At 51.9% G+C, this 57,094-nt stretch carries 55 protein-coding genes and 1 pseudogene (1 of these 56 cut by a window edge); 29 read left to right on the top strand and 27 right to left on the bottom strand.

What is annotated here, in order from left to right:
* Positions 1-709, top strand: partial view of a tetratricopeptide repeat protein gene (locus UNDYM_RS23450; RefSeq protein ID WP_162043276.1) — the 3' end only. 2,066 nt of this gene lie to the left of the window's left edge; only the last 709 of its 2,775 coding nucleotides appear in the window; the start codon falls outside the window, past its left edge; it ends in the stop codon at positions 707-709.
* A gap of 62 nt (positions 710-771) precedes the next feature.
* Here the strand turns inward: UNDYM_RS23450 and UNDYM_RS23455 are convergent, their stop codons facing one another.
* Positions 772-1,350 carry a 5-formyltetrahydrofolate cyclo-ligase gene (locus UNDYM_RS23455; protein ID WP_162043277.1) on the bottom strand — a complete coding sequence of 193 codons (579 nt, stop codon included), beginning with the start codon at positions 1,348-1,350 and terminating at the stop codon, positions 772-774.
* A gap of 33 nt (positions 1,351-1,383) precedes the next feature.
* On the opposite strand from UNDYM_RS23455, the gene UNDYM_RS23460 reads away from it, so the two are divergent.
* From UNDYM_RS23460 to UNDYM_RS23475, 4 genes are all read left to right on the top strand, one after another.
* Positions 1,384-3,342 carry a lytic transglycosylase domain-containing protein gene (locus tag UNDYM_RS23460; protein ID WP_162043278.1) on the top strand — a complete coding sequence of 653 codons (1,959 nt, stop codon included), beginning with the start codon at positions 1,384-1,386 and terminating at the stop codon, positions 3,340-3,342.
* 18 nt (positions 3,343-3,360) lie between these two features.
* A complete protein-coding gene (locus UNDYM_RS23465) occupies positions 3,361-4,074 on the top strand; it encodes a glutathione S-transferase family protein (protein WP_162043279.1) in 714 nt (237 codons plus the stop codon).
* Between the two features lie 35 nt (positions 4,075-4,109).
* Positions 4,110-5,234, top strand: a complete 1,125-nt coding sequence (gene cca, locus UNDYM_RS23470) for a multifunctional CCA tRNA nucleotidyl transferase/2'3'-cyclic phosphodiesterase/2'nucleotidase/phosphatase (protein WP_162043280.1) — start codon at positions 4,110-4,112, stop codon at positions 5,232-5,234.
* Positions 5,235-5,397: 163 nt separating this feature from the next.
* On the top strand, positions 5,398-6,084 hold the full coding sequence (locus UNDYM_RS23475) for an N-acetyltransferase family protein (RefSeq protein ID WP_370529371.1): 687 nt from the start codon (positions 5,398-5,400) through the stop codon (positions 6,082-6,084).
* 617 nt (positions 6,085-6,701) lie between these two features.
* On the opposite strand, the gene UNDYM_RS23480 is transcribed toward UNDYM_RS23475, so the two are convergent.
* On the bottom strand, positions 6,702-7,205 hold the full coding sequence (locus UNDYM_RS23480; RefSeq protein WP_110256008.1) for an Lrp/AsnC family transcriptional regulator: 504 nt from the start codon (positions 7,203-7,205) through the stop codon (positions 6,702-6,704).
* A 178-nt stretch (positions 7,206-7,383) separates the two neighbouring features.
* Here UNDYM_RS23480 and hppD point away from each other — a divergent pair, with 178 nt between their 5' ends.
* Together hppD and phhA are read left to right on the top strand one after the other, a co-directional pair.
* Positions 7,384-8,496 carry a 4-hydroxyphenylpyruvate dioxygenase gene (gene hppD / locus UNDYM_RS23485; RefSeq protein WP_162043281.1) on the top strand — a complete coding sequence of 371 codons (1,113 nt, stop codon included), beginning with the start codon at positions 7,384-7,386 and terminating at the stop codon, positions 8,494-8,496.
* A gap of 75 nt (positions 8,497-8,571) precedes the next feature.
* Positions 8,572-9,477, top strand: a complete 906-nt coding sequence (gene phhA / locus UNDYM_RS23490; protein ID WP_162043282.1) for a phenylalanine 4-monooxygenase — start codon at positions 8,572-8,574, stop codon at positions 9,475-9,477.
* A gap of 54 nt (positions 9,478-9,531) precedes the next feature.
* Here the strand turns inward: phhA and UNDYM_RS23495 are convergent, their stop codons facing one another.
* Positions 9,532-10,062, bottom strand: coding sequence for a DUF2147 domain-containing protein (locus UNDYM_RS23495; protein WP_162043283.1), 531 nt, complete (start codon positions 10,060-10,062; stop codon positions 9,532-9,534).
* Between the two features lie 218 nt (positions 10,063-10,280).
* Between UNDYM_RS23495 and UNDYM_RS23500 the strand changes: the two genes are divergently transcribed.
* Positions 10,281-11,027, top strand: coding sequence for a response regulator (locus tag UNDYM_RS23500; protein ID WP_162043284.1), 747 nt, complete (start codon positions 10,281-10,283; stop codon positions 11,025-11,027).
* Positions 11,027-12,367 (top strand): HAMP domain-containing sensor histidine kinase, encoded by a 1,341-nt coding sequence (locus tag UNDYM_RS23505; protein ID WP_162043285.1) that lies wholly within the window; start codon positions 11,027-11,029, stop codon positions 12,365-12,367. Before UNDYM_RS23500 ends, UNDYM_RS23505 begins: the two co-directional genes overlap by 1 nt.
* A gap of 534 nt (positions 12,368-12,901) precedes the next feature.
* Here the strand turns inward: UNDYM_RS23505 and UNDYM_RS30355 are convergent.
* Positions 12,902-13,723: a DUF2087 domain-containing protein gene (locus tag UNDYM_RS30355; RefSeq protein ID WP_197740950.1), complete on the bottom strand. Its 822-nt coding sequence runs from the start codon at positions 13,721-13,723 to the stop codon at positions 12,902-12,904.
* A gap of 236 nt (positions 13,724-13,959) precedes the next feature.
* Positions 13,960-14,577, bottom strand: coding sequence for a LysE family translocator (locus tag UNDYM_RS23515; RefSeq protein ID WP_162043286.1), 618 nt, complete (start codon positions 14,575-14,577; stop codon positions 13,960-13,962).
* Positions 14,578-14,701: 124 nt separating this feature from the next.
* Between UNDYM_RS23515 and UNDYM_RS23520 the strand changes: the two genes are divergently transcribed.
* On the top strand, positions 14,702-15,607 hold the full coding sequence (locus UNDYM_RS23520) for a LysR substrate-binding domain-containing protein (RefSeq protein WP_197740951.1): 906 nt from the start codon (positions 14,702-14,704) through the stop codon (positions 15,605-15,607).
* 557 nt (positions 15,608-16,164) lie between these two features.
* Here the strand turns inward: UNDYM_RS23520 and UNDYM_RS23525 are convergent.
* A complete protein-coding gene (locus UNDYM_RS23525) occupies positions 16,165-17,028 on the bottom strand; it encodes a lipid A biosynthesis acyltransferase (protein WP_162043287.1) in 864 nt (287 codons plus the stop codon).
* Positions 17,025-17,885 (bottom strand): lysophospholipid acyltransferase family protein, encoded by an 861-nt coding sequence (locus tag UNDYM_RS23530; protein WP_162043288.1) that lies wholly within the window; start codon positions 17,883-17,885, stop codon positions 17,025-17,027. Before UNDYM_RS23530 ends, UNDYM_RS23525 begins: the two co-directional genes overlap by 4 nt.
* A gap of 237 nt (positions 17,886-18,122) precedes the next feature.
* Between UNDYM_RS23530 and metK the strand changes: the two genes are divergently transcribed.
* On the top strand, positions 18,123-19,304 hold the full coding sequence (gene metK, locus UNDYM_RS23535) for a methionine adenosyltransferase (RefSeq protein ID WP_162043289.1): 1,182 nt from the start codon (positions 18,123-18,125) through the stop codon (positions 19,302-19,304).
* A gap of 65 nt (positions 19,305-19,369) precedes the next feature.
* Positions 19,370-20,290, top strand: coding sequence for a M14 family zinc carboxypeptidase (locus UNDYM_RS23540; RefSeq protein WP_232063577.1), 921 nt, complete (start codon positions 19,370-19,372; stop codon positions 20,288-20,290).
* Positions 20,291-20,320: 30 nt separating this feature from the next.
* Here the strand turns inward: UNDYM_RS23540 and gcvA are convergent, their stop codons facing one another.
* Complete coding sequence (gcvA, locus tag UNDYM_RS23545) at positions 20,321-21,205, bottom strand: transcriptional regulator GcvA (RefSeq protein WP_162043290.1); 885 nt, start codon at positions 21,203-21,205, stop codon at positions 20,321-20,323.
* Between the two features lie 166 nt (positions 21,206-21,371).
* Here gcvA and UNDYM_RS23550 point away from each other — a divergent pair, with 166 nt between their 5' ends.
* The 3 genes from UNDYM_RS23550 to gorA all read left to right on the top strand — a co-directional run bounded on the left by UNDYM_RS23550 (position 21,372) and on the right by gorA (position 24,658).
* Positions 21,372-22,265 (top strand): DMT family transporter, encoded by an 894-nt coding sequence (locus UNDYM_RS23550; RefSeq protein ID WP_162043291.1) that lies wholly within the window; start codon positions 21,372-21,374, stop codon positions 22,263-22,265.
* A gap of 120 nt (positions 22,266-22,385) precedes the next feature.
* Positions 22,386-23,267, top strand: a complete 882-nt coding sequence (locus UNDYM_RS23555; protein ID WP_162043292.1) for a dienelactone hydrolase family protein — start codon at positions 22,386-22,388, stop codon at positions 23,265-23,267.
* Positions 23,268-23,305: 38 nt separating this feature from the next.
* On the top strand, positions 23,306-24,658 hold the full coding sequence (gorA, locus tag UNDYM_RS23560) for a glutathione-disulfide reductase (RefSeq protein ID WP_162043293.1): 1,353 nt from the start codon (positions 23,306-23,308) through the stop codon (positions 24,656-24,658).
* A gap of 190 nt (positions 24,659-24,848) precedes the next feature.
* Here gorA and UNDYM_RS23565 read toward each other — a convergent pair whose 3' ends face one another.
* Together UNDYM_RS23565 and UNDYM_RS23570 are read right to left on the bottom strand one after the other, a co-directional pair.
* On the bottom strand, positions 24,849-25,619 hold the full coding sequence (locus UNDYM_RS23565) for a hypothetical protein (protein ID WP_162043294.1): 771 nt from the start codon (positions 25,617-25,619) through the stop codon (positions 24,849-24,851).
* A gap of 231 nt (positions 25,620-25,850) precedes the next feature.
* On the bottom strand, positions 25,851-26,921 hold the full coding sequence (locus UNDYM_RS23570; protein WP_162043295.1) for a hypothetical protein: 1,071 nt from the start codon (positions 26,919-26,921) through the stop codon (positions 25,851-25,853).
* Positions 26,922-27,184: 263 nt separating this feature from the next.
* On the opposite strand from UNDYM_RS23570, the gene UNDYM_RS23575 reads away from it, so the two are divergent.
* The gene (locus UNDYM_RS23575) at positions 27,185-27,934 is read left to right on the top strand and encodes a ZIP family metal transporter (protein WP_232064246.1); all 750 of its coding nucleotides are present in this window, start codon (positions 27,185-27,187) and stop codon (positions 27,932-27,934) included.
* A 161-nt stretch (positions 27,935-28,095) separates the two neighbouring features.
* On the opposite strand, the gene UNDYM_RS23580 is transcribed toward UNDYM_RS23575, so the two are convergent.
* The 6 genes from UNDYM_RS23580 to UNDYM_RS23605 all read right to left on the bottom strand — a co-directional run bounded on the left by UNDYM_RS23580 (position 28,096) and on the right by UNDYM_RS23605 (position 33,229).
* Positions 28,096-28,941 (bottom strand): sulfurtransferase, encoded by an 846-nt coding sequence (locus tag UNDYM_RS23580; RefSeq protein ID WP_162043296.1) that lies wholly within the window; start codon positions 28,939-28,941, stop codon positions 28,096-28,098.
* A gap of 27 nt (positions 28,942-28,968) precedes the next feature.
* Positions 28,969-29,889 carry a DMT family transporter gene (locus UNDYM_RS23585; RefSeq protein ID WP_162043297.1) on the bottom strand — a complete coding sequence of 307 codons (921 nt, stop codon included), beginning with the start codon at positions 29,887-29,889 and terminating at the stop codon, positions 28,969-28,971.
* Positions 29,890-29,948: 59 nt separating this feature from the next.
* Entirely contained in the window at positions 29,949-31,049 is a 1,101-nt protein-coding gene (locus UNDYM_RS23590; RefSeq protein WP_162043298.1) for an aromatic ring-hydroxylating dioxygenase subunit alpha, read from the bottom strand.
* Positions 31,050-31,242: 193 nt separating this feature from the next.
* Positions 31,243-31,689, bottom strand: a complete 447-nt coding sequence (locus UNDYM_RS23595; RefSeq protein ID WP_162043299.1) for an SRPBCC family protein — start codon at positions 31,687-31,689, stop codon at positions 31,243-31,245.
* A 9-nt stretch (positions 31,690-31,698) separates the two neighbouring features.
* Positions 31,699-32,379 (bottom strand): GntR family transcriptional regulator, encoded by a 681-nt coding sequence (locus UNDYM_RS23600; RefSeq protein WP_162043300.1) that lies wholly within the window; start codon positions 32,377-32,379, stop codon positions 31,699-31,701.
* A 40-nt stretch (positions 32,380-32,419) separates the two neighbouring features.
* A complete protein-coding gene (locus UNDYM_RS23605; RefSeq protein WP_162043301.1) occupies positions 32,420-33,229 on the bottom strand; it encodes a fatty acid hydroxylase family protein in 810 nt (269 codons plus the stop codon).
* Between the two features lie 627 nt (positions 33,230-33,856).
* On the opposite strand from UNDYM_RS23605, the gene UNDYM_RS23610 reads away from it, so the two are divergent.
* Entirely contained in the window at positions 33,857-34,789 is a 933-nt protein-coding gene (locus UNDYM_RS23610) for a triacylglycerol lipase (protein WP_162043302.1), read from the top strand.
* A gap of 68 nt (positions 34,790-34,857) precedes the next feature.
* Positions 34,858-35,814, top strand: coding sequence for a lipase secretion chaperone (locus UNDYM_RS23615; protein WP_162043303.1), 957 nt, complete (start codon positions 34,858-34,860; stop codon positions 35,812-35,814).
* Positions 35,815-36,180: 366 nt separating this feature from the next.
* Here UNDYM_RS23615 and UNDYM_RS31170 read toward each other — a convergent pair whose 3' ends face one another.
* The 5 genes from UNDYM_RS31170 to UNDYM_RS23635 form a co-directional block, all read right to left on the bottom strand.
* On the bottom strand, positions 36,181-36,303 hold the full coding sequence (locus UNDYM_RS31170; RefSeq protein ID WP_255456499.1) for a hypothetical protein: 123 nt from the start codon (positions 36,301-36,303) through the stop codon (positions 36,181-36,183).
* 134 nt (positions 36,304-36,437) lie between these two features.
* Positions 36,438-36,596 (bottom strand): hypothetical protein, encoded by a 159-nt coding sequence (locus UNDYM_RS30865; protein WP_232063578.1) that lies wholly within the window; start codon positions 36,594-36,596, stop codon positions 36,438-36,440.
* Positions 36,597-36,633: 37 nt separating this feature from the next.
* On the bottom strand, positions 36,634-37,056 hold the full coding sequence (locus UNDYM_RS23625; protein ID WP_162039169.1) for a hypothetical protein: 423 nt from the start codon (positions 37,054-37,056) through the stop codon (positions 36,634-36,636).
* A gap of 24 nt (positions 37,057-37,080) precedes the next feature.
* Positions 37,081-37,662, bottom strand: a complete 582-nt coding sequence (locus tag UNDYM_RS23630) for a hypothetical protein (protein WP_162043304.1) — start codon at positions 37,660-37,662, stop codon at positions 37,081-37,083.
* Between the two features lie 290 nt (positions 37,663-37,952).
* Positions 37,953-40,313: a DUF1631 family protein gene (locus UNDYM_RS23635; RefSeq protein ID WP_162043305.1), complete on the bottom strand. Its 2,361-nt coding sequence runs from the start codon at positions 40,311-40,313 to the stop codon at positions 37,953-37,955.
* Positions 40,314-40,796: 483 nt separating this feature from the next.
* Here UNDYM_RS23635 and UNDYM_RS23640 point away from each other — a divergent pair, with 483 nt between their 5' ends.
* The 6 genes and pseudogenes from UNDYM_RS23640 (at position 40,797) to UNDYM_RS23665 (ending at position 45,920) form a co-directional block, all read left to right on the top strand.
* Entirely contained in the window at positions 40,797-41,084 is a 288-nt protein-coding gene (locus tag UNDYM_RS23640; RefSeq protein ID WP_162043306.1) for an exodeoxyribonuclease VII small subunit, read from the top strand.
* A gap of 2 nt (positions 41,085-41,086) precedes the next feature.
* Positions 41,087-41,974 carry a polyprenyl synthetase family protein gene (locus tag UNDYM_RS23645; RefSeq protein ID WP_370529373.1) on the top strand — a complete coding sequence of 296 codons (888 nt, stop codon included), beginning with the start codon at positions 41,087-41,089 and terminating at the stop codon, positions 41,972-41,974.
* A 392-nt stretch (positions 41,975-42,366) separates the two neighbouring features.
* Positions 42,367-44,207, top strand: a pseudogene (gene dxs / locus UNDYM_RS23650) (1-deoxy-D-xylulose-5-phosphate synthase).
* A gap of 163 nt (positions 44,208-44,370) precedes the next feature.
* On the top strand, positions 44,371-44,772 hold the full coding sequence (locus UNDYM_RS23655) for a hypothetical protein (RefSeq protein WP_162043308.1): 402 nt from the start codon (positions 44,371-44,373) through the stop codon (positions 44,770-44,772).
* A 219-nt stretch (positions 44,773-44,991) separates the two neighbouring features.
* Positions 44,992-45,228, top strand: a complete 237-nt coding sequence (locus UNDYM_RS23660) for a hypothetical protein (RefSeq protein ID WP_162043309.1) — start codon at positions 44,992-44,994, stop codon at positions 45,226-45,228.
* Positions 45,229-45,362: 134 nt separating this feature from the next.
* Entirely contained in the window at positions 45,363-45,920 is a 558-nt protein-coding gene (locus UNDYM_RS23665) for a hypothetical protein (protein ID WP_162043310.1), read from the top strand.
* A gap of 135 nt (positions 45,921-46,055) precedes the next feature.
* Here the strand turns inward: UNDYM_RS23665 and UNDYM_RS23670 are convergent, their stop codons facing one another.
* A complete protein-coding gene (locus UNDYM_RS23670; RefSeq protein ID WP_162043311.1) occupies positions 46,056-46,703 on the bottom strand; it encodes a DsbA family oxidoreductase in 648 nt (215 codons plus the stop codon).
* 417 nt (positions 46,704-47,120) lie between these two features.
* Between UNDYM_RS23670 and UNDYM_RS23675 the strand changes: the two genes are divergently transcribed.
* A complete protein-coding gene (locus UNDYM_RS23675) occupies positions 47,121-47,888 on the top strand; it encodes an acetoacetate decarboxylase (protein ID WP_162043312.1) in 768 nt (255 codons plus the stop codon).
* A gap of 10 nt (positions 47,889-47,898) precedes the next feature.
* On the top strand, positions 47,899-48,681 hold the full coding sequence (locus UNDYM_RS23680; protein ID WP_162043313.1) for a 3-hydroxybutyrate dehydrogenase: 783 nt from the start codon (positions 47,899-47,901) through the stop codon (positions 48,679-48,681).
* 172 nt (positions 48,682-48,853) lie between these two features.
* On the opposite strand, the gene UNDYM_RS23685 is transcribed toward UNDYM_RS23680, so the two are convergent.
* From UNDYM_RS23685 to UNDYM_RS23700, 4 genes are all read right to left on the bottom strand, one after another.
* Positions 48,854-49,447 (bottom strand): hypothetical protein, encoded by a 594-nt coding sequence (locus UNDYM_RS23685; RefSeq protein WP_162043314.1) that lies wholly within the window; start codon positions 49,445-49,447, stop codon positions 48,854-48,856.
* A 29-nt stretch (positions 49,448-49,476) separates the two neighbouring features.
* Entirely contained in the window at positions 49,477-49,881 is a 405-nt protein-coding gene (locus UNDYM_RS23690) for a hypothetical protein (RefSeq protein ID WP_162043315.1), read from the bottom strand.
* Positions 49,882-49,956: 75 nt separating this feature from the next.
* Entirely contained in the window at positions 49,957-50,232 is a 276-nt protein-coding gene (locus tag UNDYM_RS23695; protein ID WP_162043316.1) for a hypothetical protein, read from the bottom strand.
* Between the two features lie 216 nt (positions 50,233-50,448).
* Positions 50,449-51,000: a cob(I)yrinic acid a,c-diamide adenosyltransferase gene (locus UNDYM_RS23700; RefSeq protein WP_162043317.1), complete on the bottom strand. Its 552-nt coding sequence runs from the start codon at positions 50,998-51,000 to the stop codon at positions 50,449-50,451.
* Between the two features lie 162 nt (positions 51,001-51,162).
* On the opposite strand from UNDYM_RS23700, the gene UNDYM_RS23705 reads away from it, so the two are divergent.
* The 3 genes from UNDYM_RS23705 (at position 51,163) to UNDYM_RS23715 (ending at position 54,370) form a co-directional block, all read left to right on the top strand.
* Entirely contained in the window at positions 51,163-51,717 is a 555-nt protein-coding gene (locus tag UNDYM_RS23705) for a hypothetical protein (protein WP_162043318.1), read from the top strand.
* Between the two features lie 153 nt (positions 51,718-51,870).
* On the top strand, positions 51,871-53,295 hold the full coding sequence (locus tag UNDYM_RS23710; protein ID WP_162043319.1) for an FAD-binding oxidoreductase: 1,425 nt from the start codon (positions 51,871-51,873) through the stop codon (positions 53,293-53,295).
* Between the two features lie 187 nt (positions 53,296-53,482).
* The gene (locus UNDYM_RS23715) at positions 53,483-54,370 is read left to right on the top strand and encodes a LysR substrate-binding domain-containing protein (protein ID WP_162043320.1); all 888 of its coding nucleotides are present in this window, start codon (positions 53,483-53,485) and stop codon (positions 54,368-54,370) included.
* A gap of 228 nt (positions 54,371-54,598) precedes the next feature.
* Here the strand turns inward: UNDYM_RS23715 and UNDYM_RS23720 are convergent, their stop codons facing one another.
* The gene (locus UNDYM_RS23720; protein WP_232063579.1) at positions 54,599-56,821 is read right to left on the bottom strand and encodes a bifunctional diguanylate cyclase/phosphodiesterase; all 2,223 of its coding nucleotides are present in this window, start codon (positions 56,819-56,821) and stop codon (positions 54,599-54,601) included.
* Positions 56,822-57,094: the final 273 nt, after the last annotated feature.

The following is a 57,094-nucleotide window of genomic DNA, read 5'->3' on the forward strand; positions in this document are numbered from 1 at the left end:
AGATTCATCCACCGCCCCTTACCGGACAGAGGCGCTGTTTGCCGAAAAAATCTGGCGCGTTGAAAGCCCGGTATTTGCCTACAGACCCAAGGAAGGTATGGGCGCAGTCTCCAGCCTGCCAGCCCTCAAGAATGGCTATATCACGCTGGGCACCTTAAGCCGCGCAGTACGCATCAACCATAAAGTCATACGCACCTGGGCAAAAATATTGCAGCGCCTGGAAAACGCCAGACTGGTGATAGACAGCAGTAACTTCAGTGATGCGGCCACGCGCAAGGCCATGGAAGATAAATTTGTTGCCCTGGGCATAGACAGAAGCCGCCTGCAAATTGGTGTGCATAGCCCGCCATGGGATGTACTCAGGGGCATGGATATAGGCCTGGATTGCTTTCCGCATAATTCTGGCACGACCCTTTTTGAAACCCTGTATATGGGTGTGCCCTTTGTGACCATGCAAGGCAGGCCCGGGGTGGGCGGCATAGGCGCCAGCATACTGGAAGGCATGGGGCGGCCAGAATGGATAGCCCGTACAGAAGATGAATATGTAGAAAAAGTCGTCAGCCTGGCATCGAACCCGGATTACCTGAACACCCTGCGCATGAGCCAACGCAGCCAGATGCAAAATAGCAAGCTCATGGATGAAACCGGCTTTTGCCGCAAGGTGGAAGCAGCTTACCGTTCCATGTGGCAAACCTGGTGTGAGAAATAAAACTAAGATAAAACCGAAAATAGAACTGGAAATCGAACTTAAAATAAAATTGAATACGGGGCCTAAGCCTTGATGATGAAGTCCATCGCAATATCATGTGGCTCTGAGGCAAATTCAGCCTCAGTGCAGGCATAGGCAATCCCTATCGCCACAGGACGCGGGCTGGCGGCCAGGGTACGGTCATAAAAGCCACCGCCATAACCCAGGCGATAGCCTGCTGCATTCCAGCCCAGGCAGGGGATGATCAAGACCGGCGGCTGGCTGACCAGCCTGCCATGGGCAGGAATGGCGATACCATAGCTATCGACCGCCATGACATCTCCAGCCTGCCAGTCAAGAAAACTCAAAGCCATGTCCTTGCCCGTTACCAATGGCAAGGCCAGGCGCAAGCCGTCGCCCTGTAATTCCCGGTAGTAAGTACGTAAATCCGGTTCAGCCTGTATCGGCCAATACACGCCCAGACTGGCTGGCTGGTTTTGCAGACACCATGCAAGTAATTGTCTTCCTATCTCTGCATCCAGCACCTGCTTTTGTTCTGCCGTGATCTCCTGGCGTTTTTTACGCAAGAGCTTGCGCAATTCGGGGCGACTTTGCGCTGTTTCAATGCTGAGTTTGTGTGCGCTATTCTTGGGCTGTGTCATACTGTCAGAAATGTAATCTCAAACTGTCAAAAGATGTCTGTGAAAAAAAGTTTAGCTAGTCTTGGCCTGATGATCTTAGCAGGTTTCGCAACCAGCCCCTTTGCCTATGCCGCACCAGCGAAGAAGAGCCTGATTGTCAATGATGATGACCGTTTCATGGCCCTGCGCGATGCGGCCTTCCATGATGATGCAGCCAGTGCCGAGCAATATGCGGCAACGCTGAAGAATTATGACATTCCTTCCTATATCGATTATTACCGCATACGCTCGCGTCTGGTGAAAACCAGCAATAGCGAGTTTCGTGAATTTATTAGCAAGTATGAAGGCAGCGCCATCGCCGATCGCCTGCGCAATGACTGGCTGACATTACTCGGCAGACGTGGCGAATGGGACTTGTTTGATCAGCAATATCCGCAATTTGTAGTTGCCGATGATAATCAGTTGCGCTGCTATTCCCTGTTATCGAAGGCAAACAAACAGCAAAAAGTGGCTGCAGAAGCACGCAGTTTGCTGAACAGCCCGCGCGACTATGGCGAAGGCTGTTATGCGCTGGTGACTTATCTGTCTGCTAACGGGCAATTCAACCAGTATGATTTATGGGCGCAAATGCGCATGGCGGCAGAAAACGGTGCCCTGCCCCTGGCGCAACGCATAGGCAAGTTACTGAATCTGCCAGAAAAACAAGTCGCAGAAGTCATGGACAAACCTGCCGGCCTCTTGAAAAAAGCGCCAGACGCCGGACATGCTGCCCATGAGCTTTACCTGATCGCCCTGGGACGCCTGGCAAAAACGGATCACGAGCAGGCTGCTGCTACCCTGAGCCGTCATGCAAGCCTGTTTACTGACAATGAAAAAGCCCTGGGCTGGGCGCAGATCGCCATGCAGGCCGCGCAAAAACTGGAACCGGAAGCATTAGGCTATTGGCAAAAAAGCGATAACGCCCCGCTGACGCTGGAAGCCTATCAATGGCGCACCCGTACCGCCCTGCGCGAAGGCGATTGGAAGCTGGTGAAATCCAGCATCACGGCCATGCCTGCCAGCCTCAAGAGTGAACCAACCTGGGTCTATTGGTATGGCCGCGCCCTGAAGGCAGAAGGCAAAAATGAAGAAGCACGCCAACAGTTTGCCAGCATCGCTGATCAATTGCATTTCTACGGCCAGCTTGCGCTCGAAGAGCAGGGGCAGAAAATCGGTTTGCCCGCCACCGTCAAGCCTGTAACACCAGAAGAACTGGCACCGATGGAAAAAAATCCCAACCTGCAAAGGGCGTTAAGGTTCTATGCCATGAATTTGCGCTTTGAAGGCACGCGTGAATGGAATTGGGAATTGCGCAAGATGAACGAACGCCAGCATCTGGCGGCGGCTGAACTGGCAAGACAAAACAATTTGCTAGACCGCATGGTGAATACTTCGGACCGCACTAAGGGAGAGTTGGATTTCAGCCAGCGCTACCCAACGCCGTTCAATGACAGCATGTACAAGACTACCCAGGCACTGGGCATGGATATGGCCTGGGTGTATGGCTTGATACGCCAGGAATCACGTTTCATCATGAATGCCAAGTCACATGTGGGTGCCTCTGGCCTCATGCAACTGATGCCAGCAACTGCTCGCTACGTTGCCAAGAAAATTGGCCTCGGCAATTTTGTACCTGCCCAGGTCAATGATGTGGAAACCAATATCGCCCTCGGCACAAATTACCTGAACATGGTCCTGACTGATCTCGGTGGTTCGCAAGCGCTGGCATCGGCCGCCTATAACGCTGGCCCTGGCCGCCCGCGTGCCTGGCGCTCCAAGCTGACCCGCCCGGTGGAAGGGGCGATCTTTGCCGAGACCATACCGTTTAATGAAACCCGTGGCTATGTCAAGAATGTCTTGTCGAATGCAACTTACTATGCCGCCCTGTTCGAGAAAAAACCGCAATCACTGAAGACACGCCTGGGCGTCGTCGTGCCTAAGGGCATGACTGCTGGCGACCCTGATCTTCCTTAATTTTCAAGTGTAAACATCATGCAAGATACAGAAATGCAACCCGCCCTGGCCGCCTTGCTGGACCAGCACCGTGCCGGTTTGCGACTGGTGATAGGCAATAAAAATTATTCCTCCTGGTCCATGCGTCCCTGGGTGTTGATGAAGGCCTTTGGCATTCCGTTTGAAGAAATACGCGTCATACTGAACCAGCCTGATACCACCAACCGCATCGCCGAATATTCAGCCGCTGGCCGTGTGCCAGTCTTGCTGGCAGGTGAGATCACGATCTGGGATTCTCTGGCAATTTGCGAATACCTGGCCGAGCAATTCTCCATACTTAATCTATGGCCGGAAGATGTCGCAGCAAGAGCGACCGCCCGCAGCATCTGCGCCGAAATGCATTCCGGTTTTTCTTCGCTGCGCTTTGACATGCCCATGAATATCCGTGCCGACCTGTTTGGCAAGGGCCGTACCATAGGTTCGCAAGCTGACATAGGCCGCATCTGCGAAATCTGGGAAGATTGCCTGGCTCTGTACGGTGCGCATGAATTTCTGTTCGGCGCATTCTCTATTGCTGACGCCTATTATGCACCGGTCGTCATGCGCTTCCGCACCTATGGCGTGTCGCTGGCCCCTGCCCTGCAAGCCTATGCCGATCGCGTCATCGCCCATCCGGCGGTTGCCCTGTGGGTCAGGGAAGCCTTGATGGAAACCGAAAACATGCCTGGCCATGACAATCGCCATGGCGATTAAGCCGTAGCTGCATGAAGACATCGGTGAAGACATAGATGAAAACATACATTGTAGGCGGCGCCGTGCGCGATGCCCTGCTCGGCTTCCCGGTGCAAGACCGTGATTTTGTCGTCGTAGGTGCCACTCCTGAAGACATGCTGGCCCAGGGTTACCTGCCGGTAGGCAAGGACTTTCCGGTATTCCTGCATCCCAAAACCCATGAAGAATATGCACTGGCCCGTACGGAGCGCAAAACGGCTGCAGGTTACAAGGGCTTTGTATTTCATACCGATGCAGAAGTCACGCTGGAACAAGACCTGATACGCCGCGACCTCAGCATCAATGCGATGGCGCAGGATGATGAAGGCAATATCATCGACCCTTATGGCGGCTTGCAAGATATCAAGAACCGCGTATTCCGCCATGTATCGATGGCTTTTTGCGAAGACCCGGTACGCATACTTCGCCTGGCCCGCTTTGCTGCCCGCTTTGCCATACCGCCCCAGGATTTCAGCGTCGCAGAAGAAACCACAGCATTGATGCAAAGCATGGTCGCTGCTGGTGAGGTCGATGCGCTGGTGGCAGAACGGGTATGGCAGGAAATTTCACGTGGCCTGATGGAAGCCCGTCCTTCACGCATGTTCGACGTCTTGCGCAGTTGCGGCGCACTGCAGCGTTTGTTGCCAGAAATTGATGCCTTGCCAGATGCGCAAATGCAGCACCTCATGCATTTGCTGGATGCCAGTGCCCAGGCAAATTTGGCCCTGCATCTGCGCTATGCCGTGCTCTTGCATGATTTGCCAGGCAAGCTCATTGATGGCATCTGCCAGCGCCTCAAAGTCCCGACAGAATGCCGTGACCTCGCCATCATGCTGGCACGTGAACATTTATGCATCAAGGATGCAGCTGGCCTGTCTGCGGCAGATACCGTCGATTTATTCGGACGCTGCGATGCCTACCGCAAACCCCAGCGCTTCCTCGAACTATTGCATGCAGCAGCCTGCCTGTATGCCCGGCCGGAACAACCATATGCACCACTAGCCAGCCTGAGCAAGTCGCTGGAGGCAGTACAACAAGTCAATGGCGGCGAGATTGCCAGTTTGCATACCAATAACCCGGCGCAAATTCCTGTCGCTATACGGGCGGCCAGGATAGCGGTGCTGGAAGCCATGCATAAATAGCATGAAAAGCCAGGTCAGGTTCCGGTTTCAATCAGGTTTCATTCCGGCTCCACTTAACGGAATAGAAGGTTTATTCTCAAAAACCGGGCTTTTCTGGAATAATCAGGGCAGATCATCTACAATGCATTGTGCAGTGCACAAAAGCTACCCATAAGGAGCTGATATGAATGCGTCTGATATGTTTCCTGAAGATCCCAAACACTTGCTCGACTCCTCCAACAAGCCCTCCAAGCCCACTATTTTTGTCAAGGAATTGTCAGAAAAAGACCGGCACCGCATCATGAAACACTTTCTTGGCCTTGAAGAAAGTGACCGTCTGCTACGCTTTGGTACTTACCTGCCCGATGCGATGGTAGAAAAATATGTTGAAGGCATAGACTTTTCCCGCGACAAGGTATTTGGCGTCATCAGTCACAGCTTCAATATAGTGGGAGTTGGCCATCTCGCCTATGCTCCCCGCAGTGAAGACGATGAGCACAGCAACAAGGACAAGGTCGCAGAATTTGGCGTCTCCGTCTCAGGTAATGCACGCGGCAAGGGCATAGGCTCCAAGCTGTTTGAACGCGGTGCCATTCACTGCCGCAATGACGACGTTGATACCCTGTACATGCATTGCCTGTCGTCGAACCAGACCATGATACACATCGCCAAGAAGGCGGGCATGGAAATCCACCGCGCCTATGGCGAAGCCGACGCCTACCTCAAGCTCATGCCAGCCGACGCAGCCAGCATGCTCAGAGAAGCCATGCAGGAACAGGTCGCTGCGATAGATTACAGCATCAAGGCGAATACCCGTGCTGCGGCAAAATGGCTGAGGCATTTGCCGGGGATACGGGATAAATCGAAGTAAGCTTTCAAACTGGGTTGCAGAACGTAAGACCTCTCAACACAGAGACACAGAGTCACAGAGAAATTCAGGAGAAAAGCAAAATTTGATTTCTCTGTGCATCAATTGTCGAGTAACTAATATCAAAAAAATCTGAGTGCAAGTCGCATTGACGTTGCTTTTGACTTTTGCCGTTCCCATGTGCCGGCGCCGTTTGTGCTGTACAGAAAATGGAAAAAGAAGGACCGCTGTTTGAGGTGAAGCAGGGATTTCGTGGTGCATGTACCACGCCTGCGTAACGGCAATCGCTTGCAAGCGATTGTGCGCCCTGCAAGGGTAGCGAGTTTCGGGCCTTCCCATTTTTTGTACTGCACAAACGGGAACCCCCTTCAGGGGGCGACGACGCCTGGGTCGCCTTTCTTTGAATTCTTTCTTTAGCGACGCAAAGAAAGAATTTCGGCTGCCGGGCCGAGACCCGGCTTGTATCCACGAAGGGCAATCGCTTTAATCAAAGTACGGCAATGCAACGAACGCCGCTGGAGCGCCAGCCCGGTAGCCTACTGCCTGCTAAGCAGCGACGATTTGAAGGCTAACTATATTAAGGATGTCGCTGCAATCACACTCATCCAAACACCTAGCCCTTATACCCCAACCACCACCGGCAATGCCGTCGTATCCTTAATCTGCTGCAAAGCAAAGCTGGACTTTACATCCAGCACAGCAGGATGACGTAACAGCGTCTCCATCATGAAACGCGAAAAGTGGTTCATGTCTTCCACATGCACACGCAAGAGATAGTCCATTTCCCCGGTCATCGCATAACAGGCCACCACTTCTGGCCACTGTCCTACTGAGGCCGAGAAGTCATCGCGCGGTGAGCGTGAAGCACCCTTGCCGGGGGCATCACTATGTTTCTCAAGACGCACATTGACATAGGCGAGCAGACCCAGGCCTATCTTGGCGGGTTCCAGCAAGGCTACATATTTGCGGATGACACCGCTGTCTTCGAGGCGCTTGATGCGGCGCAGGCAGGGCGAGGGCGAGAGATTGACGCGTTCGGCCACTTCCTGATTGGTCAGCCTGCCATCGGCCTGCAAAATCGCCAGGATCTTGCGGTCTATCTTATCCAATTCAACTTCAAGCATAATCTGCCTCACATCAAATAAATTAAGCAATATTATTGCTCAGATCAATCAAGTATTGGGTTATTTTGCAATTATATGGCGCGTTTCGCAGACTATACTGAGAACTTGAGCTATATCAAAACCAGCCGTAAAAGCGGTGGATATAGCAAACACTGATGATCACACTGAGGAGACAGGCATGACTTTCCAAACTTGGGAAAACCCTATGGGTACCGATGGCTTTGAGTTTATCGAGTACGCAGCACCCGATCCAAAAGCACTCGGCGAATTATTCGTCACCATGGGTTTTACCGCGATAGCCAAGCATCGCACCAAGGATGTAACCCTGTTCCGTCAAGGCGATGTGAATTTCATCATCAATGCAGAACCTGATTCTTTCGCACAAAAATTTGCCCGCAAACATGGCCAGTCTGTTTGCGCATTCGCTTTCCGCGTCAAGGATGCCAATGCTGCCTACAAGCGTGCACTGGAGCTGGGTGCCTGGGGTTTTGACAATAAAACCGGCCCTATGGAACTCAACATCCCTGCCATCAAAGGCATAGGCGATTCCCTGATTTATTTTGTTGACCGCTGGCATGGCAAAGATGGCGCGCAAGCAGGTGCCATCGGCAATATCAGTATCTATGATGCTGACTTTGTAGCTATCCCTGGTGTGGATTCCAACCCGGTTGGCAAGGGCCTGACTTATATCGACCACCTGACCCACAATGTACACCGTGGCCGCATGAAGGAATGGGCAGATTTCTATGAAACCCTGTTCAACTTCCGTGAAATCCGTTACTTCGATATCGCTGGCAAACACACAGGCCTGAAGTCGAAAGCCATGACTTCTCCTTGCGGCAAAATCCGTATCCCTATCAATGAATCTTCGGATGACAAATCCCAGATCGCTGAGTACCTGGACCTCTACCACGGCGAAGGCGTGCAGCATATCGCCATGGGCACGGACAATATTTATGACACAGTTGGCGGCATGAAAGCCAATGGCGTCGTATTTCAGGACACTATAGAAACTTATTACGACCTGGTAGACCGTCGCCTGCCTGGCCACGGTGAAAACCTGGAAGAATTGCGTAAGCTACGCATTCTGATTGATGGCAAGAGCACAGAAACATCACGTGAATTGCTGTTGCAGATTTTCACGACGACAGTTATCGGCCCTATCTTCTTTGAAATCATACAGCGCAAGGGCGACCAGGGTTTTGGCGAAGGTAATTTCCGCGCACTGTTTGAATCTATTGAGCTCGATCAGATCCGTCGTGGCGTCATCAAAGACGAAACCGTTGCGTGATTTTTGTCAATAGCTAATGGAGATATGAAAGAGGCTGGTTATCATCTTGATGCTGGCCTTTTTCACTGAAAAAATATGGATACTATCGCTACTCCCGCTACTGCTGACACGACCGTCAGCAACGACGATTTTCTGGCCACCGTTGCCGAAAAATCCAATGGTGCAGCCCTGCGTGGCAATTATGAAAAAGCCGATGATCATTATGTCGTAGCACAAGACTGGGCTGCCTATACAGAAGAAGAACACGCACTTTGGCGCAAGCTTTATCAGCGCCAGATGGAACTCTTGCCTGGCCGCGCCTGCGACGAGTTCATAGAAGCACTGCACAAGATGGATGCCTCGAGTGGCATACCAAAATTTGAGCGCACTTCAGAGGAATTGTTTGCCGCTACTGGCTGGCGCATTGTGGCCGTGCCCGGGTTGATTCCTGAGCTGACTTTCTTCGAGCACCTGGCTAACCGCCGCTTTCCCATCACGGTATGGTTGCGCAAGCCTGAAGAGTTCAATTACATTGTCGAACCTGACGTCTTCCACGACTATTTCGGCCATGTACCACTGCTGTTCAATCCGGTCTTTGCTGACTATATGCAGCTGTATGGCAAGGGTGGTTTGAAGGCGATGAAACTCGGTGGTCTGGACTTCCTGGCCCGCCTTTACTGGTACACAGTGGAGTTTGGCCTGATCAAGACGGACAAGGGTTTGCGCATCTATGGCGCGGGCATCCTGTCATCAGGCGGTGAAGTCGAATACTGCCTGAAACCAGGTACGCCTTCACGCCATATCCATCTTGACATAGAACGCTGCCTGCAAACCCTGTACAAGATAGACAGCTTCCAGGAAACTTATTTTGTCATCGACAATTTCCAGCAATTGTTTGATGGCACGGCACCGGATTTCACACCTTATTATGAGCGCCTGAAACAGCTTGATGCCTTGCCAGCCAATACCCTGTTGCCAGGTGAAGTGGAATTGCTGCCGTAAGTCTGCCTTGAAAATGAAAAAATGAAATGGGAGCATCAGGCGATGCTCCCATTTTTATTTTTGCGCCGTGATGATGTTCGATACCCGGGTCCACACCTGGGTACGGCCATTTTCTGGCTTGTCCTTGTAGGCCGTGACTTCCAGCTCAGTCGGGCTCAGCATGCGCATCTGGCAAGCATAGGTCTGGCCATCGGCGCGGTTAAAAATCTTGCCTGACCAGGTGTCGGCATTGCCTGGTGTAAAACCTTCCATGATGGTCTTGCCCAATACCTGTGCTGCGGATGCAGGCGTTGCGGCACTACCCATCGCAGTCATGTTGCTCAAATTCGCCGTATCATTGACCTTGCTGACTTTGCCGCACAAAGCATCGCCGCAATTGCTGATTTGCACTTCCAGGCTACCGCTCTGGGTCAGCCAGGTACCGGCGACTGCGCCAGCCTTGCTACTGGCAAGATGCTGGGCCTGAATTTCAGCTTCCACAGGTGCCAGGTAGTAATCAGACAAACCAGCCTGCTGCGCCTGCGCAGACCAGGCAGTCATCAATAAAGTGGCGAAAGTGCTGATAACGATCATTTGCTTTTTCATGTCAGTTCTCCTTGAGTTGTCGAGGTGATGAAGTCATCACGGCCATGTCATTAGACAAGCGCAAGGTATCTGGCAGATGTCAGGAAATGCCATATTTGCATCTACATATGTTTCTACAGCGCCCAGATACACTGGGATACAAAAGATTTTGCCTCTGTCACGATTTAGGCTATAAAGCCCTATGAGCGTAGCGAATAGATGAGCACAAAGCCCGACACATGGAAAACACAGAATCCCCGGATCACATCCTCATCGTTGATGATGATGCAGAAATACGCGAACTGACTGCACTGTACCTGCGCAAGAATGGCAACAAGGTCAGTACGGCTGCGGGTGGCAAACAAATGCGCGCCTTGCTGGAAGGCAGTGCCATCGACCTCATCGTGCTAGATATCATGATGCCGGGCGAAGATGGTTTGAGCCTGTGCCGTGAATTACGCTCCGGCCCGCACAAAGTCATTCCCCTGTTTTTTCTGACGGCACGCGCTGAAGAAACTGACCGCATCGTCGGCCTGGAAATGGGTGCCGACGATTATCTGACCAAGCCTTTCGCCGCACGGGAATTGCTGGCACGCATCAAGGCGGTCTTGCGCCGTACACGCATGCTCCCGCCTAAATTGCGCGAACAAAAACCACCTGCGATGCTGCAATTTGGTGATTGGCAACTTGATACCCTGGCGCGCCATCTGCTCGATAAAGATGGTGTCATGGTCACACTCAGCGGGGCCGAATACCGTTTGCTGCAAGTCTTTGTCGAGCACCCGCAGCGCGTGCTGAACCGTGACCAGTTACTGAACCTGACGCAGGGTCGTGATGCCGACCTGTTCGAACGCTCGATAGATTTGCTGGTCAGCCGCCTGCGCCAGCATTTGCGTGATGATGCGCGCGAGCCACGCTATATCAAAACCGTGCGCAGTGAAGGTTATGTATTTTGTGCTCAGGTCACAGCACCCGAGGAGGTCTGATGCACATCATAGAAAGCCCGCACTGGCCGCACACCCTGTTTGGCCGCCTGTGCCTGATCTTGCTCAGCGCGCTGCTGATGGCCTATGCGCTGTCGTTTGCCTCGTCGCAATGGGACAAAATGCAGGTCAGAAAAAATCATATGGTTTACTCAGTTGGCAAGGATGTCGCCAATGCGATTTCATTTCTTGACCGGCTGCCAGTCAATGAACGTCAGGGCTGGTTGGATAAACTTGCCCGCAACAACTATGAATATACTTTGCAGGCCGCCCCCGCTGATGCCAAGGACAACATCGACCTGGACATTGCCAACGAGGCGATAGAGGCTATCAAAAATAATCTGGAGCATCCGGCAAAAATCAGGATCAGCGTACGTACTGAAAACGATAAAAAAATCCTGCAGTTGCATCTGGCCCTGAGCGATGGCGCGCCGCTCGCCGTGCGCCTGGCTGCAACGCCATACACCATACAATGGAACATGTTCTCGCTACTCTGCGTACAGCTTGCCATCATCATGTTGGCAACCTGGCTGGCCGTCAGGACGGCGACGCGCCCACTGGCCATGCTGGCCGACGCTGCCGATGCGATGGTCAAGCCAGGCGCCAGACCACAGTTCCCTGCCCGCGCGCCACGGGAAGTATTCCGTGCAGCGACTGCCTTCCAGAATATGCAGGAACGTATAGACACTTACCTGGCCGAACGCATGCAAATCCTGGCCTCCATCACCCACGACCTGCAAACCCCCATCACCCGCCTGCGCCTGCGTACCGAACTCATGGAAGACGATACCCATAGGGACAAAATGCAGGCAGACCTGCACGCCATGCAAAAACTGGTGGAACAGGGTCTGGCCTATGCCAAGGTGCAAAATCAACTGCAAGCCGACCAGGAAGCCACCAGCAAGATCAATCTCGACGCTTTGGCTGGCAGCCTGGCACAGGACTATTGCGACACCGGCCAGCAGGTCAGCCTTCACGGCCATACCCACCAGACTCTGCAAACCCGCCCCCTGGCCCTGTCCCGCCTGCTCGGCAACCTCATCGACAATGCCCTGAAGTTTGGTGGTGAAGTAGAACTTATTTTAAGTAGCGATACACAGCACGCAATCATCACGGTACAGGACAGAGGCCCAGGCATCCCGGAAGAACAATGGGAAGCCGTCATGCAACCCTTTGTGCGGCTAGAATCTTCCCGTAACCGAGAGACTGGCGGCGCAGGTCTTGGACTGGCGATAGTGGCACAACTGGCGCTGCAATTACATGCACAAATACAGTTTGCCAATCGTGAAGGTGGCGGCTTGGCGGTGAGTGTCAGATTGCCTTTGCAGACTGCGGTGGGGTAGGTTTAATCGGTGAGTAGTTGATCGTGAAGAATGTGAGTGGCGGTCATGGTGACCTTGCTGTTGAATTTGACTTTGCTGTTGAATTTGACTTTGCTGTTGAATTTGACTTTGCAGTTGCTTTTGACTTTTGCCGTTCCCATGTGTAGCCGCCATTTGTGCAGTACAGAAAATGGATCAAGAAGAGCCGCTGTCTGAGCGTAGCGAGTTTCGGATCTTCCCATTTTTTGTACTGCACAAATGGGAACCCCGAAGGGGCGGCTACGCCTGGGTCGCCTTTCTTTGAATTCTTTCTTTGGCGACGCAAAGAAAGAATTTCGGCTGCCGGGCCGAGACCCGGCTTGTTTCTACGAAGGGCTATTGTTTTAGGCAAAGTAAGCATCTAACAAGCGACACGGCATACTAAGAACGCCGCTGGACTCCGGCCAAAAGCATGCTGGAATGACGTTAACTATATTAGAGTCAATTTGAAAGTCTAGCAGCTAGGTAAGTATGAGAAAGTCATCAAGCCCATCCGCATTAAATCGCAGACTTCGCTCACACCCTCCAATACTCCCCCTCCGCCCTCTCCATCAATCCATTCATAATAAACTCCCGCCGCAAGGTCGCAAAGTCAGAATGAAACTGCAGCAAGAAGCTATTGATATCAGCCTCCACATACCGCCGCTCAAACTGTAATTGCTCCACCAGCCAGCGCAAGATCACCAGTCGCTTTTTACGCTGCTCAGGAATACTCACCAGCCGTCCATCCTTGACGAAAGACTTCATCACCCGCTCAGCCTCGACTTCAGTGGATTGCAAATCCAGCATGATCTGAGAGGCATCCCAGTTCGCCTTGAAACGTTCAGTCCGGCTGGATTGCAGACGTTGCTGCGCCAGATTTAGCCAGCTCGCGCTGCCGTAACCCTGCACCAGATCACGCCCGATAACGTCCCAATATTCAGCAGCAGCACTGACACCCAATGCCTGCAAATAATCACTGGTGACGACGAGGTATTGCTTGCGGTAAGGCAGCAAATAGCCAGCTTCATTCGCCTGCAATTGCGCCTGTGCTTCGGCATAGCTGGCATACCAGTGATTGATAAAGACCGACACTTCAGGACCATGCCAGAAGTCACCCATGTCTTCACCAGGTTTGGCTTCGCCACCGAGGACGATGCGGGCATGTTCCCAGTTCTGGAAACCGACATCAGCTGCTGCCAGATTCATGCAGTGTTTGAGTTGCCAGCTCCCGGGGATTTCCCACTGGCGCTGGCGGCTTAAGATCAGGGCGCGTTTGCTGGCTGCGGTATTGCGCGTCTCCAGCAGTTTTTGCAATAAACGGGCGCGTGTTTTGATTTCTGTAGTAAGTGCGTTCATGCTGCAGCTCCAGTCAATATGGGCTGTTGTGTGATGAACAATGGTGGGCAGTACGACGATAACATGATGAACTCCAGTTCGCTTATCGACGACCCGCTGACGTCAAACGAAACATGGCAATTATCACATTAGTATGGATGTGCATTTGCAGGGTGAGAGCCTCTTTTGCGGGCAGGCGCCCCTTAGCACCTGTGCCGCGATTGTAGGCGCGCTTCCGGATTTCGTCAACCATGCAACTAATGCAAGGCTGGCAAACTGGCGAGGGACGCACCCAGGACAATCAGGACAGCGCCGATGAAACGATTCAATATCACTTGCTGCCTGAGCATACCTGCACGCAGGCGATGATCTGAAAAGAACAGGGCAACCAGGCTGAACCATATCCAGTGCGCGGCAGACATGAACAAGCCATAGCCAAATTGTGCCAGCAGGCTGGTATCAACTTGCACGACCTGGGTATAAGTGCTCAGGACAAATAAAGTGGTTTTGGGATTAAAGGCATTGGTCATGAAACCTGCACGCAAGGCCGCCAGATTATTTAATGACTGCCCCTCTCCAGCTTCTGTACTGACGACAGCACGGGCAAAAAAAGTCTGGTAACCGATATAAATCAAATAAATCGCACCGATGATCTTGATGGCGAAATACAGGCTGGGAGATTTGGCAATCAACAGCCCCACACCCAACATGGTGTACATCACATGCACTTGCACACCCAGTGATATGCCGCCAGCAGCCAGCAGGCCCGCACGGCGGCCATACAGATAACTGTTTCTGGTGACCATGGCAAAGTCAGCCCCAGGACTGATGACAGCCAGAATGGTGATGATGGCGACGGCAATGAGTTCTGTCATTTTTTTCCTCAGCATAAGAAATATTTAATTGTGATTAAACATCACACATATGTGTATTCTGAAGCCCAGCATTAATTATAAAAATCGATGTATACTCAGTTATATCATTGAGAAAATCTCACATATGTCCAGACACCTGCCATCCCTGAATGCGATACGCGTATTTGAAGCCGCCGCCCGCCATTTGAGCCTGGTGAAGGCTGCGGAAGAATTACATGTGACTCACGGTGCAGTCAGCCGCCAGATCAAGCAACTGGAAGAAAACCTGGGCCTGGAATTGTTCGAACGCCGCAACCGCGCCATCTTTTTGACACGCGCCGGGCTGAGCCTGCAAGGCACTTGCACTGACATCATGCGACAACTGGAAGCAGGCTTGCGCCAACTCAGGCAGACCGATGATCAGCCACTGGTCGTCTCTTGCGAACCAACGATAGCCATGCGCTGGCTGATCCCGCGCCTGGGTAAATTCAGGCAGCTACACCCTGAGCTGGAGATTCATTTATTCGCTGCTGGCGGTCCTGTCGATTTGCGGCACGGGCATATAGACCTGGCTTTGCGGCGCAATGATTTTGTCTGGGATGCAAACTACCATGCAGCCAAAGTCGCCCGTGAATTGATCGCCCCGGTCTGCACATCAGGCCTGCTGAAACAGGGCAAACTGCAACTGAATCAGCAATGCCTGCTGCACACAGCAAGCCGCCCCGATGCATGGCCGCAATGGCAAAAGCTCAGCAGACAAACTGCACGTAGTAAAAGCCGGGCGACCTACGAACATTTTTACCTGAGCCTGCAGGCAGCTTGCGCTGGCCTGGGTGTCGTCATGGCATCGGCCTATATGGTGGAAGATGAAATCCGCAGCGGGCAACTCATCGCACCCCATGCTTTCATGGAAGACGGCACTGACTACGTCTTGCTGTCAGCCCTGCCCTTTGATGAAGACCCGCGCCGTCGGGCGTTTCTGGGATGGTTGCAGCAAGAACTGGAAGTGACGGCGCAGGCTGTCACTGGCGCGTTCAGTAAAATGCAGTAAATGTATTAGGACTTATGCAAAATTGGCTTTGACGATTTTTGCTTCGGCCATGCACAGAGCACAATGAACACAATAAATACAGCGAACCTCAACCCGTCATTCCCGCATGCTTTTAGCGGGAATCCATCGTTGATCAGCTACCCAGGCATTAAGGCCGATGGGGCCGATCAGGCATGGATACCCGCCTGCGCTCATTGCTGTCCGGAATAATTATCTTGACTTGTTCTGAAATCAATATATAGCCGACGTCCTGGCATTTTTTTCTGTGTCGGAGACTTGATTTTGCATTTGAATATCTTCTGCCAGCGGTCATGCTCAAAGCTCCTTCCCCTTCAAGGGGAAGGCTGGGATGGGGATGGGTTTCTGACGCAAATTCATTTACCGTTATTCGACCGAAACCCATCCCCACCCTATCCCTCCCCTTGAAAGGGAGGGGATCTGCGCGTCAGTTTTTGTCAAGCACATTATTCCGGACAGCAGTGCGCCTGCGCGAGTATGACGAATTGGGAAGTACGGTAGGCTGCAAGCCTGGGGCGGTTTTGCGTAAGTCCTACGTATCAATAAACGCTGGGCTCACCAGGAGGGCGTGTTTTGAAACGTTTATGCGCCCAGAAGTATTCGGCTGGCGCTTTCAGAATCTCCTGCTCGATGAAGGCATTCATATAGCGCGTAGCCGCGACGATATCGTCGCCCGGATAATTTTGCCAGGGCTCGTGGAAAGTCACTTTCCACCCCTTGTAGTCAGGCAAAATAGTGGCGATGACAGGGATGACCTTGGCGCCGGTGGTTGCGGCAATTCTCGGCACTGCTGTCAGGGTCGCTGCAGGCACGCCAAAGAAAGGCACGAACTCAGAATCCTTGGCACCAAAGTCCATGTCCGGCAGCATGAAAAAAGGCAGGCCTTCACGCATCGCCCGTATGATGGGCTTGACACCCTCGGCCCGGGAAAACAGCTTGACCGGGCGGAAACGTGAACGCCCCTTGCGCAAGGCGGCGTCAAATACCTTGCTGCGCTGGCGGGTATAAATCGAACACAGGTTAGACTCCAGCAAGACGGCCACCCCAGCCACATCAAGGCTCACAAAATGCGGGCACATCAGGATCGTCGCGCCATCGCTCATTGCCGCCACGGGCACCGCAGGGTCTAGCTGTATCAGGCGTCTCAGGCGGGCTTCTGAAGCCCACCATAGTATGCCGCGCTCAAGCACGCTGCGCGCATAAACCTGGAAATGGCGTTTGGCGATAGCTTGCCGCTCCGTCTCACTCAAATGTGGCAGGCACAATGAGAGATTCGTGAGCGTGATATGCCTGCGTTTGCGTATCAGCATAAATAATATGCTGCCTACCCCCTCACCAAGACGCCCAAGGACTGATAAGGGTAACCAGTGCAAAATCCACATCAGGACCAGCACCGCCCTCATGCGAGCTCCCTGTCTGCGCTGGCTTCGGGGCCATCGACGCCTTCTGGCTTTTTGTAACGGTTATAACTCCAGAAATATTGTGCGGGGGACAAGGCAATCAGTTTTTCCATGCCACGGTTAATGGCTGTTGCCTGTGCCACCGGGTCTGTACCCAGCTCCTCTTCAAAAGGTACGAAGCGGATCACATAGCCGCGACCGCCGGGCAGGCGTTCAGCAAAAGTCAGGATAATCGGTGCGTCTGTCATGCCGTGCAATTTGGCAGACAGGGTCATGGTGTAGGCACGCTTGCCAAAGAATTTGGCCCAGACGCCCTCACCCTCTTGCGGCACCTGGTCGGGCAGCAAGCCTATGGCCTCACCTTTTTTAAGGGCCTTGGCCATGATACGGACACCGGAAAAGTTCGCTGGTGCCAGCAGGAGATTGTCACGTGCACGCGCCCCTTCTATCAGCGGTTTCAAAGCCGCCTTGCGTGGCGGACGGTATAAGACGGTCAGACGGGTGCGTACGGCGATGCTTTGGGCGACGATTTCAAAACAACCCAGATGTGGTGTTAAAAATATCACACCTTTTTTGGCGTCCAGTGCGGCCTGCACCAGTTCCCAGTTCTCTATCGTCGCCGTCTTCAATACCCTCTCAGGCTTGGCGCACCAGATAAAGGGCAGCTCCAGGATATTCTTGCCAGCCTCGCGTACGGCCTCATGCAGATGACCAGGGAAACCAGCGCGGCGGATATTCTGCTTCAGGCGGCGACGGTAGGAGCCAGACAGCAAATAGACGACCCATCCCAGCACAGCCCCGGAAAAATGCAAGACCGACAATGGAAAGATGGAAAGGAAACGAAACAAAGTGACAAGCATGACGCCGCTCAAGTATCAGTATAATAATAAGGGTATATTCGACAGACTATGCAGAACGAGCGTAAAATATCACATATTGGCTAGCTCTGACCTGCTTTAGGGCAGGATAAACACAGAAGACCAGCCACCGCCGAGTTAATGACAACTTGCGAGGCGGTTAATAAAATTCGCTAAAGCGTCGCAGGACTCTTCCGACTGCGGCATAATTTTTACGGTCAATTTTTATAGGAGCCTGCGATGGCTAATGATTTTCTCTTCACCTCTGAATCGGTATCCGAAGGACACCCGGACAAAGTCGCCGATCAGATTTCCGATGCGATTCTGGATGCGATCTTTGAACAGGACCCACGTTCCCGCGTTGCTGCCGAAACCCTGACCAATACCGGCCTGGTAGTGCTGGCAGGTGAAATCACCACGAATGCCCACGTAGATTACATACAGGTGGCGCGCGACACCATCAAGCGCATTGGCTACGACAATACTGAATATGGTATAGACCATAAAGGTTGCGCAGTTCTGGTTGCCTACGACAAGCAATCCAATGATATCGCCCAGGGCGTAGATCAGGCGTCTGACGATCACCTCAACACCGGTGCCGGTGACCAGGGCCTGATGTTTGGTTATGCCTGCGATGAAACACCAGAACTGATGCCTGCGCCAATTTACTACGCGCATCGTCTGGTAGAACGCCAGGCACAATTGCGCAAGGACGGCCGCCTGCCTTTCCTGCGCCCTGATGCCAAGAGCCAGGTCACCATGCGTTATGTTGATGGCAAACCGCACAGTATTGATACTGTCGTGCTTTCTACCCAGCATCACCCTGACCAAAGCGAAACCTCAACCAAGATGAAGCAGTCTTTCATTGATGCTGTCATTGAAGAAATCATCAAACCAGTCTTGCCTAAAGAATGGTTGCTGGACACCAAATTCCTCATCAACCCGACTGGCCGTTTCGTTATCGGCGGCCCGCAAGGTGATTGCGGCCTGACAGGTCGCAAGATCATTGTTGATACCTACGGCGGTGCCTGCCCTCATGGCGGCGGTGCTTTCTCCGGTAAAGATCCTACCAAGGTAGACCGTTCTGCTGCCTATGCTGCCCGTTATGTCGCCAAAAATATCGTCGCTGCCGGCATCGCCCGTCAATGCCAGATACAGGTAGCTTATGCGATTGGTGTAGCACGCCCTATGAACGTGACTGTGTATACTGAAGGTACAGGCGTCATCTCCGACGAAAAAATTGCAGCACTGGTCAATGAACATTTTGACCTGCGTCCAAAAGGCATTATCCAGATGCTTGATTTGCTGCGCCCTATCTATTCCAAGACAGCCGCTTACGGCCACTTTGGTCGTGAAGAGCCAGAATTCACCTGGGAACGTACCGACAAGGCAGCAATTCTGCGTGCCGCTGCCGGGCTGTAATTTGTCTTAGTTGTTTTAAGTAATAGGTAGCACTGGGAGTAGAAGCGAGAATGCCGGTCAGTTTTATGAGAAGTAAGTTCTGCGCATCTCGCTGCAAAAAACTCGGTGCCTTGTTTGCGGTGGCTGGCCTGCTGGTCATGCCACCTGCAGGCAGCCTGTTTGCCGCACCAACACCATCCGCACCAGCTCCTGCCAAGCCCAAACCCGTCACCGACTGGTGTACACCCCTGGTAGAGCGTCTGCCCAAGGTCAGCCTGACTGACTGCAAGAACAGCAAACTCAGCCCTACGGGTGCAAACTCGCTCAACGGTTTCCCGGTACTATTCCGCGATATCAAGGCAGATGCCAAACATCCGCAAGCCATACGCGTACTGCTGCTGGGTGGTATCCATGGTGATGAACAGACTGCATCCTCCATCGTGTTCAAATGGATGGACACTATGCAAAAAAGCCCGCTGGAATTCAACTGGCGTATAGCACCGATAGTCAATCCTGACGGTTTGCTGGCCCCCAAACCACGCCGCGTCAATGCCCGTGGCATAGACCTGAACCGCAACTTCCCCACGCCCAACTGGCAAAAAGAAGCACCAAGTTACTGGGCCCGCGTGACGCGCAGCGACCCGCGCCGCTATCCAGGCAAGGCACCGATCTCTGAACCGGAAAGCCGCTGGGTGTATGAAACCATAGAAAAGTACAAGCCTGACGTCATCATCTCCGTCCACGCCCCTTTTGGCGTACTCGACTTTGACGGCCCGACCACGCCACCGGACCGCTTTGGCCGCCTGATCTATAACCGTGTTGGTGTCTATCCTGGCTCACTGGGTAATTACAGCGGCCTGCACAAGGACATCCCGGTGGTCACCATAGAACTGCCAAATGCCACGCAAATGCCACCAGATGCAGAAGTACAGCGCATCTGGCAAGACATGCAAACGTGGATACGGCAGAACGTGGCGACACCGTTGAAGACGGCGCGCAATCCCTGAATTGACATACTCCTGCTAAAAACCAAAAAATCAGCGTGATTTCACCGCGTGGCTGAGCCATGCCCTGAACTGTTGTGCTTCTTCTCTCATCAATACCTCAGATGGATAGACCAGATAGTAGGCGATGCCAGTCTTGATGGCGATCTTGAAAGGCATAATCAATTCACGGTTTTTCAATTCATCCTTTACCATGGTTTTTCTTGCAAGTGCAATGCCGTAGCCTTGCTTGGCGGCTTCTATTGCGCCATTTGAATCCGCGAATACCGGCCCCTGATCCCACACCACATCACTTGCGGCCGCCGCCTCCAGCCATAAGCGCCAGTCTTGCTGGTGTTCGTCATGCAACAAGGTATAGGCACTCAATTCACCAGGTGACTTCAATAGCTTTTTGCCTTTCAGCAAACGCGGACTACATACCGGCTGCAAGGGGTCGTCGATCAGCATTTCTGCCTGCAATCCCGGGTAATTACCCGACCCATGCCTGACAGCAAAATCCACATCATCGCGACCAAAGTCCGCCAGCCTGTTAGTAGTGCTTATCCTGATATCAATGGCAGGGTGGCTGGCATGGAACTGCGGTAGTAGTGGCAACAGGAATTGCATGGCAAACCCTGGCGTGCAACTGACCGTAATCTTCGGTGGTGTGCGTTGCTCTTGCAGGCGCCTGGTCGCTTCTTCCAATTGTCTGAATGCGGTGCGTATGCCCATGAAATAACGCTCACCCTCTACTGTCAGGGCGATGCCACGCTGGTCTTTCTTGAACAAAGCCATCTGCAGTATATCTGTCAGCTTGCTCAGTTGCTGACTGATAGCTGCCGGGGTCACATTCAATTCTGCCGCAGCATGTTTGACACTCAGATGGCGGCTGACACTTTCAAAATATTGCAGAGCTCTTAATGGTGGCAAGCGCTTCATATCGATTTAGATTTTCTAAACTATTGATAGAAATGGTGATTTGTTTTCAATCATATATTGATGATTTAATCTGAAAACCGAAAACTTGGTGGACAGAATAACTTAATTCAATCTTCATCAATAAAACTATTTCCATCAACAAGAATTTCATGATCAGGAGCAGCTTTTGAAAACTACCGACATCATCCGGCTCATCAGCCTTTCGGCTATCTGGGGTGCAAGTTTTTTATTTATGCGCATCATCGTCCCGACTCTAGGTGCAATACCTGCTGCGTTTTTCCGCGTGCTGTTTGCAGCCGCGGGTCTGGCTGTGATTTTGCTCTTCATGCGCATACGCTGGGACTTTAAAAACAAACTGGGCACGGCGATGTTTCTGGGCGTTATCAATTCCGGCATTCCCTTTGTCATGTTCAGTCTGGCGGCAAAACTGCTGCCTGCTGGCTACTCAGCTATCCTGAATGCGACGACACCGCTGATGGGGGTGATTATCGGTGCGCTGTTTTTCTCTGAAAAACCTGGGCTCAACAAAGTACTCGGGGTCTGCACAGGCATAGCCGGTGTCGCCGTATTGACATCTACCGGGCCTCTGCAATTCAACGCAGCATTGCTGGTCGCTGCAGCGGAGTGCATGGTGGCCACCAGTTGCTATGGTCTGGCGAGTTTTTTGACCAGGAAATGGATTACCGCCAAAGGCGGGCTCGATAGCAAGCTTGTCGCTTTTGGCAGCCAGCTCGGCGCTGTTGCCCTGCTGCTGCCATTTTTTTCTTATGGCATGCTGACACAGCCTCCTGCTTCCTGGGGGGATGGCACGCTATGGCTGACACTGGCAGCACTGGGTCTGATATGTACAGCGCTCGCTTACATCCTGTATTTTCGCCTGATTGCTGACATAGGCCCGGTAAAGTCGCTGACGGTGACTTTTTTGATTCCGCCATTTGGTGTCTTGTGGGGCGTATTATTCCTCAAAGAAAGCATCACGCTGGCCCATCTCATGGGCGGTAGCCTGATCGCATTGGCAGTGTGGCTGGTTCTTCGTCCACAAGCAACAGCTACCACCTGAACCTGGAAAACACTTGCTCCTGTATGCCCACCCTGATTAAGTTGTACAATTCATTGCTGTTTTGTCCGACGTTTCAGACTAGCAAGTACAACCCCAAAAGAAACCTTACAGGAGAACACCATGCAGCTTCGCGAAGACTTTAATAGCCTGGTTGGTAGCACTGAAGACAGTACGGCAGTCAACCGCCGCAGTTTCATGCAAACTGCAGTTGGTGTCGGCTTTGCCGCTGCGGTTGCACCAGTATGTGCGCAGACCATGATCAAGACTGACCGTGCCGGTCTGACCGATGGCGTGGCAAAACTGACCGTCGCCGGTGCAGAAGTACCCCTGTATTTTGCCAAGCCTGAGGGCAAGAGCAATTTACCCGTCATACTGGTGATCTCCGAAATTTTTGGCGTGCACGAGCATATTGCCGATGTCGCACGCCGCTTTGCCAAACAGGGTTATCTAGCGCTGGCTCCTGAATTGTTTGTACGCCAGGGCGATGCCAAGAATGCCGCCAGTGTCGCCGAATTGATGAAGGAAATTATTTCCAAGGTGCCGGACGCGCAAGTCATGGGTGATCTGGATGCAGCAGTTGCATGGGCCGCGAATAATGGCGGTGACACCAAGCGCCTGGGTATCACCGGCTTTTGCTGGGGTGGCCGCATTACCTGGATGTATTCTGCCTACAATCCGAGTGTCAAAGCGGGCGTTGCCTGGTATGGCCGTTTGCTGGGCGAATCCACGGCACTGACACCCAAGCACCCTATCGATATCGCCGCCAACCTGAAAACACCTGTGCTGGGCCTGTATGGTGCCAAGGACCAGGGTATCCCTGTGGAATCTGTCTTCAAGATGGAAGTGGAACTCAAAAAAGGCAATAGCAAATCAGAATTCAAGGTCTATGAAAATTCTGGCCATGCCTTTAATGCTGACTACCGCCCCAGCTATAACGAAGCCGATGCCAAGGATGGCTGGGGCCGCGCTCTGGCCTGGTTCAAGGCTAACGGCGTCGTGTAGTCCATCTTTCTTTCTCACCATATTCCAGGGCCACCACCATGCACACTTACGACTATGACTTATTCACGATAGGCGGCGGTTCTGGTGGTGTGCGGGCCAGCCGCTTTGCGGCGCAATATGGTGCCAGGGTTGCCCTGGCCGAGTCTGGCCCGCTGGGCGGCACCTGCGTGAATGCAGGTTGCATCCCTAAAAAACTGATGTCCTATGCGGCGCATTATCATAGCGACTTTGCTGAAGCTGCCGGTTTTGGCTGGAGCCTCGGTGAGCAGCGTTTTGACTGGGCTACCCTGATCGCCAACAAGGACAGGGAAATCGCCAGGCTCAATGGCATTTACAGCCAGATACTGACGAATGCCAATGTGGATGTCATCGCCGGTCATGCGCAGATAGTCGATGCTCACACGGTGGTGGTTAACGGTAAAAGCTATAGTACGCATCATATCCTGATCGCCACTGGTGGCCACCCCATCAAACCAGAATTGCCCGGCAGTGAACTGGGCATTACGTCGGATGAATTCTTTCACCTGCCGGCCCTGCCGCGCCATGCGGTAGTACAAGGCGGTGGATATATTGCGGTAGAGCTGGCCTCCATCCTCAACGGCCTCGGTTGCAAGGTCACGCTGGTGCAACGTGGCACCCAAATTTTGCGTAGCATGGACGCTGACCTTGGCCATTTCCTGATTGCTGAAATGCGCAAGAAAGGTGTGGAGATTGCGCTTGATACCAAAATATTGTCCATCACGGCCCATGGTGACAGCAAGCAAGTGACTCTCAGTGATGGCCGTACCCTGGATAGTGATTGCATCCTGTTTGCTACGGGCCGCAAGCCTAATGTCAGAGGACTGGGGCTGGAGAACGCAGGCGTGATAGTGCGCGAGAATGGTGCCATCAGCGTGGATGAGCATTTCGCCACCAATGTCTCGCATATCTATGCCATCGGCGATGTCATCGACCGAGTGGCGCTGACCCCGGTAGCACTGGCAGAAGGCATGGTCGTTGCAGCCAACCTGTTCCAGCATGGCCGCAAGCTGATGTCCTATGAAAATATTCCCACGGCCGTATTCAGCCACCCGAATGTCGCCACCCTGGGCCTGACAGAAGCCAAAGCACGTGAAAAACATGCCCATGTCAGAATCTTCAAAAGCGAATTCAAGGCACTCAAGCACACTTTGTCGGGTTCCAGCGAACGCTGCCTCATGAAAATGATCGTCGATGCCGATACCGACCGTGTACTAGGCATGCACATGGTAGGGCCGGACGCAGGGGAGATCATCCAGGGTTTTGCCGTCGCCATGCAATGTGGTGTGACCAAGGCACAGGTCGATGCGACCATAGGCGTACATCCCACGATAGCCGAAGAATTTGTGACGATGCGGACGGCGGTGGTGTAGTTTGATGTGACTGCCTGTTTAAAGAAATATGGTTGAAATTATTTCAGCTAGCGTGCGATAACAGAGCATAGTCGCACGCAAATTAATCATCAAGAACCATCTTCGTTTGCGCGACAAGGAGGGGCCGTGTGATCCACTCTTATCCCAATTCCAGTTTTTTTCGATCCAGATGAAGCTGTTTCAGCCTGCCTTATAGACCAAATATCTTTCGATCACACTGCAGTCTATCTTCCTCTTTTTCTAATTTTTCACAGTTGCGCATACGTGGTTTTAATTCTGTCAGTTCGGTATATTTTTGATTGCTCTCTATCGCCGCGCATTTCCTTAAGTTGTACACATAAATATAGGTAGTGTCGACATCAGGATTTTCAAAAACCTCGTTAATTATTGCTGGCATTACCCGCAAAGTAAGCTGGTCATTTTGCAATCCAGTTTTGACGAGGGCGCTGACACTTTCTTTTGACATTCCCTTGTCTCTGGCAACGGCAACATTGGATGCGGATTGTCCGACATTTTCACACAGAGGCACACGCACCAACGGGTTCCATGCGGACCGTGGGTTTCTTTCGAGGTAGTTGGCAATATAGCGCGTATCTGCATTTTGGCCTTTGTAATGCGAACAGGCATCAACAATTGCAGCTTGAGCCGCGCCACGCTGGATGGTCTGATCTGCATAAATAAGCTCATAGATTTTGCCAACGACAGCGATGTATTCAGACAGCAAATTTGCCGGAATTTTAAGATGACGATTCATTGACGCTTTGACCATGTTGAATGCAACCTCCTTCGGCATTGCAGAATCACGTCCGTCTACTGCGAAATCTGCATACATATCCAGGTTAGAACAAACCGTCAGAGTTTCTTGGTTGACAGGATTCTGGCTGCTTTGGTCTGCTGCCTTCACGGCAAATGGAAGCACCATGTTCAGGATGAAAAAGAGGGAAAATATTTTATTTTTCATTTTCTTGAATACCAGGTTTAGAAATAGTCAGGCTAATTAACACCACTCAGCAGATCCCGGCGACAAAGCGACACATGAATGACAGCCAGGTAGAGTGCGTTTCAACGCACCGGCTGTGATGGCCATGATGATAGATCGAGAGCAGAGGCAATGTAAAATCGGTGCGTTAAAACGCACTCTACAGACTCCTTGTTTGTCGCATTGATAGTGTTCACAGCATTCCTCATTTGTTCAATCAAGGTACCCCAACGTAGATGCCAATGGATCTATTTTTTCCCATTGCTCTTGCCTGGTGATTGCTTTCGCCCGCAACATCAGGGCATCAGCTTCAGTAATCTGTCCTTTGCGCCGGCTCAGCTCAGCCAGTCTGGTCAGCACCAGCGGCAACTTCTTGCCAGACTTTTTTTCCGGCACCAATAAAGATGCACGCAATAATGGTTCAGCCTCAGTGTCACGCCGCAGCTTCAGGTAAATCGCTGCCTGATCATCCAGCAAGGCGGTTGGCTCACCGTGGGTAGCCCAATATCCTCCTGCTACGGGATCCTTGGGCATTTGCGAAATGGTCTGTGTGCGCCTCTCTTCCATGGTTTGCAGCAGTGCCAGGGCTTTCTCGTGCTTCCCTTCCCGCACGAAGTGGGCGGCAATACGGCGCCCTGACTCATAGGGATTGACTGGTTCCAAACCGATGGGATTAGCTTCCCAGGGGGCTCGCCCGGAAAAATTGAGTTTCTTGAGCAATTGCTCTAACAAGACCTCGGCTTCGCTAGCACGCTGTAAGCCTATCAGCGCGGCACAGCGCATCAACACAAGCTCGTCAGGTTCTCCATCAGGTTCGCCCAGTTTTTCCCAGATGGAGGAATACTGGTCCAGATAGCCCAATGCCTCTGTATATCCACGCGTGCTCAAAGCAAGATTCGCTAAATTGATGTTGATCATGATGCCAACAATGCTGGCACTCATATCGGCATCTCTTCCTGTAAATTTTCTTTTTTTGCTTAAATCCAGTGCAAGTCGGTTAATTTCTTTTGCATCGGAAAAATCTCTCGCCCAATACGCCAGTTTTGCCATCATGATATAAGATAATAACTGATCACCAAATTCACGCTCGTTCTGAGGCGGTTTTGCTTTTTCCAGATAATCAGCGAGGCGCTTCCAGCATTTGGATACAGGTACTGGTTCACAAACTGGTGAATCATCGAATTGTGTTTTCTGATTATTCTTTGTATTGTCTGCTGCCTGAGCCTGACTAGAGATGCCAAAGGCCAGTAAAACTATCAGCGAATATAAAGTCCGTTTTTTCATTTGTCTGTGGCTCAGTTGCAGGTGATGAAAGGGCAAAATTACTTCGCCAGCATTGTAGCAAAAATACAATGTCCATTATCACGGCACAAAAGCATTTCACGAGTACACATGCAGCCATTGCCGAAGAATTCATGAGAATGCGCATGGCGCGTACATCACTACAAATGAAGACGGCATTTGCAGAAAACCCCGCAATATGCTTTAATTTGCAACCTGGTTGCAAATTCCCGAGGCTTAAAATTCACTCCACGCTGTTATCCATCCTGTTTGCTACCACGATTGCTGGTGTCTTAAGCATCACTGCGGCTGCCATTTTTTCGTTTTCTCTGCTCTCCAAAGTCGTAGAGCGCATGGTCAGCCTGTCGGTGGGCATCATGTTGTCGACTTCTTTGCTGCATGCCCTGCCTGAGGCTTTTGAGTCTGGGGCGGACACACGTACGCTGTTTGCTTGTTTGCTGGGCGGCTTGCTGGCTTTCTTCTTGCTGGAAAAATTCGCCATCCTGCGCCATTCACATCATCATGAGGGTGACGGTCATCACCATGAGCATGGCCATGATGCGCATGAGGCTGGCAAGGCTGGCTGGATGATACTGGTGGGTGATGGCCTGCATAATTTCACTGATGGTATTCTGATCGCTGCTGCTTTTCTGGCCAACCCAAAACTTGGCCTGGTGACCGGCCTGGCGATTATCGCGCATGAAATCCCGCAAGAGATAGGTGATTTTATCGTTTTGCTGAACGCTGGCTTCAGCCGCATGCGTGCATATATGTATAACCTGATCTGCAGCATGATGGGTGTGGTTGGCGGCGTACTTGGCTATTACACGCTGGAAAGCGCGAGCGGCATGATCCCGTATGTGCTGGTGTTTGCGTCTTCCGGCTTTATCTATATTGCTGTCAGTGATCTGATGCCGCAGATGCAGAGGCGGGCGACGATTAAAGAAACGATACCGCAGATTATCCTGATATCACTGGGGGTGGTGTTGGTGTTGTTTGTGACTAGTCACAGGTAGTCATTGAATTTTGCGCGTCTCGTAGGTTGGTTCGGGCCTCGCTAGGCTACGCCTCATCAGCCCAACATTGGGCCTCCATCAACGTATACGTCATTTAAACGCCGAGTGTTGGGCTGGTGAAGCGTAGCCCAACCTACGCATATCATCGGCTCAAACTCTACTCAACGCTCCACTGGCCTGGACGCATCCGCACACCATTCACTCCATGACCCCGGATACAGGGCTGCACCATGCAGGCCAGCGACTTCCAGTGCCAGCAGGTTGTGGCAGGCGGTAACACCAGAGCCGCATTGCATGATGGCCCTGCTGGCATCGCCAACAATAGGGCCCCATTCCTGCTGTAACTGCTCTGCCGGTTTGAAGCGGCCATCAGCTTGCAGATTGTCTTTAAAGAAGCGGTTTTTGGCACCGGGAATGTGGCCACCTACCGGGTCTATGGTTTCATTCTCGCCACGGAAGCGGTCAGCAGCGCGGGCATCGACCAGGGTTCTGGCAGCGCTGCTGATATTGCCCAATACGTCAATGACACCAACGGTCAGCGCCAGTGCATGCTTGTCTGTGATACTACCGCTGCGTGCAGGTGGCACTTCTGTCGTGACTGGCTGGCCTGCTGCAGTCCAGGCTGGCAAGCCACCATCCAGCACTGCAGCCGCCCTGTGCCCTACCCAGCGCAACATCCACCACAGGCGCGCTGCAAACATGCCACCATGCGCGTCATAGACGATGACCTGACTGTCATCATTGATGCCCATCGCCTGCAAAGTAGCGATGAAATCCGCTTTCTCAGGCAGGGGATGGCGGCCACGGAAAACACCATCAGCATCGACCTTGGCAGCCGACAGGCGCTGATCCAGATGCACGAACTGCGCGCCAGGGATGTGGCCCTGGTCATAGGCGGCCTGGCCGGCATTGGTATCCATCAAATCATGACGGCAATCAAGTACGACCCAGTTGCTATCTGTGAGATGAGAAGCCAGCTCTGTTGCATTGATCAATGTGGTGTACATCATGTCTCCTTAAAAATAAGAGGGCGATTATTCCGAACTGATGGCATCGCCAGGTATGGGCTTACGGTTGGTTTTGGCATTATAGAATGTCGCCAGCAGGCCGCTGCATAAAATCACTGCAATCCCGAGCCAGCTCAACCAGGCCAGGCTTTCTTTCCAGATCAGCACATCCCATACGCTGGAAAAGACGATGCCCACATATTGCAGGTTGGCTGTGACCAGGGTATTACCAAGTCTATAGGCGCGTGTCATGGCCATTTGTGCACTCGCTGCCGTCACACCTATCGCGAGCAGGAGCATGATGCCCTTGCTGTCAAGGTGGTGCCAGGTGACATCGCCCACTGTGGCGTGGAAGGACTTGCCTATCAACGTGCCCAGCAGACCAGCCACGGCACAGGTCATGGAAAAATAAAATACCACGCGGTATTCTGGCTCGCCCAGCAAGCCCATCTGTCTCACCTGCATATACGCCCAGGCTGCCAGCATGCCGGATAGCAGGGCGATCATGCCACCAATGACCTGGTCAGCATGTATGCTGGGTCGCAATAACAAAACCACGCCGATAAAGCCCATGAGGATGGCGGCTACCGGTTGCCAGGTCAGGCCACGCTGCTTGCCCCACCAGGCGCTGACGAGCAGGATGGCGGCAATCCAGATCGGCGACATGTAATTCAGTGTCACGGCCATTGCCAGCGGCAACTTGCCCAATGCATAGAACCATAACCATAGCGAGACCACCCCCACGCCACCACGCACCAGGTGGTGATAGGGCATACGGGTTTTTAAAGTGCCACCTTTGAACCTGATCAATGCGGCGATCATCAGCATGCCTATCGCACCACGGTAGGCGACGATTTCTGAAGTTGAATAATCGGCTGATGCCAGCTTGACGCAAACACCCATGATGGAAAACAGAAAGCTGGCAACCAGCATCCATAAAGACTGCATAAAAACACGACTCCAAAAGATAAGGGAGGCCCACGCCTCCCTTATTTACATTGCTTGCACTATACCGCGATTTTTCTTCGGTACCATTCATGGAAATGCTGCATGCCATCTTCCATGGGCGATTGATAGGGGCCGACCTCATTGACGCCACGGTCAAACAAAATCTTGCGCCCGGCATCCATGCGCTGGCCTATCTCATCATCCTCGACGCAGGTTTCCATATAGGCTGCACGTTCCGCTGCGATGAAATCACGTTCAAACAGCACGATCTCTTCAGGATAATAAAACTCAACCACATTACGAGTCTTGCCAGTCGCCGTAGGCCACAGGGTCGAGACCACTAGCACATGCGGATACCATTCAACCATGATGTTCGGGTACAGGGTCAGCCAGATCGCGCCGTACTTGGGTGTTTCACCATTACGGAACTTCAGCACCTGTTCTTGCCAGCGCTGGTAAGTCGGCGAGCCAGACTTTTGCAAGCCCTTGTGCACGCCTACGGTTTGCACGCTGTAGTCTTCGCCGAATTCCCATTTGAGGTCATCGCAAGAGACAAAACTGCCAAGGCCAGGATGGAAAGGCTCAACGTGATAATCTTCCAGATAGACTTCAATAAAAGTCTTCCAGTTGTAATCACATTCATGCACTTCGACATGGTCCAGCATATAGTCAGTGAAATCCAGGTCCTGGGTGACGCTGAGCTTGGACATGCGTTCCATGACGTTGTAGCCGTTTTGCTCGAACAGCAGGCCATTCCAGTTTTGCAGCGGCGTGCGCTGCAAATTCAGACAGGGTGTATCGGCAAAATGCGGCGCACCGATGAGCTCACCCTTGAGGTCATACGTCCAGCGATGCAGCGGGCAGACAATATTATTGGTATTGCCGCGCCCATTGAACATCAATGCCTGGCGGTGACGGCAGACATTCGACATCAGTTCTATGCCCTGTGCACTGCGCACCAGCATGCGGCCTTCGTTTTCGGCAGCAAGCGTGGCAAAGTCGCCGACATTGGGCACCATGAGTTCATGGCCGACATAACGCGGACCAGAATGGAATAAATCTTTGATTTCGCGCTGTAACAGCGTTTCATCAAAATACACGTAAACCGGAAGTTGCGCGTCAGAACGCGCGAGTGTAGACAAAGAAGCCAGATCGGACATCCCCACCCCCCAAATTAATTTGCACCAACCTAAGAGAGAAAGAATCCACAAAAACCTGTTCCGTAAGGATGTTCAATCCCGACGAAAATTCAAACGATCAAACGACTTGAAGAGGAAATTTTGGACAGAACCGGGGATTATACCCGAACTTGAAAAAAATGGTCTGAAATGATAATCAAATGATATAAAAAGTTCAGCCTGCCTCTAAAACTGTCTGCAGTTGCCGCAATGACAAAGCTGATTCTTCGGCGATGCGGCGGCGCAAAATCAGGAAGTTGAGAATGTTCAGCAAGGTGTTCGGCAAATCGTAATGCAGATGCCTTTCAAACAAGGTTCCTGCTGGTGTCGCTGAAAATTGATAACTGACTGTCAGGCTGGCGCCATTATCAACTGTTGCCTGCCCGGTCCAGCGGTACTGTTCCAGATATTCAATTACTGTCCAGACCAGATGCCCGGTGCGGCCACCGGCACGTACATCTTCTTCAAAGCGGGTGCCGCTGGTAGCGATGCCGGCATGATCCATATACAGCTTCAGGGATGAGGGATGCCAGTCCGGCCAGTGCGTGGGGGTGCAGGCGTAGTCAAACACTTGCCGGATCGGGCGCTGTATTTCTATGGCATTGTAGATATGTGTAGTCATGGCATGCTTTCAGCTGCGGTCCAGCGCAGCGCGGGTATAGGCTTCGACATGGTCGAGCAGCTTTTCTGTTGCGGCGACAGCGGCATTTGCATCGCCACTGGCGATGGCATCGGCCAAATCAGCATGGGTCATGGCGGTGACATGCAGGATGTTTTCAAACTGTGCCTGTATCTTCCAGAAACGGCGTGTCAGGGCATGCATGCGTTGCAAGGCCGAGACCAGAAATTCGTTGCCTGCCACGGCGAACACAAGCTGGTTAAAAGCCGCATCAGTTTCGCCAAGCAACAATTCATCTGCCTTGCTGGCTGCCTGGCGAAAGCCTTCTGACAGACTACGGAACTGCGCGCGCTCACCCTTGCTCGCCTTGCGGGTAGTAATGCGTATCAGACTGCTCTCCATCGCACGGCGCGCTTCTATCAAACGCATCTGGCATTGCAGATCGACTTCACTGACTATCATGCCGCGTCTGGGCAAGACCTTGACCAGCCATTCCTGCGCCAGTCTTTGCAAGGCTTCACGCACGGGTGTACGGCCAAGATCAAGATATTCACAGAGTTCACTTTCAGTAATTGCCTGGCCGGGTTTGAGGTCCAGTGAAACGATGCGCAATTCCAGCAGGCGATAAGCACGCGCGGCTTGCGACTCGTTTTTAATGACAGGGAAAAGCTTGCTGAATTCTGATTTATCCATGGTCTGTTGATGAGGTAAATAGCCGTTGTTTCATAAGTTTTTATTTAGCATCAGGGGACAGCACCACCACGCTCACTGGCTGCAGCGGCGCTTGCAAATGTGGCACCGGGGGCTGCATGCCCAGCTCCTGATAACGTCTGGCTACTTCCGGCTTCAGGTGTTGAGAGGCATAGCCATTGAAGATGGTGCCCAGCAGACTGCGCTGCAAATCGGAGGTGCCCAGCAGCCAGTCGGCAAACGGAAATGTCAGGTTCATATTGTAGTCGGTCATCAGTGCCTGGGTGTGGTGCACCATGTGATTCCTGCGCATGGTATTCACCAGTGGCAGATGCCTGACCACGCTGTTTTCATCGACATGACAAAGGAAATGCATGGCTTCATACAAAAGATAAAAAGCGATTGCAGTGGCAAATACGATGTAGCCAAGATTAGGTCCCGCGACCAGCGCACAGACCAGGCCCAGCAAAATGCTTTGGATAGCAATCAGCACAAAAGCATAGGCCGGGAAAAATACGATGCGGTATTCACGCGTGCTGGCTACCCGCATCTCTTCGTGGGTGAAGTAATGATGATGCTCTTTGGTGTGGCGATGCCAGATCAATTGTGACAAGCGGTTCTTGCCACGTTTGTGCAAGCGGTTCTTGTGCACATACCACTCGTTCAGATTGGCAAACAGCAAGGTCGCGGGCACGCCCAGCCAGGCCCAACTGGCTGCCTGCACCTGATTGAACGCTGCCACGATGAGGGCAATACCCAGGCCAAATACAAACAGGCCGTGCAGGACGCCATTGTAATAAGGGCTGGTCGCAGCCTGATACTGACTGCGGAACAGACGCTGCTTTTCATCCATGTTGTTATCTCCGGATAGTTTTATTTATTTTGAAGTCCAACTGATATATCACATGTTCATCATATACCAGTTTTAAAAAATTAAAAGCATCCGTGTATGAATTTTTGTTCAGGCTGGTTTAACGCACACGGTAGTCACAACTGGCGCCCAAGACTGCGCGCCCGGATAAGGACTACCTTCATTTGACTACAAGCGGAAGCAGATGACTCAGACAAGATTGATGACTGGCTGCTCAATACAGACATGGGATGAAGACGCGGGAAACTCCGCCAGAGAGAAGTGGCAGCAGAGAAGTAGCAGCAGAGCGCCTGTTGTGGTGAACCGACAAACTTGCCTACCAAAAACGCAAGACTGCATTTTAGTGAATTTCATCTAAAACCCCGCAACTACCTGCCTTGCTCAGGTAACTACAGAGTGCATATAAATGATTTAACTATTTATATGGCCGCTTGTGCCGTCACAAATTCCCAACACTCTTCATTTTCCTGGCTGTTTTATGTTGCATAGCAACTTGCTAATCAAGCCTGACAAACCTAGCCTGAGCTTGCCATATCAAGACCTGCTCACAGAAGCGGGCACATAGGCACCGCTGCGTTTCATTTCAACGATAACAATGAAAGAGACAAAATGAAAAAACAAATGGTAAAAAGTGTAGTGATGTTCGTCATGGCCATGATGGTGTTACCAGCACCGTCGTGGGCAGCAGGTTATACGGAGACAAAATATCCCATCGTGCTGGTGCACGGCCTGTTCGGTTTCGATAACATCGGCCCGGTAGATTACTGGTACGGAATCCCCTCGGCGTTGCGCAGCGATGGTGCCAAGGTCTATGTCACCCAGGTTGCGGCTGCCAACAGCACCGAAGTCCGGGGCGAACAATTGCTGACCCAGGTCAAACAAATCCTGGCAGTCACAGGCGCAAGCAAAGTCAACCTGATAGGACATAGCCACGGTGGCCCCACCATACGCTATGTGGCTTCCGTCAGGCCTGACCTGGTGGCATCAGCTACTTCGGTAGGCGGTGTGAACCGCGGCTCCAAGGTGGCAGACGTCTTGCTTGGTGTCGCACCGGCAGGTTCCTTGTCGAACACCGTACTGGTGTCGATCACGAACGGTCTGGCACAAGTCATCAGCTTCCTGTCAGGCAAACCCACCATGACGCAAGACTCTCTGGCCGCAGCCAATTCGCTGAGCACGGCTGGTTCACTGAAGTTCAACGCCAAATACCCTGAAGGCGTACCAACGACAGCTTGCGGTGAAGGTGCCTACACGGCACGCGGTGTTGCGTATTTTTCCTGGAGTGGTGCCAAGCCCTATACCAATGTGCTCGACATCATAGACCCAGCCCTGGCCCTGACTTCACTGGCTTTCTCAGGTGAAAAAAATGATGGCCTGGTCGCCAGTTGCTCCACCCATCTGGGCAAGGTAATACGTGATGACTATGCAATGAACCACCTGGACGAAGTGAATCAGACCATAGGCCTGATCAATATCTTTGAAACCAATCCGGTTACCCTGTATCGTCAACATGCGAACCGCCTGAAAAACCAGGGCCTGTAAATTTGTAATACAGCCTCTGAATGTAGTCCCCGCAACAAGATGCAAATTTGAACAAGGAGCGGTAGTCTATGAGAACAGCCAATCTGGCATTTGCTGGCGCGACGGCCCTGGTCGTCGCGGTTTTTTTCGTTTTTACTTCCCTCAAGTCAGAGAGCAATAACGAGCCTATCAAACAACGCAAGAGCGATCAAAGCTTTGACTTTGTACGCTCATTTGAAGGCACTACCCGCGATGGCAATATCAGCCAGAGTGACATGAGCCAATTACAGGTCAGCGCAGAATTGCGATTGCTGTTTGATTACTACCTGGCAGCGACAGGTGAAAAAAAACTGCCCGAGATACGCACCGAAATTGAAAAAGTACTGGATCAAAAACTCAGTGGCAATGCCGCCCTGCAAGCCAAGAACCTGCTGGCCCGCTACATCCAGTATAAAGAAGCCCTGGTCAGCGTAGAGGCCAATGCACAAAACATCAGCGCGGGTAAAACCGGCATGGCCTCAGCAGCCCGCCAGCGCTGGTCTGCCATGCAGCAAACCCGTCAGCGCTTTTTCAGCGAAAAAGAAAACCAGGCCATGTTTGGCTTTGACGACGCCTATGATATCGATGCCCTGAACCGCCTTGATGTCGCTGAAAACGCCAGCCTCACCGCTGAGCAAAAGCAGGCACAACTAAAGGCCCTTGACGACGCCCTGCCCGCTGCCTTGCGCGAAGAAAAAAATGCCCCCTACCAGGTCATACGCCTTGAAGAACAAGCCGCCAATCTGCGCGCGACCGGTGCCAGTGAGGATGACATCTATAAAATGCGCGCCGCCGCCACTTCACCAGAAGCCGCCAGCAGACTCGCCGAAGTCGATAGAGAAGAAAGCATCTGGAAAGCCCGCATACAACAATACCTGGAGCAAAAGAATAAACTGAATACCGAAATGGCCTTCCACAGCGCAACCGAAAAACAGACAGCACTTGATCAGGTACGCAAGCAGTATTTCAATGCGGATGAACAGCGCAGGTTGCCTGCGTATGAGTGACGCTGAATCAGAGAGAAACAAGCATCTCCCTCAAGCATTGAGCGAGATGCTCATTACGTGACGATAGGTAAATATATGACGGCAAAGCCCCCTATGGACCCATTCCAATTTTGTATGTCGGTTTTTTCTCATTGGTCACATAAACCGTGACGTCAGAATCAACTGCCTTAAGACTCCCAGCCGGAGCAAAAGACACGCTTCATTCGCCATTGAAATTCTTTTCTGCATCCATTCAGAATAATAAATAAATGAAAGATGGGTGAGTACAAATTTTTTCATATCCAGCCGTCTCTCTTTCGCCAGAAAACTCTTTGCAGATTCAATGACTGCACTCGCTTGCAGAAGTGGAACTCTATTATTCAGAGCCTACTCACTGACAGGCGGTGCCGCCGTCGCACCATTCAGATGGAACAACTGCACCAACACTATTGCAGACAAAAAAATTTCACCGACCAGCCTTTCAAAAAAATAAACAAAATATCTTTTCATGTCAGACGCTATCAGTCCAACAGCAAGCTCGAGCAACTACACATGCTGATCAACCAGCAAAGGATTCCCATCAGAATCTATCACCATGAAAAAGGCAGGCCCGATCGTTGATTCATCGGCTTCTCTCAGCAATTTCACACCTTGCTTTTCAACTTGCGCTGCAATTCACGCACATCAGTAAAACCGCCCAGCTTGTTCGCATTGCTGTCCTGGCCGCGATTAAAGGTCAGCTTATTCTTTTCAAACACGCCCTGAAACAAGCCTATGACATGCTCGCCATTCTTGAGTATCAACCAGTTTCACGCGCCATCATCAGCACTACCGAATCTATCACGCATCGGCATACGCTCTCAATATTGCATCATCATTTCTGCACGCAGAAATATGCAGCAGTACTGTATGCCTGAGCTCTACTGTAGGATGTGCTACATGGACTTTAGCAAACTCAAAGACTTCTTCTAGTGTGTAATCTTCGAACCAGCAGGTAGGTAAAAAACTATCCTCGGGATAATCTCCGAAATCATATTTCTCCAGTTGACACCAATCCACGACATCATCCCACAGTGCGCATTCCTTCCCCCAGGCAATCATATACAGACATCCCGTATCCACCAGCCAGCGGCTGATCGTCGCACGCCATTCAGGGGTAACATCGTCCTCTATCATGACGATTGCGACATAAGGGGAACATGCTGAAATGTCTGATGGGTCAGCACCTGGCTTGAGATGCAGATAAATGGGCTCATTTGTCATGGCAGAACTTGCAAGAATAGAGTCTTAACAGGCCGAAGGCAAAAACCAGCCTGGAGAGGCTTTCCCTACGTGCAAGCTCAACTTCCCTTTGACAGTATCTGCACAACTCAAATCCGCTTCGAGTACATCCTCATCACGCCAGGAAGGATTAACAAATTGAGCAATCACTGTTACGTATTCATTCTTCTTAGGCGTGCTCAGGATACCAGCGTATCCTTGCCACAATTTTTTTCCGTACAGTTTGTAGACTGCCCAGTCTTCACCATCTAGGCCATTTTGCTGTTCGATAGCGAGAAATTTCTTCCCGGCTGGTGACATCAATATCGTATGGCCGGCCTTGAAAGTCTTGCCGTCACTATGGCGCAAGATGTCGCCACTAAACAATGAATCTACCTTGTGACCTATCAGATGCAGATTTTGCGCTGCATTGTAGCCACAGTAAAACCAGTGTGTACCGCCAATATCCACATGCGGTGGTTTATCGATAAAACGTTTTGTGCCATTTGCATACTTCACTTCCAGCAAATGTTCACTGGGTCTCCGTGCTTGTGCTGAACGCTGCTGGATCAGCTTGCTTTCTGCATCACGGGTAAGAAATGCGTCCATGCAGCTCAGTTGCTGATCTGCCGCGTGGGCGTTTGTCGCCCAAACTGTGGCGATTAAGAAGCAGAATAATCTCATTGCGTGAAAATAAAGAAGGTGCCGGCATTTAAGTATCGCCATACATGCAAGAGGCAAGAAAATGCCAGGCCAGTGTTCTTTAAGAGAAGTAGTGATGGGACAGTGAGTGTGCCATTTTAATCAAACTTTGACACGACTTGCAGGGGCTTTATTTCAGATGCTTTCGCTTGGACGCTTAGTACTATTTACCACATATTACTATTTTCCAGCGAAAATCAAACCAGACTCATCTCTTCTTCAGCCTCTTGCTCATCTGGCGTATTTTCCAGAGCTTCAGTCAGGGCGCGATCGACGACGCGGTCGAGTTCGAGTATCTTCGCGCGTTTTTCGCGGAAGGTTTGTTCGAGTTCTTCGGCAGAAACCTGGAAGGTTTTTTCCTTGTCACCGGTAGTGAAGATGTACAGGCTGCGCATGGGGCTGACCCAGGCGAGTTTGACCTTGGTGGAGCCACCGGTTTTCTTGGTGAACTCCAGCCAGACACCGCGTTCGAGTTCGGTGACGGTATCAACATGCTCATCTGGCGGTGGTGCAGGTTCGGCTTCGGCCTTGCTTTCTGCCTCTGCGCGTTTTGCCAGGCGGCGTTCGGCAGCTTGCTGTGCCACTTCGACAGCGATTTCTATCTGGCGCTCTGGTGACAGGTCCAGTGGTGCACGGACGATGGACGCATGGCATTCTGCCAGGTCAGCAAAGAATTGCACGCGATCGGCATCTTCCCACTTGATCAGGCTCAGCCATTTGTTCAGGCGGGCCAGGATAGCAGGCAGACGGTTCAGTAATTCCTGACGTTGTTGCAGGGTGATCTTGGGCTTGACGCTCCAGATCAGGTCATCCATGGTCTTGATGGCGTCTTCAACAGCATAGGGCTTTTCTTCCTTGACGCTATAGGCCAGGGTCAGCACCTTGGTCCAGCGGTCTTCAAGGAAAGTTTCAACAAAGGCGACCACTTCACCAGTTCCGACGCGCAAGGACACTTCATGGGTGGCGGCGATACCAGCCTGTTTGACTTTTTCTTTTTTAAGCGCTGTCTTGATCGGCAGTTGCAATGCCTCAGCCGCTTCTTTCTCTTCTTTCTGGATGAAAGATTCGAGATCGTTGACGACTTCATCAAACAGGGCGACTTCCTGGTCAAACTCTTGCTGCACACGATGAACGTTGCGCTGCATGGTCTGGAACAGGGGATCTTGCTGACCTTTTTTCTGGTCCCAGGCCAGGCTGTAACGCGACAGCAAATCAACCAGGCGACGTGCCGGGTGATTTTCCTGGAAGAAGAATTCCTTATCCATCAAGGCGGCCTTGAGGACAGGTATCTGCAGGACTGAGATCAATTCCTTGATCTGGGTAGGGATTGCCTGATTGCGGAACACGCTGTCAAATACTTGTGACAGCAAGTCCAGGGTATTTTTTTCTATGCCGGTGTTGGCGATGTTGGCAATTTCCGGCATTTGCTCGCGCATTTGCGAGAGGCGCAATACGTCTTGCGCACCAGCCATCATCTGTTGCAGCTTGACGCTCTTTTGCAGCTCAGCGAGTTTCTGGAACAGCTCGGCACGCGCCACTGTCTGCGCCTCGCCTGACTGGGCAAAACCGGAATAAGGGGCAGAGCCGCCAGCGCCCTCTGATGCGCCGCCCATGTGACCAGCACCACCTGGGTGACCGCCGAAATTACCTGAGCTGCCTGAACCACTCGATCCACCTGAGCCACCACCAGCAAAACCACCTGCTGATCCGCCACCTGCCCCCATACCACCAGCACCGCCATGTCCGCCGCCAGCATGACCACCTGCTTCATTCGCGGCACCAGCCTGGGCATTGCCAGACAAGAGGTTCCTGAGTTTTTGCGAGATATCGCCAGGGGCTGCTTCTTTGCGCTTTTCTGAATTACGGCTACGGCGTATGCGGAAGGACTCGTGCAAGTCGGGCAAAATGCCTTTGGCAATCAGTGCTTCATTGAGCGCATTTAAAATTGGTTCCAGATCGAACAGTATGTCGGCTCGCAACAGTGGCAACACCAGCTCATGGGTGTTTACCTCTGGATCAAATTCACACCAGGCAGAATAAATCGTGTGCAGGAAGATCTCTGGGCGGAAAGGATTTTGCGCAATACTCAGCGCATCATGTTCCATCAAGTGGGCAAAACGCATGTTCAGTGCGGCATATTGCTCGGCACTATCGAGTTCCAGTGTACGGCCAGCCCTGCTCAGGGCCAGTTTTTTGTCCATCTCTTCGTAAGTGACCAGAGTCAGGGCAACGTCGGCATTGCTGGCGACGATTTTGACACCTTGCAGGAGAGCTTCAATTTCCTTGCGGAAAGCAGCTTCAAATCCTGCTGAGGTCAGGTAGAAAAAGGCATATCCATTTTTTTTGAGCAATTGCCCGGCGTTAAAGCTCAGGTTTGCTTCACGCGCATCCATGCTTTGCTCAGACAAAGCGAGGAAGGCATTTGCCAGGCGGGCAGAGAATGCATCTATCTGGGATGCCACCAAATGATTCGCCAGCGGAATCAGACCGCGCAAGACGGCATCACGGGACTGTAGAACAGTACCGGTAGGCTTGGGCAGGTTGGCTGGCGTGGACATGGTGACAAGAGAATCAGGTTATTTTGTTCAAACTGAAATTAGAACAATAAAAGTAAGAAAATTTATCCAAGTAATACTATAGTGCAAATCGCACATTACAATTGCAAAGAATTAAGACAAAGTCATGACACAATTACAGTTTCTTTTGCGATGCATGTTCTTTGTTTTAAGATAGTTGGAAAACAGCTAATCTGCACAAGAATTAATCAAACCGGATGAACGAACTATATACCGTTAATTTCCACATGGAAATGTTTGAAACGCAATTTCTGCAAAATTTAAGTATAGCTTGGGAACAAATTTCAAAACAGCAACAGCTTCGAGCACATCCCCTAAAATTGATTGCCATCATTGCAATAAACAGTAAATTTCTCGGGATTGCTCTAAAATAGCAGGTTGAACTCTGTTTACCTTGTTTTTCACGCCGATTTTTACGTTTGGTTTCACTTTTTTTTGTTAACGGCGCGAAACAAACATTTCTTTATGACAAAAAAACAATCAACTGCAAATCTAGCTGTTCCCGCCCATCTGGAGGGTCTGTCCTTTGAAGATGCCATGGCTGAGCTCAACAAGCTCGTCAACAGCATGGAAGCAGGCGAGTTGCCACTCGAGGCCTCTGTAAGTGCTTACCAACGTGGCTCTGAACTGGTGAAATATTGTGCAGCCCAGCTAGAAAAAGTAGAGCAACAAGTCAAGGTATTGGAAGCTGGCATGCTCAAGCCTTTTGCCGATTCTGGCAATCAGCCCGCCAATCAAGGCGATGAGGAATGAGCATGAATGAACAATTTGGTAACTGGATGCGACAAACACAGGCAGAGTGCGAAAGCAGCCTGAAACAGTTTTTGCCGGACGAAAATACCGTCCCACAACAATTGCATGCCGCCATGCGTTATGCGACCCTGGACGGCGGCAAACGGGTACGTCCGCTATTAGTATATGCAGCAGGCCAGTTGTTTGATGCGCCTGCCGCCTTGCTAAGCCGGGCTGCGGCAGCGGTGGAAATGATCCATGCGTATTCGCTGGTACACGACGACATGCCTTGCATGGACGACGATGCCCTGCGCCGTGGCAAACCTACGGTGCACGTCAAATATGATGAGGCAACCGCGCTGCTGGTCGGCGATGCCTTGCAGGCGCAAGCGTTTTTGGTCTTGTCTGAAGGTGAAGGTGATGCTGGCGCCAAACTGGCCATGCTGCAATTGTTGGCCCGCGCTGCCGGGTCTGTTGGCATGTGTGGTGGCCAGGCGATTGATCTGGCCAGCGTCGGTGTCGCCCTGAACCGCGAACAACTGGAGCAGATGCACAGGCTGAAAACCGGTGCACTGCTACGTGCTTCTGTATTATTAGGAGCCATGTGCGGCAAGACCCTGACAGCAGATGAGACCGCAGCGCTGGATGCCTATGCTGCCGCGATAGGCCTGGCTTTCCAGGTGGTAGATGATGTGCTCGATGCAACGGCAGATTCTGCCACTCTGGGCAAGACAGCGGGCAAGGATGCAGCAGACAACAAGCCTACCTTTGTCAGCCTCATGGGTCTGGAAGCTTCACGCGCATTAGCCACGCAACTATGCCATGATGCGCATGCAGCACTGAGCAATTTTGGAGACAAGGCCAGTTTATTGCACGACTTGGCAGATTTGATTGTGCAGCGCCAGGCTTGATTGTTGATTATGTAGGCTGCGTCTCGACGCACCATTAAGTGCATGTGTATTGAAATTTTGGGTCGAAAAGCGGTGCGTCAAGACGCACCCTACGAAAACGGCAGTAGCTTCAAGCTCATCCCGGCGCAAGCTGGAATCCATCTGCGCAAGACCCATTCACGCAGATGAACCGTGTGAAAAGCAGATTAAGCAGGTGCGCCATGCGCACCACAGCAGTACAAATAGTAAAGCGAACGATACATTTGGCGGAGAGTTCTGCCAAAGAATAGTAGTCAGACAGAAATAAGCACGAAAAGTAATGCAGTGCAGGTATGCGATAGCAGCTCTGGCAGTCGGCCAGGTATGTAATAGCCGATCATCAGAGGCGTTTAGCCAAGTAATGAAAAAGAACAATGACGACTTTATTAAACACAATTAATTCCCCCGCTGACCTGCGCAGCATGACGCGCAGCCAACTCAAGCCGCTGGCAGATGAATTGCGTCAGTACGTGCTTGACTCCGTTTCCAAGACGGGCGGCCATTTGTCGTCAAACCTGGGCACGGTAGAATTAACCATCGCCCTGCATTACGTCTTTAACACGCCAGAAGACAGGCTGGTCTGGGATGTCGGCCATCAGACCTATCCACACAAGATTCTGACAGGCCGCCGTGACCAGATGCACAGCCTGCGTCAGTTGAATGGCATCTCCGGTTTCCCGCGTCGTACTGAAAGTGAATACGATACCTTTGGCACCGCGCACTCATCGACCTCGATTTCTGCCGCGCTGGGCATGGCACTGGCGGCCCGCACCAAGGGTGAAGACCGCCACGCAGTTGCCATCATAGGCGATGGCTCGATGACTGCAGGCATGGCATTCGAAGCCATGAACAATGCTGGCGTACATGATGATATCAATCTGCTCGTCGTGCTGAATGACAATGATATGTCGATCTCACCGCCTGTGGGTGCGCTGAACCGCTACCTGGCGCGCCTGATGTCCGGCAAGTTTTATGCAGCCGCGCGCAATGTCGGCAAATCGGTCTTGCCTTCGCCAGTGCTGGAGCTGGCCAGGCGTTTTGAAGAACATGCGAAAGGCATGATAGTACCAGCCACCATGTTTGAAGAATTCGGCTTCAATTACATAGGCCCTATCGACGGTCATGATCTTGATTCGCTAATACCGACGCTGCAAAACATCCGCAACCTCAAAGGCCCGCAATTTTTGCATGTGGTTACAAAAAAAGGCCAGGGTTATAAACTGGCAGAAGCTGATCCAGTCTTGTACCATGGCCCCGGCAAATTCAATCCGGCTGAGGGCATCAAGCCTGCAACAGCACCGGCCAAGCAAAGCTATACCCAGGTATTTGGCAACTGGTTGTGCGACATGGCGGCGGCGGATCAAAAACTCGTCGGCATTACCCCTGCCATGCGCGAAGGTTCAGGCATGGTGGAATTTGAAAAACAATTCCCCAAGCGTTATTACGATGTCGGCATTGCTGAACAGCATTCCGTCACCTTTGCCGCTGGCCTGGCTTGTGAAGGCTTGAAGCCTGTCGTCGCCATCTACTCCACCTTTTTGCAGCGTGCGTATGACCAGTTAATCCACGACGTCGCCCTGCAAAACCTGGACGTGACTTTTGCCCTCGACCGCGCTGGCCTGGTCGGTGCCGATGGCGCAACCCATGCCGGTAATTATGATCTGGCCTATCTGCGCTGCATCCCTAACATGGTGGTCATGGCAGCCTCAGATGAAAACGAATGCCGCCAGATGCTCAGCACAGCCTATCACTACCCCGGCCCTGCTGCGGTGCGTTACCCGCGCGGTGCTGGCATAGGTGTGCCAACAGGCAAAGACCTCGAAACCATCCCCTGGGCAAAGGCGAAATCAAACGCCAGGGCAAACGCATCGCGATACTGGCATTTGGCTCACTTGTGCACCCCGCCCTGCAAGCGGCAGAACAACTAGATGCGACACTCGCAAATATGCGCTCCGTCAAACCGCTGGATGTGGAATTGCTCAAATCCCTGGCCGCCAGCCATGATGAACTGGTGACCGTGGAAGAAGGCTGCACCATGGGTGGCGCCGGCTCAGCAGTGGCTGAAGCCATGGCCGAAGCAGGTATCAACAAACCCCTGCTGATACTGGGCCTGCCAGACCGCTTTGTCGATCACGGCGACCCTGGCTTGCTGCTGGCACAATGCGGGCTGGATGCTGCGGGCATAGAGAAATCAATCCGTGCAAGGTTCGATTGAAAAAAGCCCGCAACGCTGATGCTCAATAACAAAAAGACTGCTGGCAAGCAGTCTTTTTCGCTAATGCTGGCATGACACTCACATTCACTACGCCCTGAAGAGCGAAGTAAATCAGGGTGCAGATATTATAGATAGAGCATCCTCAACACTGTAAGGAAATCCATTGAGACTATTGACTGACAAGGCAGGTTTTACTGCCACGCTTGAGTCCATTCATGGCCTAGATTCATTTTCCGGGCTACTGGAAGCAACACCTTTTCTGCTCAGAAAACTGCGACAAGCGCAAATGCGCCGTACTACCGAGCAGCCTGGCCATCACTTCCCTGGCATGGATGACCTGACACAAGAGTTGCGGGATATGCCATCCGATTATCAGGTCTGGCCCGACAAGGAATATTGGTATGCAAAATTAGTCCGGTCGCCGGAATGGTCAGCAAATCGCAGGCTGTTTGTAGTTTTATACTGGTATCAGGAAGGCGACGATCCGCTAAAAAGGCTGGAAGAAATTGTCTCGACAATCAACTTGGAACAATGCATGGCATATGAAGAATACTCTTACGATTAAATGCCCATAGTGTCCACGGCCTTAATCTCGACTATGACAAATCCTTTCTGCAATTTGTCCTCCAGCGTATCTTCCAGCATCTCGCCAAACTGGGCAACATTGCAGGTCTGAGGCTCAAGTCTCGCCTCTGCAACATATGCAGAATATGCAGCATCATCGACTACCGCCTTTTTTAACTGCTGGCTGCACAATTATCTTTGTAGCCGCGGCCTTTGGAGAGTGGACGAAATAAGTCAGGCTTTCACCACTGACCTCACCCATGTCAGCCGATGTCGCACTGCAATCTGCGCGACGCTTTCTGTCGCTGGCGTCACCAGCGCAAATATTGAATACCTCAGCTCACCACAGATCAAGATTGCCATCGCCATCCAGATCAGACAACTGCGCGAGGTTGTTTTGCGCTGGTCCGCCACGAAAGCGTACAGGCTACCATACATCGCCCAGCATTGCCGCTGATCGCCTGGTATTTGAACTGGATGCGCTACATCAATATAATCATTGCACCGCAGTTTTTACATGTGCAGTGTGTAGAAAAAACACGCAAAGACGACACTGCCACAATACGCCAGGAATTTTTAAAGGAAACCAGTATGCACATTCACTCTAAACGACTCTGGTCAGCCATCCTCCTGCTAGGTGCGCTGTCCTGCGGATACGCGCAGGCCGCAGATGCAGGCGGCCAGGTAGTGACGACAGACGACAAGCGCGTCAAATTCTGGGCGGCAGGTACGCCAGAAAAAACCGAAGAGACCATGCCCGAGCGCAAGGGTGCGCCCTATAAGCGCACCACCTACGCCATGGAAGCTGGCGGCAGTATGCTCATGCTGGGGGTACTGGAGTTTCGCCCGGATGACGGCTCGGCCCCAGGGTATGAAACCGCCTACCTGAACACCATGCTGGACAATATGCGCAGAGGCTTTGTTAACAAGTTTTGGCTCGACACTGACGGCTGGAAAGATATAGACCTGCCCAATACAAACCTGAAAGGCAAGCAGGTCAAAGGCAGGCTTGAGAATCAGGATTTTATTTTGCGCGCTTACGTGGCCCCGCATACTATCTATATGCAGCAGGCAGGTCATGCGCCGCAAGATAAAAAGGCCGCAGAAGTGGCGGACAAATTCCTGCAATCGCTAGAGATCACTCCTTAAGCAGGAGTGCGATGTCGCCTGGTAAAAGCCCCAGGCAAGCAGCCAGCTATTCATCGCACACGATAACTTCAAGGGTGATTGAATAACTTTCAAAAAAGCATGGGATTACCATGCTTTTTTTACTGCTGTTACAGCTTATCCCTGCGTCATTATCTGGCGCAGCGCCCGTTCAAATACTTCTGGCGGCTGGCCGCCTGAAATCAGGTGGCGCTCGTTGATGATAATCGCCGGTACCGAATTGATGCCTTGCTGATGATAGTAAGTCTCAGTCTCACGTACCTCGGCAGCATAGGCGTCAGATGCCAGGATGCGCGCAGCCTCTGCCGTATCCAGCCCTACTTCACCCGCTACCCGCAGCAAAGCCTCGTGCGAAGCTGGGCTTTCCCCCTTGCTGAAATACAGTTCAAATAGCGCTACCTTCAAGGCATGTTGACGCCCCTGCGTTTCTGCCCAATGCAGCAGGCGGTGTGCATCAAAAGTATTATAAATACGGCTGCGCGTCGCCATATTGAACTCAAAGCCCAGCTCTGCGCCACGGGCCCGTATCATTTCGCGGTTCTTGGTGGTCTGCTCCTGCGTCGCGCCGTATTTCTCTGCCAGATGTTCTGCGATGTCCTGTCCTTCCGGCACCATCTTGGGATTTAATTCAAAGGGCTGGAAGTGCAAATCCACTTTGGCATCATCACCTATTTGATCAATTGCCTTTTCCAGTGATTTGAGACCAATGATGCACCAGGGGCATGACACGTCCGAAACGAAGTCGATTCTGATTTCTTTACTCATGATATTTCTTTCTGCTGTCAGGCCAGTGGACTGTAACAGCTATCCAATTGATGGTGCGTCAAACCAGGGTCTTATGCACCGATATGCCAAGCTATATATGCACTTTACCAGTCAATTCAAGTGTCTGCTGCCGGAGCTATCGGACGCCGCTGCGCCCACCGCCTACAAATTGATACACATTAGTTTTCAGGGCAAATTAATATATATGCATTAAAAAACAGATAAACCCACTTTTTTTATGCACATATGGCTATATCTATAAATCTATGGGCATGACGATTACTTACCCCGGAGCACGAACTTACCGGGCAATTACCGGACCATTACCGAACCATAAGCGCAACACTGAGTCATCCCCTGTAGTCTTCATTAGCCGTCTGCATTCCCCTCACCCACGCATTAGCCAAGGAAAAAGAAATGACAGAAGATGAAATCCGCCGTAACGCCTTTGCAATGCCTTATTCCAACTTCGCCTTTCCACCCGGGCCCTACCGCTTTACCGACAGGGAATACCTGATCATCACTTACCGCACTGACCCTGAGCTACTTGAAAAAATCATCCCCGCCCCTTTGAAGCTGGCAGAACCCGTAGTCAAGTTTGAGTTCATCAACATGCCAGACTCAACTGGCTTTGGGCACTATTGCGAATCCGGCCAGGTCATCCCGGTGACACTTGATGGTGTACATGGTGCTTATGTGCACAGCATGTATCTGAATGATCATCCACCAATTGCGGCTGGACGTGAGTTGTGGGGCTTTCCTAAAAAACTCGGTGAACCTGAACTCAGAGTACACAAAGACACCCTGGTTGGCACGCTGGATTACAGCGACTTCCGCATCGCCACTGGCACCATGGGTTTCAAGCACACGCAACTCGATCATGCCGCCGTCAAGGCAAGCATGGAAGTACCTAATTTCTTGTTAAAAATCATCCCCCATGTCGATGGCACACCGCGCATCTGCGAACTGGTGCAGTATCAGCTCACTGACATCACTATCAAAGGTGCCTGGGGTGGCCCGGGTGCGCTGGACCTACACCCACACGCGCTGGCCCCTGTCGCTGGTTTGCCAGTACTCGAAGTTTTATCTGCAGTGCATATCCTGTCTGACCTGACTTTACCTTACGGTACAGTCGCCCATGATTACCTCGCCCCACCAGGAAATAAGCAAGTCATAACCAAATAAAGGAACTCACATGTTACTCAATAATAAAGTCGCCCTCATCACCGGTGCCGCCAGCGGCATAGGCAAAGAAATCGCCATAGAATACGCCAAGCAAGGCGCAAAAATCGTCATCGCCGACATGGCCCTCGAAGCAGCACAAGCCACCGCCAAAGAAATCGAAGCATCCGGCGGTACCGCCATGGCAGTGGCGATGAATGTGACTGACGAAACACAGGTCGATAAAGGCGTGGCTGACGCAGTGGCTGCCTACGGCAACATCGATATCCTGATCAGCAATGCAGGCATACAAATCATCAGCCCGCTGGTTGACCTGAGCCTGGATAACTGGAGAAAAATGCTGGCCATCCATCTGGACGGCGCATTCCTGACCACCCGCGCCTGCATGCGTTCCATGATCGCTGGCGGCAAAGGCGGCAGCGTGATCTACATGGGCTCAGTCCATTCCCATGAAGCCTCCCCACTGAAAGCGCCATACGTCACCGCCAAACACGGCCTGATCGGCCTGGCAAAAGTCGTCGCCAAAGAAGGTGCCAAAAACAATATCCGCGCCAACGTCATCTGCCCAGGCTTTGTCCGCACGCCACTGGTCGATAAACAAATCCCGGAACAGGCAAAAGAACTCGGCATCACCGAAGCAGAAGTCATCAAGAATGTGATGCTGAAAGAAACAGTCGATGGCGAATTCACGACTGTGCAAGACGTCGCCCAGACCGCACTATTCCTGGCGGCCTTTGGAACCAATGCATTGACTGGCCAATCCATCACGGTTAGTCATGGGTGGCATATGCAGTAAGGTGAATTTTTGAGTGCCTCAACTGATGGACACTCGTGCGCCCGCAGCGATGAAGCTGCGGGCTTACAACAAGATATGCATCAAGCTTCATATCGCAGCACATCAAAGTAAATATGGTGATTCAGGATTGTCAAATATCAGACCATAGACATTAACGTTCGCACCTGCAAACCTAAAATCTTTCGCGAAAAATATCTGGGTTATGCCGCCGCCAGATTTCCATTTCCTCTTCGTCCGGCAAACCATCCAAGTCCTTCCAGTTCGGTGAAGAAACCCATTCTATACAAGTTTCAAGCATGGAAGATATCGAATAAAAATACATTCTTATACCGTGGAACACTCGAATGACTGGATGATCCTTGTCAGAACCAAAAAGATGCGCGCCACAAGCGACAACATCCCAAGAACCCTGAAATTCTGAAATTGGCAGGCAAGCTTTGAGATCTACACGATCTTGCTCCAGCGTTGAATGAAGACCATAGTATTCCTGAATACTTTGATATTCCAAAACTGCTTCTTCCAGAGAAATAAACTCATTATCGCGAAAACAAAAATTCGTATCGAGGTCTGAATCAAGCTTGTCGATACGCCCATTCCTCCACTGATAAAGTTCAATGACGTCATCTGGCACTATGATTTGCAAAGGTGCGACAGTCTCCAGGATTTCCGTTGTCGTAAGACCTGGTCGTAAATTCTCTCTGACAGCGATGCCTTTCGCTTCGTAGGCATCAGCCAATTGATTACATAGCTCAGTGATTGTTGGCATGATAAAGTTTTATGTATGGGATGCAGTTTTTATGTAATGGAAGAAGGAAATGTATGCTCAGATAACGCAGGAAAGCCATGATGAGCACCATACTGACTAAAGCGCCCATCAAATTTATTTTCCAGGGCAGTTAAATGGCTGCTGATCTTATGTTTTGCCAAAAGCAGCGCCTGCATACTGTCATCCCCGTCAGCATAAGATGATTTCTCAAAGTGTATAGTCTGGATCAGGAAAGAACATCGCCAATTGTGGGTGCCTAGCTCTACAGGCTGCCATACCGAGATTTTGGCAAAAATGATGCGTCCATCAATATAGGTAAATTCCAAATCCCGCCGGACAATAGCATGTTTAGTGAGATTGGGCCAAGACTGCAATTCGCCGATAAACAACTTCTTTCGCATGCGTCGGCTGCGAGATGTTTTAAGGCTGCTCATCGCAAATTTCTACAAATAAAATATTCCAGGGCTAGCAAGTTCCGGTCTCATTTGAAAATACAATCACCATCAATTTCAGGCTGAAGTAGTCCATTGATACCAAATCAATTTATCAGCAACATCGATTGCAACTCTGCGCTCATCCCACTCGTCTTGAAATAAAAACCCAGCACGCCATTGTGCAGAATGAGGTAGTTCAATGTTGGCGAACTGTTTCAGGTGGAGACCAATTTCAGAATGATTTTCCCAAGATGTCGGAATAGCGATCGCTTTTGAAATATCTACCTGGAAAGCTAGAAGAAACTGCTTCAAATCACCATGCTGCTTGTGAGTAGAAATGATGATTTCCATTTCGGTTTCCGAACCAGCTCCATCTAATTCATAAGAATCACAATAAATTCGTCGCATCAGAGATTCATCATAAAGATATATTTTCAAACCAATCAAGAAACCCCGAGTAAGCGTAGCGAGCGGCGCTAGTTTGGGTTAAGAAGCGCAGTCGTACTTTAGTACGGCGAGCATCGCAGGCCCAAAATCGCGTCGCGCTTAGCTTAATCAGGGTTTCGACTAGCGTTGGCGTTCCTTCTCCCACAACACATCACTCCCCCCCGCATACCGGTTCAACACCCGCGACAACACAAACAGCAAATCCGACAAACGGTTCATATACTGTCTTGGTGCCTCATTGATAGCCTCGGCATTGCCTACGCTAACTATCGCGCGTTCTGCGCGGCGGCAGACGGTGCGGCAGACGTTGGCGATGGCGGCGGCGCGGGAGCCTCCTGGCAGGATGAAGTCTTTTAACGGTGGCAGGTCGGCATTGTATTTCACCAGCAGGGCATCCAGCCTTTCTACCTGGGCATCGGTGATCATGGTGTAGCCGGGGATGCAGAGTTCGCCGCCCATGTCGAACAGGTCGTGCTGGATGGAAAACAATTCTTGCTTCATCTGCTCTGGCATGTCTTCACACAGCAGGACGCTGATCTGAGAATTGAGTTCGTCCACGTCACCCATGGCGTGCACGCGCAGGGCATCTTTGGCGACGCGGCTGCCGTCACCGAGGCCCGTCGTACCTTTGTCGCCGGTACGTGTTGCGATTTTTGAGAGTCGATTACCCATGGCAAATAAATTAAGTGAAAAATAAATAAGGAAGTGTGCAAGGATACGGCAAAATCTGCCTGGATACACCTCTCCGCTAACAGCATGCACATCATAGCTGGTATTGGCGTTTGAACGCGCGCCATGATTGCCATGCTTGCCGCGTATCAATATAATCTCGTCATGACACTTATACAATTATTCGCCGCGATACGCGCTTCTTATGTTGCCGTGCTGACTGCGGCCATCAATCAGGATAATGCCCACGTTGAACCGGCTTACCGCAATGCCGATGGTGCACTCGCTCTGGAAGGCCGCCCGGCCTTGCCCTGCCGGGTAGACTGGATACCTGTAGAGGGTGAATATGCCGGGCAGTCACACACGGTGGATGCCAAAACCCAGCTGGAATTTGAGCCCTTTGGCTTTGGCATGTCAGGCACTGAGGTGAGCATCACCCCGTTTACCTGGGACTGGCTGCCCTTGCAGATCGGCGGTCTCGCGCCTGAGCTTGCAGAGTCTATCCTGGCAGACTGGTTCCTGGCCTGGTTTGATGTTGAGGATAACAATGTCAAAAATGCCGAGGGCCTGTATGGGGTCGTGCATTTCATGTCCGGCATTACGCAGGAAGATGAAGCCCTGCAAGTCAGCATAGACCTGGGTTCTGTCTCTGAGGCGGCACTGGAAGATTTGCTATTCAAATTGGCTGATGCCAAGGCGCAGGCCATACAACTGGGCTGAAGCAGCACTATGTCGTTTTACTTGCCTGACAGGCAATATTTGAACGCCGATTGCCGCTGGCAAATAAAATAAGGCAGGAAGTTGGAAAGCTTACGACAAAATCTGGCCGGACACAGCATAATAGAGGGCACCACTACCTGTACGGACCGCATTATGAACCATCCTGCCATTTTGGCGAGTGTCAGAAAGCCCCTGCCCGCTGGCCTGCTGCATGCCTTGCAAGCCTTGCTGGAAGACCGTTGCAGCATTGCCCTGGCAGTGCGTGAGCATCATGGCCGCGATGAATCCTCTTATGACCCCATGCCGCCAGAAGCGGTGGTATTTGCCCAGAGCACAGAAGAGGTCGCCGAGATCGTCAGGCTGTGTCATGCGCATGATGTGCCAGTGATACCCTACGGTGCCGGTTCTTCGCTGGAAGGCCATATCCTGGCCCTGCATGGCGGCGTGACGATAGACTTGTCACAGATGAACAAGATGGTGGCCGTGCATGCCGAGGATTTGACCGCTACCGTGCAGGCAGGCGTGACGCGCAAGCAATTGAATACCGAGATACGCGACACCGGCCTGTTTTTCCCGATAGACCCTGGCGCCGATGCCAGCCTGGGTGGCATGGCAGCCACGCGGGCATCCGGCACGAACGCAGTACGCTATGGCACCATGCGTGAAAACGTCATGGCGCTGACGGTGGTGACTGCGGATGGCCGCATCATACGCACGGGTTCGCGTGCCAAGAAATCATCTGCCGGTTACGATCTGACGCGGGTGTTTGTCGGCAGTGAAGGCACGCTGGGCATTATCACTGAAGTCACCGTCAAACTTTATCCCTTGCCGGAAGCCATCTCGGCTGCGGTGTGCAGCTTCCCTGACAATGCCGATGCGGTGAATACCGTTATCCAGACCATACAGATGGGCGTGCCAATTGCGCGGGTAGAATTTCTGGATGCGAATGGTGTGCGCGCGATCAATGCGCATGACAAATTAAATTTGCCAGTCAAGCCTTTGCTGCTGTTTGAATTTCATGGCACTGAGCATGGCGTGAAAGAACAGGCTGAGCTGGTGCAAGAGATTGCAGCAGCCAATGGTGCCGGTGATTTTGAGTGGGCGACCAGGCCAGAAGACCGCAGCCGCCTGTGGGCTGCGCGGCATAATGCCTATTTTGCGCTGCTACAATTACGGCCAGGTTCACGTTCTATTTCTACTGATTGCTGCGTGCCAATTTCACGCTTGGCTGAATGCATCAGCGAAACCCAGATCGATTGTGAAAACCATGGCATTACCTATTCCATCATCGGCCATGTTGGCGATGGTAATTTTCATGCGCTGATGCTGGTGGACCCGGACAGCCCAGACGAAATTGCGGTGGCAGAATCCATCAACCAGCGCATGGTGACGCGGGCGATTGCCATGGATGGTACCTGCACGGGCGAGCATGGCGTGGGTATACACAAGATGTCGTTTTTGATAGAAGAACATGGGGCAGATGCAATACACATGATGCGTATGCTCAAGCATGCATTTGATCCAAAAAATATTTTAAACCCGGGCAAAATTATTGCGTGGGACGAGGCTGAAGAATAAATCGAGACAGTATTCAATTTGGTAAAAAACCACTCACCACAGAGACACTGAATCACAAAGTAAGCACCGAGAAAAGCAAGCAAAGGATATACAGAATTCCTCTGTGTCTTTTATTGCGACAACCGGATTTACGGGTGATCTCTTAACGAGTGCTTGAGTACGCTACATAAAACAAATCAGGAAGAGTATGGCAACACGATTACCACCGGTACATGCATTATCTGCTTTTGAGGCGGCGGCGCGGCATAGTTCTTTTGCGATTGCGGCAGAAGAGTTGTGCATCACACCTTCTGCCCTGTCACATCGCATACGTCTGCTGGAAGAACATTTGTGCGAGCGCGTTTTTGTGCGTGAAGGGCGCAGCGTCACACTGACTGAGTTTGGCCGCCGTTACCTCGATGTGGTGCGGGTAGCCTTGCGCACCCTGTCTGATTTCCCGCTGCCGAACAAGATCACGCAAAGCCAGTTGCGCGTCAAGGTGACGGTGCCGCCTACTTTTGCGCGCTATATGTTTATGCCACGCCTGGCCGAATTCATGCGCCAGTATCCCGATATAGAAATTGAAGTCTATCTGTTTGTGCCACTGTATGACCTGAGCCTGTCAGAAAGTGATGTAGAAGTGCGTTTTGGTGCCGGTGAATATCCTAACCTGGTCACCAAGAAATTATTTGTAGAACCCAGCTTTGCTGTCGCCAGCCCTGCTTACCTGAAATCTTTGCCATCGATACAGACACCGGCAGACCTGCGTCATGCCAGACTCTTGCGGTCTGCCCTGGAACCCTGGCAGCCATGGTTTGAAGTGGCGGGACTGGACTGGCCAGAACCAACCACAGGCTTGCGCATTGATGACCTGGGCCTGTTGCTGGAAGCAGTCAAGCATGGCCATGGCATAGGCCTGACGCGTCAGCACTTTGCCCAGGAGATGATCAACCGGGGTGAGGTCGTGCGCGTATTTGACACGCAACTGGCAACGCCACCACATGCCTATTATCTGGTACATGAGGCACAGGCAAATATACGGCCCGAGGTAGCGCTTTTCATAGACTGGATGCAGGCGACTTATCAGCAGGCTTAGTGATATGTTTTGTAGGGTGCGCCATGTGCACCGTTTGAGACACGGACATGCCTCCTTGAGTTTATAGTTTGCTGCATGCGATGTTGCGCACGGCGCACCCAGCAATTTGCTCAGGCTAATCAATCATCGGGACTTGGGTAATGAGAAAACCGTAGGGCGCATTGTAATGCGCCCCACAACACGGCTACGTTTAAAATTAGCCGATGTGCACCGCAAAGCTGTCTTGCGCTACACCACCCTGCTGCTTTCCTGCCCCGGTTGCTCTATCTGCTTTTGCAAAGCCAGCCATTTATCCAGCGGCATGGGGCGGGCAAACAGGAAGCCCTGCATGGATGCACAACCGTTGGCGATCAAAAATTCTGCCTGCTCCTTGGTCTCGACGCCTTCGGCCACCACGCGCAAACCCAGGTGGGATGCCATCGACAATATCGATTGCACGATGGCCGTGCCATTGGCATCACCCGGCGTATCCTGTACAAAACTCTTGTCTATCTTGAGCTCATACAGCGGCAGGCGTTTGAGGTAGGCCAGGCTGGAATAGCCGGTACCAAAATCATCGATGGAAAACCGTATGCCCAGGGTCGTCAATTCCAGCATGCGGGCAATGGTGTCTTGCAGGTTATCAATGAGCAGGCCCTCTGTCACTTCAAAGATCAGGCGTGACGGTGATGCGCCTGTGTAGCGCAAGACACGCCTGACTTTTTCTACAAAATCTGGCTGGCGGAATTGCTTGGGGCTGACATTGACCGACAGGGGGATATCCCAGCCCGCCGCCTGTAATTGCAGCAGGGCCAGGCAACCCTGTTCCAGCACCCAGTCCCCGAGCCGCAAGATCATGCCGGATTCTTCTGCCACAGGAATGAACAGCGCAGGTGAGACAAAGCCGCGCTCAGGGTGTATCCAGCGCATCAGCATTTCACCACCAACCGGCTTGCCCAGTCTGTCAACCTGGGCCTGGATATACATATACAGTTGCCCGCCCGAGATGGCTTCGCCCAGTTCCCTTTCCATGGTCAGCCTTTGCTCGACCTCGGTCTGCATGCCGGTTTCATAAAAGGCGATCTGGTTGCGGCCACTGCTCTTGGCGCGGTACATGGCGGTATCTGCTTCACGCAGCAGGTCGTGCGAGTTCTGGTTTTCTCTTGGCAACAGGGTCACGCCTATGCTGCAGGTCGTGCTGTATTGCAGGCCATTGATGTCAAAAAACTGTGAGATCGAATGGCGGATTTTCTCAGCCACGGCTTGTGCTGCGTGGGCACCTGCTGCCACATTATTCGAGATGTGGCAAAGCATGACCACAAATTCATCACCGCCTATATGGGCCACCGTATCCACTTCGCGCAGGCTGCTTGAGAGTCTTTGTGCGACCAGGTTCAGCAAGGCATCACCGACTGCATGGCCGCGCGCATCATTGATGTATTTGAAGTGGTCGAGATCGATGAACAGCACTGCACTGACCATGTTGCTGCGTCTGGCGGTGGCCAGCAGTATGCTCATGCGGTCCAGCAAGAGGCGGCGATTCGGCAAGCCTGTCAGCACATCAAAATAGGCAAGCCTGTGTATATGTTCCTGGGCTTTTTTGCGGTCACTGATGTCGCGCCCGGTAGCCACCCAGTGGCTGAACAGACCGTGCTCATCAGCCAGTGGTACCACGTCTGCCTCCATCCAGAATTCACTGCCGTCATGGGTATAGCAAATCAGTTCTATATGAACCGATTCATAAGACAGCAGTGCCTCGTTGAGTTTATCGAGTTCATCCGCCTGCGTACGCGGCCCCTGTAAAAAAACCGGGGACCTGTCGATGACATCCTCGCTTTTAAAGCCGGTCTGGCGCACGAAGGCATCATTGACGAAGACGATCTTGAGACGGCGCTTGCCAGCACCGTCAATATCGACCTTGATGATCATGACGATGTCATTGAGGCGCGCCACGGCGGCGACAATCAGGCGCAATTCTTCGTTCGCTACTTTCAGTGAAGATTGCCCGTGTTGCAGTGAAGCGGTGATGACACGCTGATGTTCAAGCGAACTATCCAGTCTTTGGAGTAACACGCTGCAAGAGATGGACATGACAGCCGCAATGAAACTGAAGTTGATGGTCACCACCACCAGTTGCATGAAGGGGTGGGAATCAAAACCATAGACGTGCAAATTGGAATCCGAGATATAGCCTACCACCAGCAAGCTCAGTGAAGCCAGCACCAGGGCCTGCATGGACAACCGCATGTTCAGCAACAAGGCGGTCAGCACAGGGAAGGCCAGCAGGTAGATCAGCCCGGTCAGGCCGACCTTGATGAGAAACCAGACACCGAGCAGATACAGGAAAAGCAGGAAATTCCAGGCGCGTTGCTGATAACTCAAAAAAGGCAGGCGCCAGATCGTGGCAACCCAGCCCAGCGCGAAAATATCAACCACGACGACTGACCACAGGTTTTCACTGATGGCCAGCACGATGCTGGGTATAGCCGTTGCGCCCCCAGAGCGAGTACAAAAAACAGGATGGCCGACAGCACCTGCTCACGCCACTGGTGGGTTTCCCCGGTGCCGAAGAGCTAGCCATGAAATTACTGCGGATGAATTGAAAAACAGTCACAAATCCTGTCCTTCTGCAATCACATCACGAAACGGGCCAGACCAGATTTAGCGGCCAGAACAGTAATACTATACCAACATTTATCTATTCAAACAGAAATTGCGGCCTTGCTCGCAAAAAGCGACAAAATG

This window comes from Undibacterium sp. YM2 (assembly GCF_009937975.1).
In the GTDB taxonomy this organism is placed as follows: Bacteria; Pseudomonadota; Gammaproteobacteria; order Burkholderiales; family Burkholderiaceae_D; genus Undibacterium.

Excerpts from the sequence above, each read along its gene's own strand:
- UNDYM_RS23455 (WP_162043277.1), bottom strand. The coding sequence starts at position 1,350 with ATGACACAGCCCAAGAATAGCGCACACAAACTCAGCATTGAAACAGCG.
- UNDYM_RS23460 (WP_162043278.1), top strand. The coding sequence starts at position 1,384 with ATGTCTGTGAAAAAAAGTTTAGCTAGTCTTGGCCTGATGATCTTAGCA.
- UNDYM_RS23465 (WP_162043279.1), top strand. The coding sequence starts at position 3,361 with ATGCAAGATACAGAAATGCAACCCGCCCTGGCCGCCTTGCTGGACCAG.
- cca (WP_162043280.1), top strand. The coding sequence starts at position 4,110 with ATGAAAACATACATTGTAGGCGGCGCCGTGCGCGATGCCCTGCTCGGC.
- UNDYM_RS23475 (WP_370529371.1), top strand. The coding sequence starts at position 5,398 with ATGAATGCGTCTGATATGTTTCCTGAAGATCCCAAACACTTGCTCGAC.
- UNDYM_RS23480 (WP_110256008.1), bottom strand. The coding sequence starts at position 7,205 with ATGCTTGAAGTTGAATTGGATAAGATAGACCGCAAGATCCTGGCGATT.
- hppD (WP_162043281.1), top strand. The coding sequence starts at position 7,384 with ATGACTTTCCAAACTTGGGAAAACCCTATGGGTACCGATGGCTTTGAG.
- phhA (WP_162043282.1), top strand. The coding sequence starts at position 8,572 with ATGGATACTATCGCTACTCCCGCTACTGCTGACACGACCGTCAGCAAC.
- UNDYM_RS23495 (WP_162043283.1), bottom strand. The coding sequence starts at position 10,062 with ATGAAAAAGCAAATGATCGTTATCAGCACTTTCGCCACTTTATTGATG.
- UNDYM_RS23500 (WP_162043284.1), top strand. The coding sequence starts at position 10,281 with ATGGAAAACACAGAATCCCCGGATCACATCCTCATCGTTGATGATGAT.
- UNDYM_RS23505 (WP_162043285.1), top strand. The coding sequence starts at position 11,027 with ATGCACATCATAGAAAGCCCGCACTGGCCGCACACCCTGTTTGGCCGC.
- UNDYM_RS30355 (WP_197740950.1), bottom strand. The coding sequence starts at position 13,723 with ATGAACGCACTTACTACAGAAATCAAAACACGCGCCCGTTTATTGCAA.
- UNDYM_RS23515 (WP_162043286.1), bottom strand. The coding sequence starts at position 14,577 with ATGACAGAACTCATTGCCGTCGCCATCATCACCATTCTGGCTGTCATC.
- UNDYM_RS23520 (WP_197740951.1), top strand. The coding sequence starts at position 14,702 with ATGTCCAGACACCTGCCATCCCTGAATGCGATACGCGTATTTGAAGCC.
- UNDYM_RS23525 (WP_162043287.1), bottom strand. The coding sequence starts at position 17,028 with ATGAGGGCGGTGCTGGTCCTGATGTGGATTTTGCACTGGTTACCCTTA.
- UNDYM_RS23530 (WP_162043288.1), bottom strand. The coding sequence starts at position 17,885 with ATGCTTGTCACTTTGTTTCGTTTCCTTTCCATCTTTCCATTGTCGGTC.
- metK (WP_162043289.1), top strand. The coding sequence starts at position 18,123 with ATGGCTAATGATTTTCTCTTCACCTCTGAATCGGTATCCGAAGGACAC.
- UNDYM_RS23540 (WP_232063577.1), top strand. The coding sequence starts at position 19,370 with ATGAGAAGTAAGTTCTGCGCATCTCGCTGCAAAAAACTCGGTGCCTTG.
- gcvA (WP_162043290.1), bottom strand. The coding sequence starts at position 21,205 with ATGAAGCGCTTGCCACCATTAAGAGCTCTGCAATATTTTGAAAGTGTC.
- UNDYM_RS23555 (WP_162043292.1), top strand. The coding sequence starts at position 22,386 with ATGCAGCTTCGCGAAGACTTTAATAGCCTGGTTGGTAGCACTGAAGAC.
- gorA (WP_162043293.1), top strand. The coding sequence starts at position 23,306 with ATGCACACTTACGACTATGACTTATTCACGATAGGCGGCGGTTCTGGT.
- UNDYM_RS23565 (WP_162043294.1), bottom strand. The coding sequence starts at position 25,619 with ATGAAAAATAAAATATTTTCCCTCTTTTTCATCCTGAACATGGTGCTT.
- UNDYM_RS23570 (WP_162043295.1), bottom strand. The coding sequence starts at position 26,921 with ATGAAAAAACGGACTTTATATTCGCTGATAGTTTTACTGGCCTTTGGC.
- UNDYM_RS23580 (WP_162043296.1), bottom strand. The coding sequence starts at position 28,941 with ATGTACACCACATTGATCAATGCAACAGAGCTGGCTTCTCATCTCACA.
- UNDYM_RS23585 (WP_162043297.1), bottom strand. The coding sequence starts at position 29,889 with ATGCAGTCTTTATGGATGCTGGTTGCCAGCTTTCTGTTTTCCATCATG.
- UNDYM_RS23590 (WP_162043298.1), bottom strand. The coding sequence starts at position 31,049 with ATGTCCGATCTGGCTTCTTTGTCTACACTCGCGCGTTCTGACGCGCAA.
- UNDYM_RS23595 (WP_162043299.1), bottom strand. The coding sequence starts at position 31,689 with ATGACTACACATATCTACAATGCCATAGAAATACAGCGCCCGATCCGG.
- UNDYM_RS23600 (WP_162043300.1), bottom strand. The coding sequence starts at position 32,379 with ATGGATAAATCAGAATTCAGCAAGCTTTTCCCTGTCATTAAAAACGAG.
- UNDYM_RS23605 (WP_162043301.1), bottom strand. The coding sequence starts at position 33,229 with ATGGATGAAAAGCAGCGTCTGTTCCGCAGTCAGTATCAGGCTGCGACC.
- UNDYM_RS23610 (WP_162043302.1), top strand. The coding sequence starts at position 33,857 with ATGAAAAAACAAATGGTAAAAAGTGTAGTGATGTTCGTCATGGCCATG.
- UNDYM_RS23615 (WP_162043303.1), top strand. The coding sequence starts at position 34,858 with ATGAGAACAGCCAATCTGGCATTTGCTGGCGCGACGGCCCTGGTCGTC.
- UNDYM_RS31170 (WP_255456499.1), bottom strand. The coding sequence starts at position 36,303 with ATGAAAAGATATTTTGTTTATTTTTTTGAAAGGCTGGTCGGTGAAATT.
- UNDYM_RS23625 (WP_162039169.1), bottom strand. The coding sequence starts at position 37,056 with ATGACAAATGAGCCCATTTATCTGCATCTCAAGCCAGGTGCTGACCCA.
- UNDYM_RS23630 (WP_162043304.1), bottom strand. The coding sequence starts at position 37,662 with ATGGACGCATTTCTTACCCGTGATGCAGAAAGCAAGCTGATCCAGCAG.
- UNDYM_RS23635 (WP_162043305.1), bottom strand. The coding sequence starts at position 40,313 with ATGTCCACGCCAGCCAACCTGCCCAAGCCTACCGGTACTGTTCTACAG.
- UNDYM_RS23640 (WP_162043306.1), top strand. The coding sequence starts at position 40,797 with ATGACAAAAAAACAATCAACTGCAAATCTAGCTGTTCCCGCCCATCTG.
- UNDYM_RS23645 (WP_370529373.1), top strand. The coding sequence starts at position 41,087 with ATGAATGAACAATTTGGTAACTGGATGCGACAAACACAGGCAGAGTGC.
- UNDYM_RS23665 (WP_162043310.1), top strand. The coding sequence starts at position 45,363 with ATGCACATTCACTCTAAACGACTCTGGTCAGCCATCCTCCTGCTAGGT.
- UNDYM_RS23670 (WP_162043311.1), bottom strand. The coding sequence starts at position 46,703 with ATGAGTAAAGAAATCAGAATCGACTTCGTTTCGGACGTGTCATGCCCC.
- UNDYM_RS23675 (WP_162043312.1), top strand. The coding sequence starts at position 47,121 with ATGACAGAAGATGAAATCCGCCGTAACGCCTTTGCAATGCCTTATTCC.
- UNDYM_RS23680 (WP_162043313.1), top strand. The coding sequence starts at position 47,899 with ATGTTACTCAATAATAAAGTCGCCCTCATCACCGGTGCCGCCAGCGGC.
- UNDYM_RS23685 (WP_162043314.1), bottom strand. The coding sequence starts at position 49,447 with ATGCCAACAATCACTGAGCTATGTAATCAATTGGCTGATGCCTACGAA.
- UNDYM_RS23690 (WP_162043315.1), bottom strand. The coding sequence starts at position 49,881 with ATGAGCAGCCTTAAAACATCTCGCAGCCGACGCATGCGAAAGAAGTTG.
- UNDYM_RS23695 (WP_162043316.1), bottom strand. The coding sequence starts at position 50,232 with ATGGAAATCATCATTTCTACTCACAAGCAGCATGGTGATTTGAAGCAG.
- UNDYM_RS23700 (WP_162043317.1), bottom strand. The coding sequence starts at position 51,000 with ATGGGTAATCGACTCTCAAAAATCGCAACACGTACCGGCGACAAAGGT.
- UNDYM_RS23705 (WP_162043318.1), top strand. The coding sequence starts at position 51,163 with ATGACACTTATACAATTATTCGCCGCGATACGCGCTTCTTATGTTGCC.
- UNDYM_RS23710 (WP_162043319.1), top strand. The coding sequence starts at position 51,871 with ATGAACCATCCTGCCATTTTGGCGAGTGTCAGAAAGCCCCTGCCCGCT.
- UNDYM_RS23715 (WP_162043320.1), top strand. The coding sequence starts at position 53,483 with ATGGCAACACGATTACCACCGGTACATGCATTATCTGCTTTTGAGGCG.